At 67.8% G+C, this 56011-nt stretch carries 56 protein-coding genes and 5 tRNA genes (1 of these 61 cut by a window edge); 28 read left to right on the top strand and 33 right to left on the bottom strand.

Annotation, left to right across the window (positions count from 1 at the left end; all coding sequences use genetic code 11):
* The 7 genes from ACXJLU_RS09455 to ACXJLU_RS09425 all read right to left on the bottom strand — a co-directional run.
* Positions 1-4598: the 5' portion of a calcium-binding protein gene (locus tag ACXJLU_RS09455; RefSeq protein ID WP_457330197.1), read on the bottom strand. It extends 3898 nt beyond the left edge of the window; only the first 4598 of its 8496 coding nucleotides appear in the window; the start codon lies at positions 4596-4598; its stop codon lies beyond the left edge, outside the window.
* Between the two features lie 23 nt (positions 4599-4621).
* A complete protein-coding gene (locus tag ACXJLU_RS09450; protein ID WP_457330195.1) occupies positions 4622-4975 on the bottom strand; it encodes a hypothetical protein in 354 nt (117 codons plus the stop codon).
* Positions 4968-7136: a peptidase domain-containing ABC transporter gene (locus ACXJLU_RS09445; protein WP_457330193.1), complete on the bottom strand. Its 2169-nt coding sequence runs from the start codon at positions 7134-7136 to the stop codon at positions 4968-4970. The genes ACXJLU_RS09450 and ACXJLU_RS09445 overlap by 8 nt, the downstream gene beginning before the upstream one ends.
* A gap of 55 nt (positions 7137-7191) precedes the next feature.
* The gene (locus ACXJLU_RS09440) at positions 7192-8421 is read right to left on the bottom strand and encodes a glycosyltransferase family 4 protein (protein ID WP_457330192.1); all 1230 of its coding nucleotides are present in this window, start codon (positions 8419-8421) and stop codon (positions 7192-7194) included.
* A gap of 26 nt (positions 8422-8447) precedes the next feature.
* Entirely contained in the window at positions 8448-8654 is a 207-nt protein-coding gene (locus ACXJLU_RS09435) for a hypothetical protein (protein WP_457330190.1), read from the bottom strand.
* Positions 8621-8749 carry a calcium-binding protein gene (locus tag ACXJLU_RS09430; protein WP_457330236.1) on the bottom strand — a complete coding sequence of 43 codons (129 nt, stop codon included), beginning with the start codon at positions 8747-8749 and terminating at the stop codon, positions 8621-8623. The genes ACXJLU_RS09435 and ACXJLU_RS09430 overlap by 34 nt, the downstream gene beginning before the upstream one ends.
* A gap of 103 nt (positions 8750-8852) precedes the next feature.
* Positions 8853-9179, bottom strand: coding sequence for a hypothetical protein (locus ACXJLU_RS09425; protein WP_457330188.1), 327 nt, complete (start codon positions 9177-9179; stop codon positions 8853-8855).
* Positions 9180-9275: 96 nt separating this feature from the next.
* On the opposite strand from ACXJLU_RS09425, the gene ACXJLU_RS09420 reads away from it, so the two are divergent.
* Positions 9276-9560, top strand: coding sequence for a hypothetical protein (locus ACXJLU_RS09420; protein ID WP_457330186.1), 285 nt, complete (start codon positions 9276-9278; stop codon positions 9558-9560).
* A 292-nt stretch (positions 9561-9852) separates the two neighbouring features.
* Here ACXJLU_RS09420 and ACXJLU_RS09415 read toward each other — a convergent pair whose 3' ends face one another.
* The 5 genes from ACXJLU_RS09415 to ACXJLU_RS09395 all read right to left on the bottom strand — a co-directional run bounded on the left by ACXJLU_RS09415 (position 9853) and on the right by ACXJLU_RS09395 (position 13406).
* Positions 9853-10206 (bottom strand): hypothetical protein, encoded by a 354-nt coding sequence (locus tag ACXJLU_RS09415; RefSeq protein ID WP_457330184.1) that lies wholly within the window; start codon positions 10204-10206, stop codon positions 9853-9855.
* Between the two features lie 284 nt (positions 10207-10490).
* Positions 10491-10578 (bottom strand) — tRNA-Ser (locus ACXJLU_RS09410).
* 75 nt (positions 10579-10653) lie between these two features.
* Complete coding sequence (gene serS / locus ACXJLU_RS09405; protein ID WP_457330182.1) at positions 10654-11949, bottom strand: serine--tRNA ligase; 1296 nt, start codon at positions 11947-11949, stop codon at positions 10654-10656.
* Between the two features lie 36 nt (positions 11950-11985).
* Positions 11986-12948, bottom strand: a complete 963-nt coding sequence (gene ispH / locus ACXJLU_RS09400) for a 4-hydroxy-3-methylbut-2-enyl diphosphate reductase (protein WP_457330180.1) — start codon at positions 12946-12948, stop codon at positions 11986-11988.
* Between the two features lie 14 nt (positions 12949-12962).
* Positions 12963-13406, bottom strand: coding sequence for an FKBP-type peptidyl-prolyl cis-trans isomerase (locus ACXJLU_RS09395; protein WP_457330179.1), 444 nt, complete (start codon positions 13404-13406; stop codon positions 12963-12965).
* A 71-nt stretch (positions 13407-13477) separates the two neighbouring features.
* On the opposite strand from ACXJLU_RS09395, the gene radC reads away from it, so the two are divergent.
* The 3 genes from radC (at position 13478) to ACXJLU_RS09380 (ending at position 17120) form a co-directional block, all read left to right on the top strand.
* On the top strand, positions 13478-14152 hold the full coding sequence (gene radC, locus ACXJLU_RS09390) for a RadC family protein (RefSeq protein WP_457330177.1): 675 nt from the start codon (positions 13478-13480) through the stop codon (positions 14150-14152).
* Positions 14149-14787, top strand: coding sequence for a Smr/MutS family protein (locus tag ACXJLU_RS09385; RefSeq protein ID WP_457330175.1), 639 nt, complete (start codon positions 14149-14151; stop codon positions 14785-14787). The genes radC and ACXJLU_RS09385 overlap by 4 nt, the downstream gene beginning before the upstream one ends.
* Positions 14788-15101: 314 nt before the next feature.
* A complete protein-coding gene (locus ACXJLU_RS09380) occupies positions 15102-17120 on the top strand; it encodes a peptidase inhibitor family I36 protein (protein WP_457330173.1) in 2019 nt (672 codons plus the stop codon).
* 23 nt (positions 17121-17143) lie between these two features.
* Here the strand turns inward: ACXJLU_RS09380 and ACXJLU_RS09375 are convergent, their stop codons facing one another.
* From ACXJLU_RS09375 to ACXJLU_RS09365, 3 genes are read right to left on the bottom strand one after another with little or no spacing between them, the layout of a single operon-like run.
* The gene (locus ACXJLU_RS09375; protein ID WP_457330234.1) at positions 17144-17554 is read right to left on the bottom strand and encodes a group II truncated hemoglobin; all 411 of its coding nucleotides are present in this window, start codon (positions 17552-17554) and stop codon (positions 17144-17146) included.
* Complete coding sequence (locus ACXJLU_RS09370) at positions 17548-18363, bottom strand: MinD/ParA family protein (protein ID WP_457330171.1); 816 nt, start codon at positions 18361-18363, stop codon at positions 17548-17550. The genes ACXJLU_RS09375 and ACXJLU_RS09370 overlap by 7 nt, the downstream gene beginning before the upstream one ends.
* Before the next feature lie 14 nt (positions 18364-18377).
* Complete coding sequence (locus ACXJLU_RS09365; RefSeq protein WP_457330169.1) at positions 18378-19016, bottom strand: GGDEF domain-containing protein; 639 nt, start codon at positions 19014-19016, stop codon at positions 18378-18380.
* Positions 19017-19321: 305 nt separating this feature from the next.
* On the opposite strand from ACXJLU_RS09365, the gene ACXJLU_RS09360 reads away from it, so the two are divergent.
* Genes ACXJLU_RS09360 through ACXJLU_RS09350 form a run of 3 tightly spaced genes read left to right on the top strand, consistent with a single transcriptional unit; the run spans position 19322 to position 22017 of the window.
* On the top strand, positions 19322-20179 hold the full coding sequence (locus ACXJLU_RS09360; RefSeq protein WP_073467039.1) for a CheR family methyltransferase: 858 nt from the start codon (positions 19322-19324) through the stop codon (positions 20177-20179).
* Between the two features lie 43 nt (positions 20180-20222).
* Positions 20223-20867: a chemoreceptor glutamine deamidase CheD gene (cheD, locus tag ACXJLU_RS09355; RefSeq protein WP_457330167.1), complete on the top strand. Its 645-nt coding sequence runs from the start codon at positions 20223-20225 to the stop codon at positions 20865-20867.
* Positions 20868-20919: 52 nt separating this feature from the next.
* Complete coding sequence (locus ACXJLU_RS09350) at positions 20920-22017, top strand: protein-glutamate methylesterase/protein-glutamine glutaminase (RefSeq protein WP_457330165.1); 1098 nt, start codon at positions 20920-20922, stop codon at positions 22015-22017.
* 16 nt (positions 22018-22033) lie between these two features.
* Here ACXJLU_RS09350 and ACXJLU_RS09345 read toward each other — a convergent pair whose 3' ends face one another.
* Positions 22034-22330 carry a hypothetical protein gene (locus ACXJLU_RS09345; protein ID WP_143171625.1) on the bottom strand — a complete coding sequence of 99 codons (297 nt, stop codon included), beginning with the start codon at positions 22328-22330 and terminating at the stop codon, positions 22034-22036.
* 89 nt (positions 22331-22419) lie between these two features.
* Here ACXJLU_RS09345 and ACXJLU_RS09340 point away from each other — a divergent pair, with 89 nt between their 5' ends.
* The 3 genes from ACXJLU_RS09340 to ACXJLU_RS09330 all read left to right on the top strand — a co-directional run bounded on the left by ACXJLU_RS09340 (position 22420) and on the right by ACXJLU_RS09330 (position 25049).
* Positions 22420-23355: a LysR substrate-binding domain-containing protein gene (locus ACXJLU_RS09340; RefSeq protein WP_073467035.1), complete on the top strand. Its 936-nt coding sequence runs from the start codon at positions 22420-22422 to the stop codon at positions 23353-23355.
* 63 nt (positions 23356-23418) lie between these two features.
* Positions 23419-24315, top strand: a complete 897-nt coding sequence (locus ACXJLU_RS09335; protein WP_457330163.1) for a DUF2167 domain-containing protein — start codon at positions 23419-23421, stop codon at positions 24313-24315.
* The gene (locus ACXJLU_RS09330; RefSeq protein WP_457330161.1) at positions 24312-25049 is read left to right on the top strand and encodes a site-2 protease family protein; all 738 of its coding nucleotides are present in this window, start codon (positions 24312-24314) and stop codon (positions 25047-25049) included. The genes ACXJLU_RS09335 and ACXJLU_RS09330 overlap by 4 nt, the downstream gene beginning before the upstream one ends.
* A gap of 3 nt (positions 25050-25052) precedes the next feature.
* Here the strand turns inward: ACXJLU_RS09330 and hemW are convergent, their stop codons facing one another.
* The 5 genes from hemW to ACXJLU_RS09305 form a co-directional block, all read right to left on the bottom strand.
* Positions 25053-26231 carry a radical SAM family heme chaperone HemW gene (gene hemW, locus ACXJLU_RS09325; protein ID WP_457330159.1) on the bottom strand — a complete coding sequence of 393 codons (1179 nt, stop codon included), beginning with the start codon at positions 26229-26231 and terminating at the stop codon, positions 25053-25055.
* A 61-nt stretch (positions 26232-26292) separates the two neighbouring features.
* Positions 26293-26898 (bottom strand): RdgB/HAM1 family non-canonical purine NTP pyrophosphatase, encoded by a 606-nt coding sequence (gene rdgB / locus ACXJLU_RS09320; protein WP_457330157.1) that lies wholly within the window; start codon positions 26896-26898, stop codon positions 26293-26295.
* A gap of 5 nt (positions 26899-26903) precedes the next feature.
* Complete coding sequence (gene rph / locus ACXJLU_RS09315) at positions 26904-27620, bottom strand: ribonuclease PH (protein WP_457330232.1); 717 nt, start codon at positions 27618-27620, stop codon at positions 26904-26906.
* Positions 27621-27759: 139 nt separating this feature from the next.
* Positions 27760-28674, bottom strand: a complete 915-nt coding sequence (locus ACXJLU_RS09310) for a PP2C family protein-serine/threonine phosphatase (protein WP_073467031.1) — start codon at positions 28672-28674, stop codon at positions 27760-27762.
* A 4-nt stretch (positions 28675-28678) separates the two neighbouring features.
* Complete coding sequence (locus ACXJLU_RS09305; protein ID WP_073467030.1) at positions 28679-29647, bottom strand: serine/threonine protein kinase; 969 nt, start codon at positions 29645-29647, stop codon at positions 28679-28681.
* 28 nt (positions 29648-29675) lie between these two features.
* On the opposite strand from ACXJLU_RS09305, the gene ACXJLU_RS09300 reads away from it, so the two are divergent.
* From ACXJLU_RS09300 to ACXJLU_RS09265, 8 genes are all read left to right on the top strand, one after another.
* Entirely contained in the window at positions 29676-30620 is a 945-nt protein-coding gene (locus tag ACXJLU_RS09300) for a YicC/YloC family endoribonuclease (RefSeq protein ID WP_457330154.1), read from the top strand.
* Between the two features lie 124 nt (positions 30621-30744).
* The gene (locus tag ACXJLU_RS09295; protein ID WP_457330152.1) at positions 30745-31950 is read left to right on the top strand and encodes an AAA family ATPase; all 1206 of its coding nucleotides are present in this window, start codon (positions 30745-30747) and stop codon (positions 31948-31950) included.
* Entirely contained in the window at positions 31947-32540 is a 594-nt protein-coding gene (locus ACXJLU_RS09290; protein WP_457330150.1) for a DUF4276 family protein, read from the top strand. The genes ACXJLU_RS09295 and ACXJLU_RS09290 overlap by 4 nt, the downstream gene beginning before the upstream one ends.
* 77 nt (positions 32541-32617) lie before the next feature.
* Positions 32618-34054: a Wadjet anti-phage system protein JetA family protein gene (locus tag ACXJLU_RS09285; protein ID WP_457330148.1), complete on the top strand. Its 1437-nt coding sequence runs from the start codon at positions 32618-32620 to the stop codon at positions 34052-34054.
* Positions 34051-34740 carry a DUF4194 domain-containing protein gene (locus ACXJLU_RS09280; RefSeq protein ID WP_457330146.1) on the top strand — a complete coding sequence of 230 codons (690 nt, stop codon included), beginning with the start codon at positions 34051-34053 and terminating at the stop codon, positions 34738-34740. Before ACXJLU_RS09285 ends, ACXJLU_RS09280 begins: the two co-directional genes overlap by 4 nt.
* Entirely contained in the window at positions 34737-37097 is a 2361-nt protein-coding gene (locus ACXJLU_RS09275; protein ID WP_457330144.1) for an ATP-binding protein, read from the top strand. Before ACXJLU_RS09280 ends, ACXJLU_RS09275 begins: the two co-directional genes overlap by 4 nt.
* Positions 37094-37930: an SbcC/MukB-like Walker B domain-containing protein gene (locus ACXJLU_RS09270; protein ID WP_457330142.1), complete on the top strand. Its 837-nt coding sequence runs from the start codon at positions 37094-37096 to the stop codon at positions 37928-37930. The genes ACXJLU_RS09275 and ACXJLU_RS09270 overlap by 4 nt, the downstream gene beginning before the upstream one ends.
* 3 nt (positions 37931-37933) lie before the next feature.
* Entirely contained in the window at positions 37934-39136 is a 1203-nt protein-coding gene (locus ACXJLU_RS09265; RefSeq protein WP_457330140.1) for a Wadjet anti-phage system protein JetD domain-containing protein, read from the top strand.
* Positions 39137-39141: 5 nt separating this feature from the next.
* On the opposite strand, the gene ACXJLU_RS09260 is transcribed toward ACXJLU_RS09265, so the two are convergent.
* The 8 genes from ACXJLU_RS09260 to ACXJLU_RS09225 form a co-directional block, all read right to left on the bottom strand.
* Entirely contained in the window at positions 39142-39330 is a 189-nt protein-coding gene (locus tag ACXJLU_RS09260; protein WP_457330138.1) for a hypothetical protein, read from the bottom strand.
* Positions 39331-39354: 24 nt separating this feature from the next.
* Positions 39355-39795 (bottom strand): hypothetical protein, encoded by a 441-nt coding sequence (locus tag ACXJLU_RS09255; RefSeq protein WP_457330137.1) that lies wholly within the window; start codon positions 39793-39795, stop codon positions 39355-39357.
* 11 nt (positions 39796-39806) lie between these two features.
* Positions 39807-40382, bottom strand: coding sequence for an HNH endonuclease (locus ACXJLU_RS09250; protein ID WP_457330135.1), 576 nt, complete (start codon positions 40380-40382; stop codon positions 39807-39809).
* Positions 40383-40493: 111 nt separating this feature from the next.
* A tRNA-His gene (locus ACXJLU_RS09245) sits at positions 40494-40564 on the bottom strand.
* 33 nt (positions 40565-40597) lie between these two features.
* Positions 40598-40683: transfer RNA gene (locus tag ACXJLU_RS09240), tRNA-Cys, on the bottom strand.
* A gap of 10 nt (positions 40684-40693) precedes the next feature.
* Positions 40694-40769: transfer RNA gene (locus ACXJLU_RS09235), tRNA-Asp, on the bottom strand.
* A gap of 92 nt (positions 40770-40861) precedes the next feature.
* Positions 40862-40937 (bottom strand) — tRNA-Glu (locus ACXJLU_RS09230).
* A 269-nt stretch (positions 40938-41206) separates the two neighbouring features.
* Entirely contained in the window at positions 41207-42046 is an 840-nt protein-coding gene (locus ACXJLU_RS09225) for an MBL fold metallo-hydrolase (RefSeq protein WP_457330133.1), read from the bottom strand.
* 75 nt (positions 42047-42121) lie between these two features.
* On the opposite strand from ACXJLU_RS09225, the gene pdxR reads away from it, so the two are divergent.
* Positions 42122-43582, top strand: coding sequence for a MocR-like pyridoxine biosynthesis transcription factor PdxR (gene pdxR / locus ACXJLU_RS09220; protein WP_457330131.1), 1461 nt, complete (start codon positions 42122-42124; stop codon positions 43580-43582).
* 4 nt (positions 43583-43586) lie between these two features.
* On the opposite strand, the gene ACXJLU_RS09215 is transcribed toward pdxR, so the two are convergent.
* Genes ACXJLU_RS09215 through ACXJLU_RS09205 form a run of 3 tightly spaced genes read right to left on the bottom strand, consistent with a single transcriptional unit; the run spans position 43587 to position 46063 of the window.
* On the bottom strand, positions 43587-44798 hold the full coding sequence (locus tag ACXJLU_RS09215) for an MBL fold metallo-hydrolase (protein ID WP_457330129.1): 1212 nt from the start codon (positions 44796-44798) through the stop codon (positions 43587-43589).
* A complete protein-coding gene (locus ACXJLU_RS09210; protein WP_457330127.1) occupies positions 44788-45471 on the bottom strand; it encodes an NAD(P)H-binding protein in 684 nt (227 codons plus the stop codon). The genes ACXJLU_RS09215 and ACXJLU_RS09210 overlap by 11 nt, the downstream gene beginning before the upstream one ends.
* 16 nt (positions 45472-45487) lie before the next feature.
* Positions 45488-46063, bottom strand: a complete 576-nt coding sequence (locus ACXJLU_RS09205; protein WP_457330125.1) for a TetR/AcrR family transcriptional regulator — start codon at positions 46061-46063, stop codon at positions 45488-45490.
* Positions 46064-46177: 114 nt separating this feature from the next.
* On the opposite strand from ACXJLU_RS09205, the gene gmk reads away from it, so the two are divergent.
* The 3 genes from gmk (at position 46178) to ACXJLU_RS09190 (ending at position 49427) form a co-directional block, all read left to right on the top strand.
* The gene (gene gmk / locus ACXJLU_RS09200; protein WP_457330123.1) at positions 46178-46798 is read left to right on the top strand and encodes a guanylate kinase; all 621 of its coding nucleotides are present in this window, start codon (positions 46178-46180) and stop codon (positions 46796-46798) included.
* 17 nt (positions 46799-46815) lie between these two features.
* Entirely contained in the window at positions 46816-47019 is a 204-nt protein-coding gene (gene rpoZ, locus ACXJLU_RS09195; protein ID WP_073467015.1) for a DNA-directed RNA polymerase subunit omega, read from the top strand.
* 110 nt (positions 47020-47129) lie between these two features.
* A complete protein-coding gene (locus ACXJLU_RS09190) occupies positions 47130-49427 on the top strand; it encodes a RelA/SpoT family protein (RefSeq protein ID WP_457330121.1) in 2298 nt (765 codons plus the stop codon).
* On the opposite strand, the gene greB is transcribed toward ACXJLU_RS09190, so the two are convergent.
* A complete protein-coding gene (gene greB, locus ACXJLU_RS09185; RefSeq protein ID WP_073467013.1) occupies positions 49424-49990 on the bottom strand; it encodes a transcription elongation factor GreB in 567 nt (188 codons plus the stop codon). The two genes, ACXJLU_RS09190 and greB, sit on opposite strands and share 4 nt — an antisense overlap.
* A gap of 116 nt (positions 49991-50106) precedes the next feature.
* Between greB and ACXJLU_RS09180 the strand changes: the two genes are divergently transcribed.
* From ACXJLU_RS09180 to ACXJLU_RS09155, 6 genes are all read left to right on the top strand, one after another.
* Positions 50107-50751, top strand: a complete 645-nt coding sequence (locus ACXJLU_RS09180; RefSeq protein WP_457330119.1) for a glutathione S-transferase family protein — start codon at positions 50107-50109, stop codon at positions 50749-50751.
* A complete protein-coding gene (locus ACXJLU_RS09175; RefSeq protein WP_457330117.1) occupies positions 50751-51347 on the top strand; it encodes a CGNR zinc finger domain-containing protein in 597 nt (198 codons plus the stop codon). The genes ACXJLU_RS09180 and ACXJLU_RS09175 overlap by 1 nt, the downstream gene beginning before the upstream one ends.
* 76 nt (positions 51348-51423) lie before the next feature.
* A complete protein-coding gene (locus ACXJLU_RS09170) occupies positions 51424-52053 on the top strand; it encodes a hypothetical protein (protein ID WP_457330115.1) in 630 nt (209 codons plus the stop codon).
* A gap of 134 nt (positions 52054-52187) precedes the next feature.
* A complete protein-coding gene (locus ACXJLU_RS09165) occupies positions 52188-52796 on the top strand; it encodes a sigma-70 family RNA polymerase sigma factor (RefSeq protein ID WP_235002474.1) in 609 nt (202 codons plus the stop codon).
* Positions 52797-52889: 93 nt separating this feature from the next.
* Positions 52890-53780 (top strand): helix-turn-helix transcriptional regulator, encoded by an 891-nt coding sequence (locus ACXJLU_RS09160; protein ID WP_457330113.1) that lies wholly within the window; start codon positions 52890-52892, stop codon positions 53778-53780.
* 10 nt (positions 53781-53790) lie between these two features.
* On the top strand, positions 53791-56011 hold a 2221-nt coding region (locus ACXJLU_RS09155), incomplete at its 3' end, for a serine/threonine-protein kinase (protein WP_457330111.1).

Genomic DNA, 56011 nt, shown 5'->3' with positions numbered 1-56011 from the left:
AAGACATCGTCGCCGATGCCCCCCGTCTGCGTGTCGGCCGGGCCATGGATGCTGGCCCCGGCGCGAGCGACCACGTCGGCGTAGCTCCAGGTGCTGCCGTCGGCGAAGCGGATGCTGGCCACGCCCTGGCCGCCGGGCTGGAAGAACTGGTCGATCCACATCTGGGCGCCCGAGGGGCCATGCACCAGGATCAGCGAATCGCTGGTGGAGGACGCTCCACCACCGTCCTGATCGGTGCGCACGAGCGTGATGTCGGCGGCTGAGAACCCGGCACCGACCTGGATCACATTGGCGTTGCTGCCATCGAGATCGATGACGCGGTCGCTGCCCGTCCCTGGGTTGAACAGGTAGGTGTCGTTGCCGGCACCACCCTTCAGCACGTCGTAGTCGGCGCCGCCGTCCAGCACGTCGTTGCCGGTGCCGCCGTCGAGCACGTCGTCGCCGCCGCTGCCCAGCAGGGTGTCGTCACCGGCGCCGGACTGCACGCTGTCGTTGCCGCCCAACGCGTCGATCGCGTCGGCCGCGGCCCCGGTGTAGATCTGGTCGGCACCGGTGGTGGCCTGCTCGTTGCCGCTCGCCAGCGGCAGGGATGCCGTGGTGAACGCCGAGCCATCCGCGAATCGGTACTGGTTCATCGGGTTGGTCGAGAAGGCGCCCGTCACCGTCAGCTGGTCGCTGGTGCCGCGAATGCGGATGATCAGGTCGTCGTCGTGCTGGACCCAGATCAGGTCCGAGGGCAGGACATCCGCGGTGAACTGCACCACCTCGACATCGGTCTGGCCGCGATCGGTGTTGCCGATGCGGTCGGCGCCGTCGCCACGACCGAAGACGTAGGTGTCGTTGCCGCCGCCCCCGGTCAGCGTGTTGGCCAGCGCATTGCCACGCAGCACCTCGTCAAGGAATGTGCCGCCGACGCTGCTGCCGGTAGCCGTTGCATCGAGCCGCACGCCACGCGCGGCGAGCTCCTGGAAGCTCAGCGTGGACCCATCGGCGAAACGCACGCGGTCGAACGAAGTCGACACATAGGCCCAGTCGGCACCGTTGAACTGCAGCACGGCGCAGTCGGTTCCGCTGCCGTAGGCGAGTACGAGCCGCGGCGCGCGGTCGACGACACGCCATTCCAGCCGCACGCTGTCGGGGGCCACGTTGTCGGCGAACTCGATCACGTTCGGATCGCGCGAGACGCCGGCCTCGGACAGCAGCGCGGAGCCCTGCAGCAGGTCCATGCCGTCGCCCTGGCTCAGCGCGATGGTGACGCCGCCGCCGTTCCAGTTGTAGATGTCGTCGCCGCCGGCGCCTTCCAGGCGCGCGTTGCCGTCGAAGCTGTTCAGCGTATCGGCCGCCTTGCCGCCGGCCAGCGAGCGCGAGCTGCCGTCCGTCGTGAGGGAGACGCTGTCGACAAGCGTCGAGCGCAGCAACTGCGCGAGCGACTGGGTCGTGCCATCCGCCATCTCGAACGAGCTGACCGCATTGCCTCGCAGGCCACCCTGGATCACCACCCGCGCGCCGCCGTCCATCACGACGACCAGGTCGCCCGGGACTGCTCCCTTGCCGGTGGCCACCACGGCCTCATCGGCAAACACGACCTTGTTGACGCCTTGCGTGTCGGAGATCGTGTCGGCCACGGTGCCGTCGATGGTCAGGTCGCCGGCATGCAGGATGTAGGTGTCGTCGCCGGCGCCGCCGGACATCAGGTCCAGGCCGGCACCGCCGTCCAGCGTGTCGTTGCCGGCACCGCCGAAGAGCAGGTCATTGCCGGCTCCACCGGTCAGCAGATCGTTGCCGTTGCCGCCGACCAGCGTGTCCGCTCCGCTACCGCCGTCGAGCGTGTCGTCGCCGGTCAAGGTGGAGACGGCGTTGGTGGCGTCTTCGTTCTCGCCCGAGAGCCAGTCGTTGCCATCACCGCCGCTCAACAGGTCGTTGCCGCCGCCGCCGAGCAGCGTGTCGGCCCCCTGACCGCCCTTCAACGTGTCGGCGCCGTGCTGGCTGGCCGGCAGGATGCCCTCGACATCGTCGCCCGAGAGCTGGTCGTCGCCATCGCCGCCGTCCATGTTGTCACTGCCGGCATCGCCCCACAGCCTGTCGTTGTCGGCACCGCCGAGCAGGGTGTCATTGCCGCCGCCTCCGCGCAGCGTGTCGTTGCCTGACTCGCCGTCGAGGTAATCCGCGCCTTCGTCGCCGGCTGCGGTATATGTCCAGCTCTGTGCCGTGGCGCCATTGACACCGTCGCCGAGCAGGTAGTCGTTGCCCGTGCCGCCGAAGGCCACGTCGGCACCTCCGCGCCCGTAGACCATGTCGTCGTCTGCGCCGCCCAGCAGGATGTTGGCGCCTGCCGAGCCGACAAGCAGGTCATTGCCCGTCCCGCCATCGAGGAAGTCACCATCGTCGCCGCGTGCCGGCGCAGATGCGTTGACGTACTCGTTCCACAGCAGGTAGTTCAGGCCACCGGGCCGCTGATTGCTGGTATCGGCCACTTCGACGCCGTTGAACCGGTAGACCTTGCCGCCATCGGCGCCGGTCGTCACGGTGACCTGCCACTGCTGGCCGCGGCCGACCTCCACTTCGCCGGCGCCGAGCGATGCAAAGCGCCCGTACTTGCCGGTGTCACGATCGGCCTGGCTGAGGAGGTCGTACTCGTCGGCGGGCAACCACCACTTGCCGCTGCCCCAGACGTTGAACGAGTGGCTGGCGAACAGCAGGTCGTCGCCAGCGCCGCCGTACAGCATGTCGGCACCGCGTCCACCGAACAGGAAGTCCGCGCCGTCGCCTCCGAACAGCTGATCGTTCTTGTTGCCACCGCTCAGGATGTCGACACCGGCGCCTCCAAAGAGCGTGTCGTTGCCGATGTCCTGATTGATGGATTCCACGAACACCCCGACGGGCGCGATGACGCTCCCATCTTCCATGCCGCTGACGATGATGTCGTTGCCGCCGCCGCCATCCAGCTCGTCGCCCGGTCGATCGTGCGTGGACAGGTCCGGGGTGCCGCGATAAAACGGCAGGATCACACCGGGCGCGTTGCCCGCAATGATGAATCGGTCATGGCCGCCGAGCAGAGTGGGCCCGCCGATGTCCACGCCGTTGACGACGACCTCCTGGTCGCCCAACGCATCGCGCACCGAAGGCGCAATTTGCACCGGAGTGGGCGCCGCATCGAACTTGATGCCGAACTGGTCGGGCTTGAAGTTGGCGATGCAGAAGGCGCCTTGCGCGCTGGAGACGATCAAGTCCTTCTGCCCCGACGCGCTCTGGCTGTCGATCAGGCTGTAGAAGATCTGGCCGTCGTCGCTGACCCAGGTGTTGGCGGATCCGGCCACGGCCTTGCCGCCCTTGAGCTGCACGCTCGTGCCGTTCACCGTGAAGTTGATGATACCTGCACCGTCGGAGTCGAGCACCGTGTCGAAGCCCTCACCCGCGGTGATCGCGTAGATGTCGATGCCTTCGCCACCAAGCAGGCTGTCATCCCCGGCGCCACCGTCGAGCCGATCGTCCCCGGCGCCACCACGCAGTTCGTCGCTGCCGGCACCACCCGCCAGGACGTCGTTCCCGCCTCCGCCGATCAGGACATCGTCCCCCGCATTGCCGAACAGGATGTCGGCGGCCGCGCTGCCGATGATCAGGTTCGCTGCCGCATCGCCAGAGACGGCACCGGCCCCCACATAAGCCGAGTCGAAACGCTTGCTGCCGCTGTCACCGGCACCATCCGCCAAGCCGGCAGCAAGGCGATAGTCCGCCTCGGCGGCCGCCCTCCAGGACGTGTTGTTCAGATCGATCTTCGTGCTGGTTTCGCTCGTAGGTGCGAACAGGCTGCCGAGCACTGAAGACCTTCCAGCCGCCAAGGCCGGGAAGGCGGTTGTCATGACCGCATCGAACGCAGCGATCAGAGCGTTTCCCGACAACGCGCCGGTCAACCGCGCCAGTCCATCGACGAAAGATTGAGGAATCTCGACGTCGAATACAGCCGCAGCTACCCCCGCCAGAACTTTTGCCTTGTCTTGATTGGAAAGGTCCGTCGCTCCGACGATGGTCGACGAGATCTGGTTGTAGGCATCCTGCTCTGGATGAGTCTTCTTCAAATTGTCCCTAGCCCTCTCGATTGTCGTATCTGAATAAGGGAGCCACTTGAAAAAAAGCAATCCGTTTGCTGGGTCGTGCGTATCCAGTTCCACTTTTTTTGGGCCGACCTTTGAGAGCTCAAAGCCGAACACCTTTGCTTCTCCGGATAGCTCGCCGACATAATTTCCATCTGCATTCTTCGATATCTTGGTCTTGAGCTCTCCGGAAATAGCTGCCTTGCTCCAACCGATATCCAATTCCAAGCCTGTAGTCTGCTGAGTCGCCGCATTGAATGACAGTTTGGCAGTGAGCAGTCCGAACTTGAGGGAAACATTACCCTTGCCATCGCTGTCTATTTTGTATTTCAGGCCGGGCACTCCCGGAATATCGAACGCGAGATCGGCGATCTTCTCCGACGGCTTGAAGGTGACCCCACCAGCGCCAAGCGTGGTGACTTCCCCCGTCTTCATGTTGAACTTTACTTTCAGCTCTTTATACTGATAGGTGATCTCATCACCACTGATGGAAATTGGATTCGCCATGATTTACTCCGCCCTGATGTTGGTTATGAGAAATTGAACCCCGACACGTGCCGTAAATAAAAGAACCCTACAAGAAAAGCCATTGCATTTGCCAGCACGATGGAAACCATCTGAAAGACAAGGCACTTGCCGAGCCTCAGAAGAGATGGTGACCTGAGGAAAATCAGCAGGAAAACTGCAGCCGGAAACAATTGAATTGCCGAAAGCACCACCGAGAACACCTTGTCCGCGCCCTGCAATTCACGGTCAGCCGTATTCGTCAGCTCATACCAAGCGATGAACGCGAGATACGAAAACAAGAGGGAGCTATTCAGCAGGAGCCAGAAGAGACGAAGGCCTTGGGGCCACCGACCCCGAAACGACAGGGCGTCATCCATGAGCGCCCGTCCCCTCGCCGGCCATCCCACGATGCGCAGACTCCTGCGCCACCGCCTGCAGCATCTGCCCGCCCTCCGCATGCAGCTGCACCACCGCATCGATCTTCAACAGCTTCGGCAGGTTGTGCGTGATGAACAGCATCGTCACCCGCCCTTTCAGCGCGTTGATCGTCTTCGCGAAGCTCTCGGCCGTGTCGTGGTCGAGCGCCGATGTGGCCTCGTCGAAGATCAGCACCTTCGGGCCCTTGAGCAATGCACGCGCAATCGCCAGCCGCTGCTTCTGCCCGCCCGACAGGCCGCTGCCGCGCTCGCCGATCTCCGTTTGATAGCCCTGCGGCAGCGCCTCGATCGTCGTGTGGATGCCGGCCATCTTCGCGGCCTGCACCACCTGCTCGAAGCTCGCAGCCGGGTTGCCGGCGCGCAGGTTGTCGAAGATGCTGCCACTGAACAGCACCGTCTCCTGCGGCACCACGCCGAAGTGCGCGCGCAGCTCGTTGGCGGCCATGTGGCGGATGTCGACGTCGTCGATGCGGATCTGCCCCTGGCTCGGCTGGTAGAAGCCCATCAGCAGCTTCGCGAAGGTGCTCTTGCCGGTGCCCGACGGGCCCATGATCGCCACCGTCTGCCCCGGCTGGATGCTCAGGCTCAGGTCCTGGTACAGCAGCGGCAGGTCATCGGCATACCGGAAGCCCAAGTTGCGCACCTCAATGCGGCCGGCGCCGCCGGTCTGCCGCTGCGGCGTGATCGAGTACGGCTCGGCCGGCGCGTTCATCACGTCGCCCAGCCGCTGCACGCTCAGCGAGGCCTGCTGGAACTGGCTCCACAATCCGACGATGCGCAGCACCGGCTGGCTCAGCTTGCCGGCGAACATCTGGAAGGCCACCAGCATGCCGATCGTGAAGCTCGGCTCGGTCATCACCGTGTACGCCCCCATCATCAGGATCAGCAGCGTCTGCACCTGGTCCAGCGTGGTCGCGAAGATGTTGTAGGTGTTGGCCGTCTGCTTGGTCTTGAAGCCCGACTGCAGGTAGCTCGCCAGGTAGCCGGCGAAGCGCTGCCGCAGCTGCGGCTCCATCTGCAGGCTCTTCACCGTCTCGAAGCCGGCGATGTGCTCGGTGACGAAGGCCTGGTTGCGCGCGCCCAGCAGGAACTGCTCGTTCAGCCGCGCCTGGAACAGCGGCGCGATCACCACGCTCACCACCGCGATGACCGCCAGGATGCCGAGCGCGATGCAGGTCAGCAAGGCGCTGTACCAGAACATCAGCCCGAGGCAGATCACCAGGAACGGCAGGTCGAGCACCAGCCCGACCGCCGCGCCCGAGACGAACTCGCGGATCGTCTCGACCGCATGCAGCCGCGCCGCCACCACCCCCGTGGGCCGGTGCTGGAAGTAGCGCAGCGGCAGCCGCAGCAGGTGCTCCCAGATGGCCGCGCCCAGCACCGCGTCGACGCGGTTGCCGGTGTGCAGCACCAGGTACTGCCGCACCCAGCTGAGCAGGCTGGTGAAGACGGTGAAGATCAGCATCGCGATGCCGATCGCGATCAGCGTGCTCTGCGTGCGGTGCACCACCACCTTGTCGATGATGGCCTGCGTGAACAGCGGCGTCGCCAATGCGATCAGCTGCAGCGCGAGCGACGCGAGCAGCACGTCGCGCCACACCTCGCGGTGCTTCATCAGCTCAGGCACGAACCAGCGGAAGCCGAAGCGTGGCGCCCCGGCCGCGCCATCGGGGTCGGCCGCTGCGGCAGTGACCGGCACCGCCAGCCAGGCCTCGCCTGTGATCGCCTGCGCGAACGCCTCGGCATCGAGCTCGCTCGCCGTCGCGCTGCCGGCCTTGAACAGCACCACCTTGCCGTCGACCGCGGCGGTCACGATGCCGAACACCGGCGCCGCATCGTCCGCGGCATCGGCCTTCAGCGCCACCAGCAGCGGGAACACCATGCGTTCCAGGCGCGCCGGCTTCAGCGTGATCTGCCGGATCTTCAGGCCGAGCGCACGGCCTGCCGCAATCACCGTCGCGTGCGTGCAGGGCGGCGGAAACTCCCGCGCCACCAACTCGGCCGAGAACGGCTGACGGTGCAGCGAACAGATCGATCCCAATGCCCACAGCAGCTGCTGTGGCGGCACCGCTTGCGGCGCCCCACCCCTCGTCCTCGTCATGGAGGCTCACTCCCGATTTTGTGTGGTGCAGTCTAGCCAGCGCGGGGCCGATTCCTCAGGGAATCGGCGTCCCCACTTTGGGGGATGACGCGGTCAGCAAAGCGTCGTAGCCGGCCAGGCCCGCCTGCATCGAATAGCGCTGTGCATGCTGGCGAGCGGCGAGCCGGCGGGCGGTCCAGGCACTGCCGCCTTCGAGCGCGCCGGCCGTGGCCTCGGCGATGCGCGCCACGTCGAAGAACGGCACCAGCGCGCCCGTCTCGCCGTCGGTGACGGCCTCGCGCACCGGCTCGGTGTCGGAGCCGATGATGGCCGCGCCACAGGCCATCGCCTCCAGCAGCGACCAGCTCAGCACGAACGGGTAGGTGAGGTAGACATGCGCCGCCGACACCTGAAGCACCTTCAGGTACTGCGCGCGCGGCAGCTTGCCGGTGAAGTGCGTGCGCGCCGGATCGAGCGTCACTTCCTGCAGCATCTTCTCGCGCCAGTTCGTCGCATCGCGCACGCGCTTGCCGTAGCTCACGCCATCGCCGCCGACGATGATCGCGTGGCACTTCTTGTGCTGCTTCTGCAGCCGCTCCAGCGCGCGCATGAAGATGTGGAAGCCGCGGTACGGCTCGAGGTTGCGCGCCACGTAGGTGACGACCGGGTCGCCCGCCTTCAGCACCACGCCGCTGCGCGTGCGGATCGCCGCATTCGCATCGGGTGCGAGGCCGTCGGTGTCGATGCCTTCGTGCTGCACGCCGATCTTCGGCAGGAAGATCTCCGGGTGCCGGCTGCGCTGCCACTGCGTCGGGGTGACCGCGGCATCGCAGTTCGTCAGGTTCAGCGTGTGCAGCGCGTTCCAGGTGCGGATGCGCGCGCGGTCGTCGAAGCTGATCGGAAACTCCGCATCGAAGCCCAGGTCCTGGCCGTCGGCGTTGTAGTACCACTCGCACAGGTGCACGAGGCGCGCGCCGGGGAACACGTCCTTCGCATACAGCGTCTCGCCCCAGCCCGGGTGCGCGAGGATCACGTCCGGCTTGAAGCCGTGGTCGCGCAGCTTCAGCATCGCGCGCGCCGCCGCCTGGCCATGCAGCGTGGCCGATTCCATCTGCCGCAGGTAGCCGTGCTGCTGCGCATGCGGTGCGCGCGCGAGCTTGTAGTTCAGCAGGCCGTCGAAGCCGGGCAGCCCGGGCGCCGTCTCGCGGCCGAGTGCGCGCACGTCCCAGCCCGTGCGCTTGGCCCAGGCCGTGACGAGCTGGCCGAACTGGCCGGGGAAGTTCTGATGGATCACCAAGACGCGCATCGTGCGATTCTCCGCTGCGAGTGTCGTCAAGCTGCCATCTGCCGCAGAGACAAGGGACCGTGCCACCGGGTCGATGGCGACGAGAAGGCGAGCTCATGCGCTGACGGTGTCGTCGGCGATTCGCCGGCGTGCAGCGGCGTCGGCAGGCCTTCGCGAACCGGTGTGCTCGACAGCGAGGCAGCCATCGCGTCCCAGCCCGTCACCACGCCCGGCATGGCCTTCTCGGTGGGCACGCTGCTCGACAGTACCGTGACCGGAACCGTCGCGTGCCATCGGCCAGCTTGATCGTCTCGATCTTGTTGGCCGTGCCCACGTACCAGTTGATGATCGTCAGCTCGGCAACCGCTACTCAACCACCAAAGCAAAAGAACTCGCCACCGCATAGACACCCCCATCCCTGTAGGCAAACAAGGCCTCGCGCAAATCCGACATCACCTCGTCTCGCTCGCGTCGAGATACGGCGGCAGGCGCAGTTGACGCAACTGGTAGCGGACCGCGCCGCTCTTTCCGTCGCTGCTGATGATGTACACAAGCGACAGATCGACCACGATGAGTTCCCCGTGCCAGAACAGGGTCCAGGTCGACTGATGCGCGACCTCCTCTCGCCCCCTCGCAACCACGCGAAAGTAGATGTCGCGTTCTCGATCGATCGTCCATTGGCGGGAATTTGTTCCTCCGGTCACGAAGTTCTGATCGATCGCCTCGATGCCATACGCCTGCCTGTCCTCATCGCCAATGTACTCATTCACGAACGCCACGATGTTTCCTTTCAAGGCACGCCGTACATCACGTCCGACCTGAGCACGTACTTGACCCCCTCCGTCACCGCGGCCCCTTCATGCCACGTGTGATGAATGAACAGCAAGCCGCTGCCCACCTTCGGCACGATCTCGAAGGTCCGGAAATCCGTGGCGCCTCCGGCGAAGCGGCATCGCAGCCATCCGCCGCCACAGCAGATCGATCCATTCCGGCGCCTCGAACTGCGCGCGTTCGTTGTTGCGCACATTGGTCATGAACTGCGGCCCGCGTCCGTTCGCACCGTCGCCTCGCCAAAGCCTCGCTGCTCGGCCAGTTCTATCAGCGCAGCGCACTCGCTGGCGAGCAACAAGCCCGGGACCGAAAGCACGCGAGGCGAATGAACCACCCACGGCTGCGGTGGTGCGTGCGCCAGCGCATCTGCCTCGCTGATGTACTCGTTGACGAAAGCCATTGTCTTTTTTCTCCCGATGACCCGGCGCAGTCTAGCCACGGCTTGCACCCGCGCAAGGCCCCTCTGAAGAGGGACATCTGAAAGCCAGATGGCGACATGCCGATTCGCTATGGCGTCGCGCCCGAGGCATCGATTTCATCAGCAAAATCGGGCGAGCCTCACGGCGCGTTTCACCACGCCGCGAGGCCTGACCTGCCTGTCCCGCCGGGAGGCTCGGCGGCCTAGATCAGCTCGTCTTCACCATGCCGCGGCATGCCGAAGCGCGAGTTGCACAGCCCGCATTGGCAGCTCACGTCCACCACCGCCACGATCGACTGGCCGGGCACCGCTTCCGCCCGCTCAACCACTTGCAGGCCGCTGCGGCATGCGGGGCACCGTGGGTCGATGTCCAGCCTGACGTGCCGGAGGTAGGCGCGGGCCAGGCTCACGGCGAGGCCCTGGGCCTGCAGGTAGATCCGCTCGGCCCTTCGTTCGATGTGCAGCACGAACGCATCCATCACGACGGTCATTGCCCTGACGACCACGAGCGAAACACACAACGACAACATCGTCAGAAACTGCGTCCAGTTCTTCATGTCTTCTCCTTTCGACACCGGGTTGCACTGCGCGGTGGCGTCGATCGGGCGAGTCTAGAAATCAACTGTGCAGAACATTTGCACGTCTTGCGGCCACGTCAAATTGGGTGTTCGCGCACCGCGGCGATCGGCGTCGGCAGCCCTTCGCGCGTCGGCTCGGCCAGGCGCATCGCCACGTCCAGCGTGGCCCAGGAAGTTCTCCGCCGCGCGAATGAAAAAAGCCCCGAAACACAAGGGTTGTCGGGGCTTTCTCGGACTTCGGCGAACTTTGCCGGATCTATCACTGGCGGAGAGGGTGGGATTCGAACCCACGGTACCTTGCGGTACGCCTGATTTCGAGTCAGGTACATTCGACCACTCTGCCACCTCTCCTGAAACTGGGGCTTCGGCGGGTCAACTGCCGAGCCGCGGATTCTAGCCCAGGAAAAGGGCCGTTCCGCCCTCCCCTCAGCCTTTCAGCACCACCTGCCCGCCCAGATACGGCCGCAAAGCCTCCGGAACCGTGACGGATCCGTCGGCGTTCTGGTGGTTCTCCAGCACCGCCACCAGCGTGCGGCCCACCGCCAGGCCCGAGCCGTTCAGCGTGTGCACCAGCTCGTTCCTACCCTGCGCGTTCTTGAACCGCGCCGGCATGCGCCGCGCCTGGAAGGCCTCGCAGTTCGAGCACGAGCTGATCTCGCGATACGTGTTCTGCGCCGGCAGCCACACCTCCAGGTCGTAGGTCTTGGTCGAGCCGAAGCCGAGGTCGCCCCCGCACAGCGCCACCACGCGGTACGGCAACTCCAGCAGCTTCAGCACCGCCTCGGCATGGCCCACCATCTCTTCGAGCGCCTCGTAGCTCTTCTCAGGGTGCGTGATCTGCACCATCTCGACCTTGTCGAACTGGTGCTGGCGGATCATCCCGCGCGTGTCGCGCCCGGCGCTGCCCGCCTCGGAGCGGAAGCACGGGCTGTGCGCCGTCAGCTTGATCGGCAGCACGCTCTCGGCCAGCACCTGCTCGCGCACGCTGTTGGTCAGCGAGATCTCCGACGTGGAAATCAGGTACTGCTCGGCCTGCGTCTCGTCGCCGCCGCGGCTCACCCAGAACATGTCTTCCTTGAACTTCGGCAGCTGCCCGGTGCCTTCCAGCACCTCGCGGTTGACGATGTACGGCGTGTAGCACTCGGTGTAGCCGTGCTTCTCGGTCTGCACGTCGAGCATGAACTGCGCCAACGCCCGGTGCAGCCGCGCGATCGGCCCGCGCAAGAAGGTGAAGCGCGAGCCCGAGAGCTTCGCGCCGGTGTCGAAATCCAGCCCCAGCGGCGCGCCCACGTCGACGTGGTCCTTCACCGTGAAGTCGAAGCTGCGCGGCTCGCCCCAGCGCCGCACCTCGAGGTTGCCCGATTCATCGGCCCCCTCGGGCACGCTCGCATGCGGCAGGTTGGGCACGCTCATCAGCATCACCGAGAGCTCGGCCTGGATCGCCTCCAGCCGATCGCCCGAGGCCTTCAGCTCATCGGCGAGGCCCGCCACCTCGGCCATCACGGCCGATGTGTCTTCGCCCTTGCCTTTCAGCATGCCGATCTGCTTCGACAGGCTGTTGCGCTTGGCCTGCAGCTCTTCGGTGCGGGTCTGCAGTGTCTTGCGCTCGCCTTCCAGCGATTGGAACTGCGCGACGTCGAGGTACGGTTGCGGCGACTTGCGCTTCTCGAGCAAGGTGACGACGCTGGCCAGGTCTTTGCGCAGCAGGGTGATGTCGAGCATGAGTCTCTCTAGGTAGATGGATCGAAATTCAGGAAATCAGACGTCGGCCATGGACTTGTCGCCCAGGCCCTTGGGCAGCGGAAAGTGCGTGGTCTCGATCACGCCCGGCATCTTGCGCACCGACACCGCGCCCAGCGTGCGCAGCCGCTCGATCACCTGCTGCACCAGGATGTCGGGCGCTGAGGCACCGGCCGTCAGGCCGACGCGCCGCTTGCCGTCGAACCACTGCGGCTGCAGGTCTTCGGGCTGGTCGACCATGTAGGCGTCGGCACCGAGCCGCTCGCCCAGTTCGCGCAGGCGGTTGCTGTTCGAGCTGGTCGGGCTGCCGACGACGATCAGCACGTCGACCTGCGGCGCCATCACCTTGACCGCATCCTGCCGGTTCTGCGTGGCGTAGCAGATGTCCTGCTGCTTGGGCTCGCGCACCAGCGGAAACCGCTTCTTCACCGCAGCCAGGATCTCGGCCGCATCGTCCACCGACAGCGTGGTCTGCGTCACCACCGCCAGCTTCTCGCTCTGCGCCACCTGCACGCGCCCGACGTCGGCCACGTCCTCGACCAGGTAGATGCCTTCGTTCAGCTGGCCCATCGTGCCCTCGACCTCGGGGTGCCCCTTGTGGCCGATCATGATGAAGTCGTAGCCTTCCTTGTGCAGCTTGGCCACCTCGACGTGCACCTTGGTGACCAGCGGGCAGGTCGCGTCGAACACGCTGAAGCCGCGCTGCGCCGCCTCGGCACGCACCGCCTGCGACACGCCGTGCGCGCTGAACACCAGCGTGGCGCCGGGCGGCACGTCGGCCAGGTCCTCGATGAAGATCGCGCCCTTGGCCTTCAGGTCGTTGACAACGTAGGTGTTGTGCACGATCTCGTGGCGCACGTAGATCGGCGAGCCGAATTTCTTGATCGCGCGCTCGACGATCTCGATCGCGCGGTCGACCCCGGCGCAAAAGCCGCGCGGCTCGGCCAGCAGCACTTCGTCCAGCGTGTGGCTTGTCGTCATGTGGTTCTCGCCCATCACAGCACCCCGATCAGTTGAACTTCGAAGGTCACCGGCCGGCCCGCCAGCGGGTGGTTGAAGTCGAACAGCAGCCAGTCGCCGCCCACCTCGCGCACCACGCCGGCGTACGAGGCCTGGCCGTCGGGCGTCGGGAACTGCACCACGTCGCCGAGGTGGTACTGCTCGTCGGGGTCGCCCAGCTCGTGCAGCAGCGCCAGCTTCACACGCTGCAGCATGTCGGGGTTGCGCTCGCCGAAGGCCTCGCCGGCGGCCAGCTCGAACGATGCCCGCGTGCCTTCGGCCAAGCCCATCAAGCGCGCTTCCATCGCCGGCGAGAGCTCTCCGCTGCCCAGCGAGAGCGTGGCCGGCTTGTCGGCGAACGTGTTGATCAGGTCGACCCCATCGGGGCCGGCCAGCCGGTAGTGCAGGGTCAGGAACGATCCCTGTTGAACGTGGGTCAAGGCAAATCCTGGTTCGGTAGACTGGACTCAATTTTAGGTGCGGCGCCCCGCCGTTCCGCCGGATCATGCCCATGCTGCTCAAAGACCTGCCCGCCGACGCCCGCCCGCGTGAAAAACTGCTGGCCCGCGGCCCGCAGGCTTTGGCCGATGCCGAGCTGGTCGCGCTGCTGCTGCGCACCGGGGTCAAGGGCGATTCGGTGCTGAACCTCGCGCAGCGCCTGCTCGACGATTTCGGGGGGCTCACCGGGCTGCTGCAGGCCGATCCTCAGGCGCTGCAGCGCATCAAGGGCCTCGGGCCCGCCAAGCGGGCGCTGGTCAGCGCGGTGCTCGAGCTGGCACGCCGCTCGCTCGGCCAGCAGATGACCAAGCGGCCGGTGCTCGACAACATCGTCAACGTCAAGAACTACCTGCGGCTGCAGTTCGGCGGGCGCGGCCACGAGGTGTTCTCGGTGCTGTTCCTCGATGCGCAGAACCGGCTGATCCAGATGGAAGAGATGTTCCGCGGCTCGCTGACGCAGGCCAGCGTCTACCCGCGCGAGGTGCTGAAGCGCGCGCTGCAGCTGCACGCCGCCGCGGTGATCCTCGCGCACAACCACCCTTCCGGCTCGGCGCAGCCCTCGCGCTCCGACGAGGCGCTGACGCAGACGCTCAAATCGGCGCTCGCGATGATCGACGTGCGCGTGCTCGATCACCTGGTGGTCGGCGACACCGAGGTGGTCTCGTTCGTGGAGCGAGGCCTGCTGTGACCCTGCGCAGCCTGCAGGACCTGGCCGACATCCGCGAGGCGCTGAAGCAGGCGCAGCGCGAAGCGGCCGAGCGCGAGGCCCGTGCCCGCGAGGAAGAAGCCCGCCGGCTGCGCGAGGCCAACCTGTTCTCGGCCAGCGTCGGGCGCGTGCAGCCGATGGCGCCCAGCGGCCGTCGCCACGCGCTGCCAACGCCCCCTTCGCCCGAGCCGCGCCAGCGCGAGCTGGATGAAGAGCGCGCGCTGCGCGAATCCCTCTCCGACGAGTTCGACCCGGTCACGCTGCTCGAGACCGACGACCAGCTGTCCTACCGCCGCCCCGAGATCGGCATCGACGTGCTGCGCAAGCTGCGCCGCGGCGGCTGGGCCATCCAGGGCGAGGTCGACCTGCACGGCCTGCGCCGCGACGCCGCGCGCGAGCGGCTCACCGCCTTCGTCCACGATGCCGTGCACGGCGGCATGCGCTGCGTGCGCGTCGTGCATGGCAAGGGCAACGGCTCGCCCGGCCGCGAACCGGTGCTCAAGGGCAAGGTGCGCAGCTGGCTGATCCAGAAGGCCGACGTGCTCGCCTTCGTGCAGGCGCGCGGCGACGAAGGCGGTCACGGCGCGGTGATCGTGCTGCTTCGCGCGCTGCGCTGACGTCATACCGCGTCACGATCTGGCGTGCTTCGTCGCATGCGCGTCGGGTCGTAAGCAAGGCAACAAATGCCACGCGGCCCTTCATCCCCCTAACCCGTGGGAGGCGCGTTACACCGCATGGGACTAGGGCGTCGGCGCCCTCCTCGACAGCGCACGGGCAAGGCGTTCGAAAACATCTGAAAGCGCTGTCAAAAATCGGCCTGTCAACCCTGTTTCACCGATGGTTGCAAGTCGATCGGTATGAACTTTGCACGGTTTTGACCACAACGCGCATTCGCGATCGCGATAGGCGCACCCTACAAGGAGGTCAGACCGTGTCCCGACAATCCCGAGCATTCGATTCGTCCACCCATCGCCTGCTGCTGCCGCTGGCATCGGTGGCCGTGCTGCTGGCCGCTTGCGGCGGCGGCAACCAGCAGAGCGCCGACGCACAGAGCGCTGCTGACCAGCAGGTCGAGGCCGTGACGGCCGCCGCGGTCGACACCTCCGCGATCTGCTTCTACGAACACATCAACTACCAGGGCGCGAGCTTCTGCGCCGGCGCCGACTCGACCTGGATCGGCTCGGCCTGGAACGACCGCGTCTCGTCGGTGAAGGTGAAGGCGGGCTACAAGGTCCAGCTGTTCCAGCACATCAACTACGGCGGCAGCTCGATCACGCTGACGGCAGACACCGCAAACCTGGTGTCGCTCGGCTTCAACGACGCCGCGTCGTCGCTGAAGGTCACCGCGCCGACCACCACCACCCCGCCGACGGGCACGTCGCCGGTCTCGGGCATCCAGGTCGCGCAATCGCTGCTGTTCAACAGCGATGACAGCGCGCTGGTGCTGGTCTCGGGCAAGGCCGCGCTGGTCAAGGTCAACGTCACGAGCGGCGCCACCGGCGGCACCAAGCCGAGCGGCACGCTGCGTGTGACGAGCGCCAACGGCAGCACCCGGGACATCCTGCTGACCGCGCCCACCGGCGCGCTGCCGGCCAACGTGCCGGCCGTGCCGAGCTTTGCCGATTCGTACACCGCCACCGTGCCGGCCGATCTCGTGAAGACGGGCGTCAAGCTGACCGCACTGATCGGCAGCAGCGCCGGCACGACGATCACGCCGCGCGTCGGCGGCGGCACGCCGATGAAGTTCGTACCGATCGCAATCCAGATCGCCGGCACTGTCGGCAAGCTGCCGGTGAGCCAGGGCGCCCACCTGCAGGCGCTGTTCCCGGTCTCATCGGTCACCGTGCAGTCGCACCCGACCTACGTGTCGAGCCGCGTGACCACGCTGCCGACCACCGACGACGGCTGGAGCGATGCGTTCGGCAAGATCCTCGGCGAACTGGCCGACCTTCACTCGCTGGAAGGCGCGGCCAAGCATGACCACTATTTCGGCTTCATCCCGAAGCGCACCTGGGGCCTCGCCGGCCTGGCCTACCTGAGCAGCCACTCCGGCGTCGGCTTCGACATGCCCGACCAGCCGACCACCGTGCGCGACGTCGTGGCGCACGAGATGGGCCACAACTTCTCGCTGCCCCACGCGGCCTGCGGCGGCGCCGGCAGCCCGGACCCGGCCTACCCGTACCCGGACGCCAACCTCGGCAAGTCGGGCCGCTATGTGTGGCCGTACCTGGCGGACAGCAACACCTTCTACGACCCGCGCCCGACCGATCGCCACGACATCATGAGCTACTGCGGTGGCCAGGTCTTCTCCGACTACAACTACCGGAAGATGCAGACCTACCTGACGCCGGCTGACAAGTCGATGGTCAACGAGGCGGCTGCCGCGGCGATGACGGCCACGCAAGACCTGCTGCTGATCAGCGGCGAGATCGGTGCGACCGGCACGGCCGAGCTGAACCCGGTGAAGTCGCTGGTGGGCCGCGCGGAAGCACCCGAGCCCGGCCAGTACACGCTGCGCATCGTGTCGGCCAGTGGCACCGCGGACATCCCGTTCGCGCCGCGCACGCTGGACCACAACAGCACGCTGCAGCACTTCGGCTTCACGGTCCCGAACCCGGGCGCGATCCAGAGCATCACGGTGCTGCAAGGCGCCAAGACGCTGCTGAACTCGCAGGCCAAGGCAGCCAGCACGACCGAGCGTGCGCAGGCCGCAGCGGCACCGCAGGTGCAAGTGCAGGAGAGCGGCGGTGCGTTGAAGCTGACGTGGGATGCAGCGCGTCACCCGTACCTGACCGTGACCTGGGTCGGCACCGAGCAGCGCCGCAACCTGGCGCAGGACCTGCGCGGTGGCAGCGTCACGCTGTCGAGCGCCGATCTGCCGAGCGGTGGCAGCTTCGAGCTGGCGCTGTCGGACGGCCTGAACGCGGTGCGCGTCTCGCACGCCCGCTGATCGGAAAGACGCAACGAGGGCGCTCAGACGCCCTTGTTGCGCATCCAGTCAGCCGTCTGGAAAAAGGATTCGCGCAAGCGCGTGATCAATGCCGGGTCCAGCTCGGTTTCCTGCATCGCCTGGTGCATGCACGCGAGCCACTGGTCGCGCTCCAGGATGCCGATCGAGAACGGCAGGTGGCGCGCCCGCAGCATCGGGTGGCCGAAACGCTCGGTGTAGTGCTGCGGCCCGCCGAGCCAGCCGCACAGGAACCAGAACAGCTTGTCGCGCGCCGACTCCAGGCTGGCGCCGTGCGCGGCGCGCAGCGCGGCATAGCCGGGCTCCAGGTCCATCAGGTCGTAGAAGCGGTCGACCAGCGAGCGCACGACGCCCTCGCCGCCGACCCATTCGAACGGCGTGGCCGGCTTGGAAGCGGGTGCGGCCTCGCTCACGATGCGGCAAGCTTGGCGGCGATCGCGACGATCGCCTTGGCCGCTTCGCAGCCCGGCAGCGATTCGAGCAGCAACTGCCGCTTCTGCACCGCCTCGCGCACCGACGGATCGATCGGCACCTCGCCCAGCAGTTCGAGCTTCAGCGACGGATCCGGCCCCGCCAGCTGCGGCGCGACGAACTTGTCGACCACCTGCTGCAATTGCCCGCGGATCACGCGGCCTTCGCCGGCGCGATTGACCTGGTTCACCACCAGCGAGATCTTCGTGCGCTGCTGCTGCGTCGCGAGCACCTTGATGGTCGCGTAGGCATCGGTCAGCGACGTGGGTTCGGGGGTGGCGACGACGAGCACGTCGTCGGCCAGCGAGACGGCGTACAGCACCACGTCGGAGATGCCGGCGCCGGTGTCGAGCAGGATGCGGTCGAAGCGCGGCGCCACGGTCTCGATGATCTTCAGCAGCTGCTCGCGGATCTCGGCGGTCAGCCGCGAGTACTCGACCAGGCCCGAGCCGGCCAGCAACACCGAGAAGCCCCCCGGCGCCGGCAGGATCGCGTCTTCGAGCTTGGCCTTGCCGGTGAACACGTCGTGCAGCGTGATCTTCGGGAACAGGTTCAGCACCACGTCGAGGTTCGCGAGGCCGAGGTCGGCATCGAGCACCAGCACCCGCTCGCCGCGCCGCGCCAAGGCGGCCGCCAGGTTGGCCGACACGAAGGTCTTGCCGACGCCACCCTTGCCGCTGGTCACGGCCATGGTGCGCGCACGGTGCCCGGACGGCGCGCGCGCTGCGGGAGCTGCGGTTTCTGTCGTGCTCATCGCTTGTTCAACACTCATTCAATGTCCTGGAACTGCGACGTACCGAACAGCATGCCCTTTTCCTCGGCGCTCACCAGCGACACCGGCGGCTGCTCGAGGCAGGCGCGGTTGCGGCCTTCGCGCTTGGCGCGGTAGAGCTGCTGGTCGGCGCGTTCGATCCACAGTGTGGCCGACGAGCGCACCCACTGCGGCGCAAAGGCCCCGCCCAGGCTGATCGTGACCGACAGCGACTGCCGCCGCGCCACCGTGACCGGCGTCGCTTCGACCTTGCTGCGGATGCGCTCCGCCACCACATGGCCGAAGGTCGGCGGGCAGTTGGGCAGGATGATCGCGAATTCTTCGCCGCCGAAGCGGGCCACGGTGTCCATCGGCCGCACGCAGCTCATCAGCGACGCGGCCACGGCCTTCAGCACCAGGTCGCCGGCCGCATGGCCGTGGGTGTCGTTGACCATCTTGAAACGGTCGATGTCGACCATCAGCACCAGCGCCGGCTCGCCGGCCCGCGCGACGCGGTCGATCTCGCGGGCCAGCGCCAGCTCGAACTGGCGGCGGTTCGACAGGCCGGTCAACGCGTCGCGGCTGGAGATGTCGCACAGCGCGTCGATCACCGACTGCAGCCACGCGGTCTGGCCGACCTGGGCCAGATCGGGCAAGGAGTGACCGGACTGGCCGAGCAGTTGCAGCGCACCCGCGAGCCGCAGCTGTCGTGCGGCATTCGGGTCTGGCGTTGCGGGTACTGCTGGAGATGTGGACACGTCGGACCAGGGGCTGTGTGGTTTCAGTCTAGCAGCGGGCATATTCACGCCCCCTGGGAATAGCGCGGTGATTGGTACCCATCTCCCGCGTTGGCGGCGCCTCAAGGTCCGCAGACTGGCAGCCGATAAGGCGTGGAGGTGGTCCGCATCGGAGTCCGCTGGTCCCGTCTCGAACAACATCCGAACGATTGCCTGGAGACATCATGAGTGCAGCGTCCCCTGCCGAACTCGCCGCGTTGCGCAACGCGTCCGATCAGGAGTTCAGCTTCGGCAACGCCGATTTCGAGCGCGTGCGCCAGCTGATCTACCAGCGTGCCGGCATCAGCCTGCACGCCGGCAAGCAGGCGATGGTGTACAGCCGCCTGTCGCGCCGCCTGCGCGAGACCGGCCAGCGCAGCTTCGCGAGCTACCTGCAGTGGCTCGAGGCCTCCAGCGGCCCGTCGGCCGACCGCGAATGGCAGGAGTTCGTGAACTGCCTGACGACCAACCTGACCTCGTTCTTCCGCGAGGAACACCATTTCCATGCGCTCGCCTCCGACCTGAAGGCGCGCGCCGGCCACTCGCTGCGCGTGTGGTGCAACGCCGCCTCCACCGGCGAGGAGCCGTACTCGATCGCGATGACCTGCGCCGAGGCGCTCGGCCACAGCGCGGTGCGCATCGTCGCGAGCGACATCGACACCAACGTGCTCGCCACCGCCGGCCGCGGCGTCTACCCGGCCGATGCGCGCGGGCTGACCGCCACCCACCACCGCGCGCACTTCCTGCGCGGCAAGGGCGACAACAGCGGCTTCATCCGCGTGAAGCCCGAGCTGGCGCGCATGATCGAGTTCCGCGTGCACAACCTGATGGACGCGCGCTGGTCGCTCGGCGACCCGTTCGACATCGTGTTCTGCCGCAACGTGATGATCTATTTCGATGCGCCCACCCAGCGCAAGGTGCTGGAACGCATCCACGGCGTGATGAAGCCCGGCAGCCTGCTGTTCGTCGGGCATTCGGAGAATTTCACGGATTCCAAGGACATCTTCCGCCTGCGCGGCAAGACGGTCTACGAACGGGTTTGAGCCTGCTCAAGCACACCCTCCCGCCCGCCGATATGGATAGACCATGGCCTTGATCAGCTCCAACACCCCCGCGGCCGGCTCCCGGCTCGAACGCCTGAAGGGCGCGCCGCGCAAGCCGGGGGAGGCCTCGTTCTTCTTCTACGACGCGCACTTCAAGAACGACGCGGTCAAGATCCTGCCCGGCGAGTACTTCGTGCACGACGAGGACATGCTGATCATGACCACGCTCGGCTCGTGCATCGCCGCCTGCCTGTGGGACCGCAACGCCAAGGTCGGCGGCATGAACCACTTCATGTTGCCCGACGGCGCCGGCGATTCGGGCCGCTACGGCTCGTACGCGATGGAACTGCTGATCAACGAGATGATGAAGCGTGGTGCCAACCGCATGACGATGGAAGCCAAGGTGTTCGGCGGCGGCCAGGTCATCAGCGGCATGAACACGATGAACGTCGGCGAGCGCAACACCAGCTTCGTGATCGAGTACCTGAAGACCGAGCGCATCCCGATCGTGTCGAAGGACGTGCTCGACATCTATCCGCGCAAGGTCTGCTTCCTGCCCGGCAGCGGCAAGGCGATGGTCAAGCGCCTCGCGCCGGCCCACCCCGAAGCGCTGGTGCAGCAGGACCGCATCGCCGCGCAGAAGGCCTTGCCCGCCGCGACCGGCGGCGGCTCGGTGGACCTGTTCTGACCAGGTCCGCATCCAACGACAACGACGACGAGACAACCTGCAAGGCACGAACATGGCAAAGACACGCGTGGTGGTGGTGGACGATTCGGCGCTGGTGCGCAGCCTGCTCACCGAGATCATCAACCGGCAGCCCGACATGGAATGCATCGGCGCGGCCAGCGACCCGCTGGTGGCGCGCGAGATGATCCGCAACCTGAACCCGGACGTGATCACGCTCGACGTCGAGATGCCGCGCATGGACGGCATCGACTTCCTCAGCAAGCTGATGCGGCTGCGGCCGATGCCGGTGGTGATGGTGTCGACGCTGACCGAGCGCGGCGCCGATGTCACGCTGCGCGCGCTCGAGCTGGGCGCGATCGATTTCGTCGCGAAGCCGAAGATCGGCGTCGCCGACGGCCTGAAGCTGCTGGCCGAGGACATCACCGACAAGGTGCGCATCGCGGCGAAGGCCCACATCCGCAAGCTGCACTTGCCGGCGAGCGCGCCGGCCGCCGACGGCACGGCCGCGCCGGCTCGCCCGGCCGCACCGATGGCCTCGCTCGGCCGGCTGTCGACCGAGAAGATCATCTTCATCGGCGCCTCCACCGGCGGCACCGAAGCGACCAAGGAAGTGCTGATCAACCTGCCGCCGGACTGCCCGGCGGTGATGATCACGCAGCACATGCCGCCCGGTTTCACGCGCAGCTATGCGGCGCGGCTGGACGGCCTGTGCCGCATCCGCGTGAAGGAAGCGCAGGACGGTGAACGCGTGCTGCCGGGCCATGCCTACATCGCGCCGGGCGGGCTGCACCTGAGCGTGGAGCGCAGCGGCGCCAACTACATCGCCCGCGTGCAGGACGGTGAGCCGGTGAACCGGCACAAGCCGTCGGTCGAGGTGCTGTTCAAGTCGGCGGCGCGTGTCGTCGGCCCGAACGCGCTGGGCATCATGCTGACCGGCATGGGCGCCGACGGTGCGAAGGCGATGCGCGAACTGCGCGACGCCGGCAGCTACAACCTGGTGCAGGACGAGGCCAGCTGCGTGGTGTTCGGCATGCCGCGCGAGGCGATCAACGCGGGCGCGGCGCATGAGGTGCTGCCGCTGACGCAGATCGCGCCGCACCTGATCGATCGGCTGCGCAGCACGTCGGGCCTGTCGCTGAACCGCGTCTGATCGCGGTTCACCCAGGTCACCAACGCGAGGGCAACTCGCGCACGCCGAGGCGGAAATCGTCGACGCGATGCGCTTCGACCTCGCGCCGGCTCTGCGCGTGCGACACCACCCAGTCGGGCGCGCCGATGTCCTTCAAGGTGCGCGGGCTCAAATCGAGCACCGCGTCGTAACGGCGCTCGCGCCGCCGTTGCTCGCGCCACCCATGCCATGCCGCGACAGGCGCCAGCAGCGCCTCGCGCCACCGATCGGCCCAGCGCACGGCAATCGGACGGCACAGGGGCAGGCTGGGCTGGAATGTTTGCGGCGTCGTCATGGCGGGCTCCTTCTGGCTTCGGTTGCTGGTAAGCATAGAAGGCAGTCCTCTGGGACGGAATTGATTTGTTCAGCGCGAGTTGGTCAGCTATGCTTACCAGCATGCCGAACCATCGCCTGCCCCTGAACACGCTTCCAGCGTTCCGCGCCGTCGCCCGGCTCGAGAACCTGCGGGCCGCGGCCGAGGAACTGAGCCTGACCCACAGCGCTGTCAGCCAGCAGATCAAGCTGCTCGAGGAGCAACTCGGCTTCGTGCTGTTCGACCGCCGCGGGCGCCGCATCGCGCTGAACGCGGCCGGTGCCGCGCTGCTGCGCGCGGTGGAGCCGGCGCTGGCCCAGCTCGACGACGGCATGCGCGCGGCGGCGGCGGCTGCCTCGGGGGCCGAGCACCGCATCCGCGTCACGCTGCTGCCGTCGTTCGCGCAGCGCTGGCTGTTGCCGCGCATGGCGCGCTGGCGCGAGCGCAATCCGCACATCGGCATCGAGCTGTTCGCGTCGCAGCAGGTGATCGACCTGAAGCGCGACGGCTTCCATGCCGCGCTGCGCCAGGGCGACGGCGAATGGAAGGGGCTGGTCAGCGAGCGGCTGATCGATTCGCCGTTGATCGCGATCGGCTCGCCGAATGCCGCGCACCGTTTGCAGGGACGCGACGCGAAGGCACTGGCCGACGAGCCGCTGCTCGGCAGTGCGAGTCTGTGGGCGCGCTGGTTCGAACTGGCCGGATTGCGCGTGCGCGTGAACCCGGTGGCCGCCTTCAACGATGCCGGACTGATGCTGCAGGCGGCCGAGCAGGGACTGGGCCTGGCGCTGGCCCGCGAGCTGCTCGCGGCCGATGCGATCTGCGACGGCAAGCTGGTGCGGCTGTCGCCGCTCTCGCTGCCCGACGACGAGGCCTACGCCTACTGGCTGGTCTACCCGCCCGACCTGCGCGACTGGCCGCCGCTGGTCGCGCTGCGCGACTGGCTGCGCGAAGAACTCACGCAATCCCAAGACTTGGTGAAGACACCGCCGATGCCGCTGCGATAGCATCGATCGGCGCGTGAGGGCGCGCCGACAACTGCCACGCAGACAACACATCCCGGAGGACCCATGAAGTTCATCAAGATCGCCGCCGCCGCGGCCCTGGCCGCCGCATTCGCGCTGGCATTCACACCCGTGCAGGCCGGCACGGCCGAAGACCGCCAGAAGGAAGGCGAGGCGGCCGTTGCCGCGGCGCGTGCCGCCACCGTCAAGGGGCCGAGCGACATCACGCTGCGCGACCAGGCCGTGCTGAAGCTGCCTGCCGGCATGGAATACGTCCCGCAGCCGCAGGCCGGCCGGCTGATGCAGGCGATGGGCAACAGCAGCGACGACCGGCTGATCGGCCTGGTGCAATCCAGCGGCGACCCGCAATGGCTGGTGGTCGCGCGCTACGAGGCCGCAGGCTACATCAAGGACGACGACGCCAAGGACTGGAACGTCGACGACCTGTACAAGAGCCTGAAGGAAGGCACCGAAGAGGGCAACAAGCGCCGCCGCGAGCAGGGCTTCCCCGAGCTCGAGATCGTCGGCTGGGTGCAGAAGCCGAGCTACGACGCGGCAGCGCACCGCCTCGTGTGGTCGATGGCGGCGCGCACGCCCGGCGAGAACGAGGCACAGCAGAGCATCAACTACAACACCTACGCGCTCGGCCGCGAGGGCTACATCACGCTGAACCTGATCACCTCGCGCGCGACGATCGAGGCCGACAAGCCGGTGGCCGGCCAGTTGCTGTCGGCGCTGAATTTCAACGGCGGCAAGGGGTATGCCGATTTCAACAGCAGCACCGACAAGGTGGCCGAGTACGGGCTGGCCGCGCTGGTGGCCGGCGTCGCGGTCAAGAAGCTCGGGCTGTTCGCGGTGATCGCGGCGTTCTTCCTGAAGTTCGCGAAGGTCGCGCTGCTGGCCGGTGCCGGGCTGCTGGCGGTGATCGGCAAGTTCTTCTCGCGCAAGAAGTCCGACACGTGATCAAGCTGCTCCTGCTGCTGTTCAGCGGCCTGAAATTCGGCAAGCTGTTGACGACCGGCGGCACGATGCTGCTGTCGGTCGTCGTGTATGCCTTCATCTGGGGCTGGCGCTATGCGGTCGGCTTCGTCGCGCTGCTGTTCGTGCACGAGATGGGGCATTTCATCGCGGCGCGGCAACGCGGGCTGGCGGTCGGCGCGCCGACCTTCATCCCGTTCGTCGGCGCGTGGATCCAGCTGAAGGACCAGCCGCACGATGCCGAGACCGAGGCCTATGTCGGCATGGCCGGGCCGCTGATCGGCTCGCTCGGTGCGCTGGCCTGCTATTTCGTCGCACGCGACCAGCACATCGACTGGTTGCTCGCGGTCGCGTACTCGGGCTTCTTCCTGAACCTGTTCAACCTGATCCCGCTGAGCCCGCTCGACGGCGGGCGCATCACGCAGGTGATCTCGCCGTGGCTGTGGCTGGCGGGGGTGCCGGTGCTGCTGGCGATGGTGATGTGGCGGCCGAGCCCGATGCTGGTGCTCGTTGCGGTGCTGGCCGGCTCGCAGCTGTGGAACGCGTGGAAGCAGCGCGGGGATCCGGCGGCGCAGGCGTACCGCGTGGCATCGTTCGAGACGCGGGCGGGCTATGCGGTCTGCTACATCGCGCTGGTCGGCTTCCTCGCGGTGATGACCTACGACCTGCACGAGATGCTGGAGGTGATGCGCCACGGCGGCGGCACCGGCAGCGTCTGAGGCTCAATCGGCCAGGAACAACGACTGCAGGTCGCTGAGAAAATCCATCCCCCGACCGCTCGGCCGCACCCAGCCGCCGTCCTGCTCGACCAGCCCCTGCGCCAGCGCCTTGTCGAGCGGCGCGCGGATCGCGCTCAGCGGCATGCCGGTGCGCTCGGTGAACCGCACCAGCTCGAACCCATCGACCAAGCGCAGCGCGTTCAGCATGAACTCGAACGGCAGCTGCTTGCGCGCCACCTCTTCGTCCTGCGCGATCGCGGTGCCCGCCAGCGCCTGCGCCATGTACTTGGCCGGATCGCGGAACCGGATCTGCCGCACGACGCGGTGCGGAAAGCTCAGCTTGCTGTGCGCCCCGGCACCGATGCCGAGGTAGTCGCCGAACTGCCAGTAGTTCTGGTTGTGCAGGCAGCGGTGGCCCGGCTGCGCGAAGGCCGAGACCTCGTAGCGCGCCAGCCCGCTCGCGGCCGTGCGTTCGACGATGCGGTCGAGCATGTCGAACGCGAGGTCGTCGTCGGGGATCGCCGGCGGGTGCTTCGCGAAGAAGGTGTTCGGCTCGATCGTCAGGTGGTAGATCGACAGGTGCGACGGCTTGAAATCGAGCGCCTGCTTCAGGTCGGCATCGAACTGCTCCAGCGTCTGCCCCGGCAGCGCGTACATCAGGTCGAGGTTGAAGGTGTCGAAGCACTCGCGCGCCTCGGCCACCGCGGCGCGCGCCTGCGCGGCGTCGTGCACGCGGCCCAGCGCGCGCAGCTTCTCGTCGTCGAAGCTCTGCACGCCGATCGACAGGCGCGTGACGCCGGCCGCGCGGTAGCCGCGGAAGCGGTCGCGTTCGAAGGTGCCCGGGTTGGCCTCGAGCGTGATCTCGCAGCCGGCCTCCAGCGGCAGGCGGGCGCGGATGTCGGTGATCAGCTGGTCGATCGCCGCCGGCGCGAAGAGACTCGGCGTGCCGCCGCCGATGAAGATGCTGTGCACGCGCCGGCCCCAGACGAAGGGCAGCGCGGCTTCGAGGTCGGCCCGCAGCGCGTCGAGGTAGCGCGCCTCGGGCAGCTCGCCGGACTTCTCGTGCGAGTTGAAATCGCAGTACGGGCACTTGCGCAGGCACCACGGCAGGTGCACGTACAGCGACAGCGGTGGCAGCGCCGCGAGTTGCAGCGTGCCGGGGCGCATGTAGCGCGCGACCATGTCGTTCGCAGATTCGCCGGGCGCGGCCGGTGCGTCCGGCGCTGGGCCGATTGGAATGACGTCAGCCAAGGTGCCAGACCTCGCGCATCAGCGCCAGCATCTGCTGCGATGCGATCGCACGGTGGCTGACGCGGTTCTTCTCGTCGGCGCTCAACTGCGCCACCGAGCGGCCGAGCGACGGGATGAACATCAACGGGTCGTAGCCGAAGCCGCCTTCGCCCGCGCACTCGCGCAGCAGCTCGCCGTTCCAGCGGCCGAAGGCGATCAGCGGCTCGGGGTCGTCGGCCTCGCGCACCGCGACCAGCGCGCTGACGAAGCGGGCACGCCGGTCGTCGCGCCCGTGCATCTGCTCGAGCAGCACGCGGTTGTTGTCGCCATCGCTCTTCGGCTGGCCGAACAGCGTCGCATAGCGCGCCGACAGCACGCCGGGCGCGCCCTTCAGCGCATCCACGCACAGCCCGGAGTCGTCGGCGATCGCCGCGGCACCGGCCGCGCGCGCGGCATGCCGCGCCTTCGTCAGCGCGTTCTCGACGAAGGTGAGGTACGGCTCCTCGGCCTCCGGAATGCCCAGCGAGCCCTGCGTGACCAGCTCGATGGCCAGCGGCGCGAACAGCGCCTGCAACTCGCCGAGCTTCTTCGCGTTGTTCGACGCGAGCACGAGCCGCATCGTCTTCAACCCGCCAGCGCGGCCCGCTGCGCGGCCACCAGGTCGCGGATGCCCTTGTCGGCCAGGCCCAGCAGCGCGCTCATCTCGTCGCGCGAGAAGGCCGCGCCCTCGGCCGTGCCCTGCACCTCGACGAAGCCGCCGGCGGCGGTCATCACGACATTCATGTCGGTGTCGCAGGCCGAGTCTTCGATGTACTCCAGGTCGAGCAGCGGCGTGCCGTCGACGATGCCGACCGAGATCGCGGCCACCGCATCGCGGATCGGCGATTCGACGATCAGGCCCTTGCGCTGCAGCCAGCTGACGGCGTCGTGCGCCGCCACGTAGGCGCCGGTGATCGCCGCGGTGCGCGTGCCGCCGTCGGCCTGGATCACGTCGCAGTCGAGGTGAATGCTGCGCTCGCCGAGCTTCTTCAGGTCGAACACGCAGCGCAGCGAACGGCCGATCAGGCGCTGGATCTCCTGCGTGCGCCCGCTCTGCTTGCCGCGCGCCGCCTCGCGGTCGCTGCGGGTGTGCGTGGCGCGCGGCAGCATGCCGTATTCGGCCGTCACCCAGCCCTCGCCGCTGCCGCGCTTGTGCGGCGGCACCTTCTCTTCGACCGACGCGGTGCACAGCACCTGGGTGTCGCCGAATGACACCAGCACCGAGCCTTCGGCATGCTTCGTGAAATGGCGGCGGATGCTGACGGGGCGAAGCGCGTCGGCGGCGCGGCCTTGGGTACGGATGAAGCTCATGGGTGTGCGGCGGTGAAGGTGGTGCGACGAAGGTGGTGTCGTGAAAGACAAAGTCCGCATCGCGGCAGGCGCGAGCGGACTCGGGGGCGAATGATGCCGAAGCTTACGCCGGGACGCGCCCGGCGTGCCGTCAGGGCTTTTTCTGCGACGAGCGGCGGATCGCCTCGTTGATTTCCTTGATCGAGCGCTCGATCTCGGCATCGTCGAGTTCGTCGGGCGCTTCCTGGCCCAGCACGCTCGCCTGGATGGTCGACGCGAAGACCTCTTCGCCCAGCGTGTCGGTGGAGATGCCACCGTTGCTGTCGTTGTCTTCGGCCGATTCCCATTCGACGGCCAGCACCGTCACGTTGTCGCTCTTCGCGCCGCCGTTGCGCAGCGCCTGCTCGACCAGCTCGGGCACCGCGTCGGCCAGCGTGTTCCGCGCCAGCTGCTCGGTGATCGTCGCATCGGTGACCGTGCCCCACAGGCCGTCGGAGCACAGCAGCAGGCGGTCGCCGCTTTGCAGCACCAGCGGGCCGACGGTGTCGACCACCGGCTTGCCCGGGCTGCCCAGGCAGGTGAACAGCACGTTGCGGTTGAAGCGCTCGCCCATCGGCACGACGTGGCTGAGCGTTTCCTGCAGTTCGGAGTACGAGTGGTCGCGGGTGCGAGCGACCAGCTTGTCGCCGCGCACGAGGTACAGGCGCGAATCGCCGCAATGCGCCCAGTACGCGTTGTTGCCCTGCAGCACGCAGGCGACGACGGTGGTGCGCGGCGTGTCGATCAGCGCCTTCTGGGTGGCGTAGCGCAGCAGCTGATGGTGGCCGGCGATGATGGCCTCGTGCAGGAAGCGCATCGGCTCCTTCAGCGTCGGCTTGGCATCGCGCTGGTACATCGCGGCGAGGGTCTGCAGCGCGAGCTGCGAGGCGACCTCGCCTTCCGGGTGGCCGCCCATGCCGTCGGCCAGGGCAAACAACCCCGAATCCCGCGTGTAGCAATAGCCCATGCGGTCTTCGTTCTTCTCGCGGCCACCCTTGCGGCTGACCTGGTACACGGTGAATCGCATGACCTCAGCCCTTCGCGCCGGTCGTGAGGTTTTCGAGCTGCAGCTTCAATCGTTCACTGAAGCTGAGCTTGGTGTAGCGCCGTTCGGTCTCGCGCGCCAGTTCCTTCTGAAGGGCAAAAACGCTTTGCGGGCGCGACAAGGGATCCAGCGACATGCACCACTCGGTTACTTCAATGAGGTTGTCGGAATAGACGTTGCGCAGCCGCGAGAGCGACAGCGCGAGGCGGTCTTTCTCGATGCGTTGCGGGGAATCGTTCGGCGGATAGCCCTGCATGCAGGCGTAGATGCAGGCGCCGATCGCGTAGATGTCGGTCCAGGGGCCGAGCGTGCCGTCGCGGCGATACATCTCGGGCGCGGCGAAGCCGGGCGTGTACATCGGGCGGATGAAGTTGCCTTCCTTGCTCAGCACTTCGCGCGCCGCGCCGAAGTCGAGCAGCACCGCCTTGTTCTCGTTCGTGATGAAGATGTTGGCCGGCTTGATGTCCAGGTGCAGCATCTTGTGCTGGTGCACGATGCGCAAGCCGCGCAGGATCTCGTCGAACAGGCTGCGGATGGTGGACTCGCGGAACACCTTGTCGCGCTTCAGGTCGCGCGCGGTGACGATGAAATCCTGCAGCGTGTCGCCCTGCAGGTAGTTCATCACCATGTAGACGGTTTCGTTCTCGCGGAAGAAGTTCAGCACGCTGACCACGCTCGGGTGGCTGATCTGCGCGAGTGAACGGCCTTCTTCGAAGAAGCTCTTGAGCCCCAGGCGATACAGCGGCTGCTTCTCGGGCTTGACGCGCGGCGTCAGTTCACCCGGCGCGCGCTCGGCCAGCGAGGAGGGCAGGTATTCCTTGATGGCGACCAGGTGCCGGTCGGAGTCTTCGGCGAGGTAGACGACGCCAAAGCCACCCGCTGCCAGCTTCTTGATGACCTGGTAGCCACCGACGACCGTGCCCGATGGCAACGGAGCAGGTTTTGGCTTTGACATAATCGGATTTTGCAATGCGATAAATTGAATGGCAGTCTACAGCATGACCGGGTACGCAAGCGCCACCTCCGGGGCGCAAACCGCCACAGATAGCACGGTGGCGGCAGATGCTTCCGCCGCCCGGTCGCCTGCGACCTCACTGACCAGCGTGATGGTGGAACTGCGTTCCGTCAACAACCGCTTCCTCGACCTGAGCCTGCGGCTGCCGGATGAATTCCGCTCGCTGGAGCCGGTGCTGCGCGACCTGATCACGAAGCGCTTCCGGCGCGGGAAGGTCGAGTTGCGGCTGAACACCCATCGGGAAACCGAATCGGCCTGGCCGACGCCGCAGCCGGACCAGCTGAGCCGGCTGGGCCGCATCGAGAGCACGGTGCAGAGCTGGCTGCCGAAGGCGCAGCCGCTGTCGGTGCACGAGGTCTTGCAGTGGTGCAAGACGGGCTCGGCGGCCGAGCACCTGGACGAGGCGGCGCTCGACGCCGCGCGGCGCTGCATCGACGGCCTGGCGGAAGCGCGCGAGCGCGAAGGCGAGAAGCTGGTGGCGGTGCTGATGGACCGCGTGAAGCGCCTGCGCGAACTGGCGAGTCAGGCCGAGCCGCTGGTGCCGGCCGCGGTGCAGCGCCAGCAGCAGCGCTTCGTCGAGCGCTGGCAGGAGGCGCTCGACGTGACCGGCGCGACCCAGAGCATCGCCCGCGAGGCGCTGCAGGACCGCGCGTTGAACGAGGCCGCGGCCTATGCGATCCGCATCGACGTGGCCGAGGAACTGGCCCGCCTGCGCGCCCACCTGGAGGAGATCGCCCGGCTGCTGAAGGCGGGCGGCGAAGTCGGCAAGCGGCTCGATTTCCTGATCCAGGAACTGCTGCGCGAGGCGAACACGCTGGGCTCGAAGGCCTCGACGCTGGAGCTGACCAACATCTCGGTGGAGATGAAGGTCGCGATCGAGCAGTTGCGGGAGCAGGTGCAGAACCTGGAGTAAGGTCCGCTGCAGTTCATGCCGGCCCTGTGCCGCGTCCCTGGGCACGCGCGTGGCAAACATGCTCGGCGAGAGGCGGCCCTTGCAAGCACATCCGCCACGACTCCTTCAAGACAGAGAGGTTTACATGGCCCAGACAGTTTGCATTCGGCGTGTGGTGCTGCGCAACTACAAGAGCATCGGCCATTGTGATGTTCGCTTGCTCCCTCTGACCTACCTGGTCGGTCACAACGGCGCCGGAAAAAGCAATTTTCTGGACGCTCTGCACTTTGTCCGAGACGCGTTGGCCGGATCCCTGGACAGCGCCATCAACGCGCGTGGCGGCTTGAACGAAGTGCGCCGCCGCTCCAGTGGTCATCCGACGCATTTCGGCATTCGACTTGAATTTCGCCTGCGAGATGGCCGTGAGGGGCGATATGCCTTCGACATCGGTGCGATGGCCAGTGGCGGCTATGAAGTGCAGCACGAAGAATGCGTCATCACCGGAATCGGCAAAGGCCCCTTCTTCCGCATTTCCAAGGGCCAGCTGCGCGACAGCAGCGAACCCACCTTCCCGTCGGTGACGGCAGACCGACTTGCCTTGGTAGCGGCATCCGGCTTCACGGCATTCAGGCCGGTATTCGACACATTGACTGCGATGGGTTTCTACAACCTGAATCCCGAGCTGATGCGGGAACTTCAAAAGCCGCAGGACGGTCGCTTGCTCAAGCCCGCTGGCGAGAACATCGCCAGCGTGATCGGGCATCTGGAGCGTGTTGCGCCCGATCGCGTGAAGACCATCGAAGAGTATCTTCAATCGGTGGTGCCCATGGTGCACGGCATGGAGCGCAAGTCCATCGGCCCCATGGAAACGCTGGAGTTTCGACAGGAAATGGCGGGTGCCAATCATCCCTGGAAATTTCTGGCGCAGAACATGTCCGATGGCACGCTGCGAGCGCTCGGCGTGATGACGGCACTGCTGCAAAGCAACGTCGACTACTCGCCGACGTTGATCGGCATCGAAGAGCCTGAAACTGCGCTGCATCCTGCGGCCAGCGCCGCCTTGCGCGAGGTGCTTGTGCATGCCGCCAATCACACGCAAGTCCTGGTGACCAGTCACAGCCCTGACCTGCTGGATGACCGCGGCATCGATGCCGATTCCATCATCTCCGTCGTCTCGGAAGGCGGGGAGACGAAAATTGCGCCATTGGACGAAGCCTCTCGCCAAGTACTGCGCAATCACCTGTTTTCCGCCGGAGAGCTTCTGCGCATGAATCAGCTGGCCCCCGATCGCGACATCATCGCGCAGCAGAGCGCAAGCCAGACAGAGCTCTTCGGCGAGGCCCGGTCGTGATCTCGATCGCATCGATCGTGGAGGGCGACGGAGAGGTTTCCGCGTTGCCGATCTTGTTGCGAAGACTGGCTTCGGAACGGGAACCGGCTGCGCTGGTCAACCTGCTGCAACCCATCCGGGTTCGGCGCGACAAGTTTCTGAACAAGGACGATGAATTTCGCAGACAGCTGCTTCTGGCAGCGGCCAAGAGTGGCCACGATGGGTGGGTTCTGATCGTGCTGGATGCCGATGATGACTGCCCTGCCAGCCTGGGTCGAGAAATTCACCAACGGGCACAACAGCACATACCGCATCAGCGCTTGTCGGTGGTGCTGGCGAACCGGGAGTTCGAAGCCTGGTTCATCGCCGCCGCGCCTTCCTTGCATGGGGCACGTGGGTTTTCGGTGGCCCCTGAGGAGAAAATCCAGGCCGAATCGCCCCGCAATGCCAAGGGCTGGATGAGGGAGCACATGCAAAGCGGTACGTACAGCGAAATTCTGGATCAACCTGCATTTTCCGCCCGCATCGATCTGCAACAAGCCTTCGACAACAGCCGGTCGTTTCGCAAGCTGTGCAAAGAGTGGCAAACCCATGTCGCTGGTCGAGGCTGAACATCAAGCGTATGAAGCAGCTTGCTTCGTCGCGCCGTTCGCCGGTGCGGTTGCCGTGAACAACTGATCAAACCGCCGTGCAGTTCTTCACACCGCCTCGCGAGCAATTCTTCCGTCCGCTCACGCACGACAACCGCGCGCTGTGTGCGGCCGCGTTGCGTGCCTTGCACGAGCGCGTGCACGGGGCCAACGCCGACTATGCGGAAACGCTCACCCGAGACGTCGTGCTCGACATCATCCTGCGAGCACTCGCCGACCCCCAGCTGCGCGCGCAGGCCTTCGAAGCGGCGCAACCGGTGCGTCCCGAGGAGGAGCGGGCCTACGCCGGCGAGCTTCTGCGCAAGCTCAAGGACCATGGCTGGCTGGAGGACTATCGCGACCCCATCGATCTGAAGCCGACGCTCAAGCTCAGCCGCGCCGGCAAGGCCTTCAGCGAGACCTTCTCCAACCTCGACGACTCGCGTGCCAAGACCCGCCAGCGCAACATGCGCTCGGCGCGCAAGGCGCTGACGGCCTTCATTGCCACACGCGATGCGGACGAGCTGCTGGACGCGCAGGAATTCGCAAGCCGCGTCGTGCAAGACCTGCAGGATGACATCGAGTACTTCCGCCAGCTCATCCAGAGCCTGACCCGAGAAGCCCTCGCGCAGAAGGTGGCCTGGAGCGAGTTCAACGACTTCATCGAGAAGCGCTTCACGCACGAGTACGCGGTGCGCCTGGTGGCCGACTCCGCCGAACGTCACCGGGGCCAGATCGTCGAGGCGCTGGACGAGGTACGCGCGCTGGAGGGCGAACTGCGTGCCCAGGCCGACGGACATCTCCTTCAGCGCGCGCCCTGGCTGGAGCAGGAAGTGCAAGGCCGCAGCCCGCTGCTGTGGCTGGCCGACCGCATCGAGAACATGGTCGAGGCCGCGTGCAGCCTCAAGCTGCCGATGCTGCGTTCGGAGATGAACAACTACGTGCGCCGTTTCACCAGCCTGCTGCGGCAGGCGCTGTCGTTGGACTACGGCGCCGAATCCGCACTGGGCCGCACGATGGCCTGGTTGAAGGAGCGGCCGAATTCGCAGCGCGACACCTTGCTGGACGCGCTGGCCGATCGCCTTGCGACCTGCGAAGCGCGTCTGCCCGGTGGCGTGCTGCGCTGGACACTGCGTGACCGCGAAGCGGCCCATGCCGCGCAGTCCCCGCTGGTGGTGGACGATGAGAGCCGGCTGTCCGCGATGCTGCGCCGCGCCGAGGCCGAGGCATTTGCCTTCAGCGACCGCGACGTGCTGCAGGGCTTGCTGCCGCTGTTGGAGCACGGCCCTGTCGCCCTGGATGTCCTGCCCGTCGCCACCGCGGCCGAGGCCGTGCGCGTCCTGCACGCCGTCGGAGCGGCGCGGTCGGCGGAAGGTCGCCAGTTGCGCGTGCGGGCCCGCAAGACCGACCCACAGGTTCGCAACGAGTTCTTCGCAGCCGACAACTACGTGCTGGATGTCGAGCCCACGTCCAGGTCGGAGCCCTCGTCGAGATGACGCAATCGCTCGCCCACTTCGTCGAACAGCGGCTCACCACGGAAGGCGCCGGCAACGTGAAGACCGCCCGCTTCGCCGAGCTGGCAGGGCGTCTGCTGGCCACCGGCGTGCTCTGGCGCGACTACTCCCAGCCCGAAGCCAGGCATTACGACGATGCACTGCAGTGCGAACAGTTGCTGCGCGAGTGGTTCGGCTGCATAGGCTTCGTGCTCGCGCACGACCCGGAGGCCCGGCTGCTGCGCCTGTACCCGCCCGGGGAAGGCGGCGGCGAGGACGATGAAGACGGCGTGAAGCGGCTGCGTGCCCGTTTGTCGCGCGATTTCGTGGCCACGGTCATTGCGCTGCGCTTTCTCTACACCGAAGCGCTCACGGGCCGGCGGCCGCTGGTCGACGAGCGACTGGCCATCAGCCTCGAGGAGCTGTCCCAGGCCGTCGTGTCGCTGCTGGCGCATCGGTTGCCGAACTCGGCCACCGAGCGCATGGCGCTGCTGCGCGACCTGCGCAAGCACCGTGTCGTGCACTTCGTGGAGCGCGACGATGCCGGGGACATGCAGATGGGTCTGGCGGTGCTGCGGCCCGTCATGAGCTTCGTGAGCGACGAGGCGATGGAAGACGCCCTGCGGCTGGCCGGAAGAAACCTGCCACCTGCTGCGGCGCCGTCGCCTCTCGAGGGCACTGTGCCGTGAAGATCGGCAAGCTGCTGACCTGGCACTGGGGTTCACTCGATGACCGTGAATGGGTCTTCGCAGATACCGTGCTGCTCACGGGAGAATCGGGGTCGGGCAAATCCACGCTGCTCGACGCGATCCAGACCGTGCTGACGGCCGCGCACCAGCACCTGGTGCAGTTCAACATCGGCCAGGACGAATCCACGCAGAGCCGTCGCGGCGGCAAGGAGCCGCGGACGCTGGCAGCCTATGCCCTGGGCCAGCAGGCCGACGGTGTGTTCCTGCGCACGCGCTCGACCAGCTATGTGGGCATCGTGTTCGAGCCTTCGGAAAGCGCGGGCGAGCAGGCGCCATCGTTCACGGCGCTGGTCGGCCTGGAAGCTTTCGAAGAAGGACGGCGCGCCACGCTGCAGGGCCCGCCGCAATTCTTCATCGTGCGCCGGGCCTTGTCGCTGACGGATCTGGCGCGGCGCAGCGGCGAAGCCCTGGGTGACGCGCCGCTGCCGCTGAAGGAGCTTTACCTGCAGCTGCAACACCGCCTGAAAGCCGACAAGGAAACGGTGGTCCAGCGATTTCCCGACAAGGGCGGCTATCTGCAACACCTCTATGGCGCGCTGATGGGAAAGACCGCCGTGGGCGAGCACGAGGCCGTTCGCGCCGGCAAGTCCATCGTCAAGGCCATGGCCTACAAGGAGCTGGGCAACGTCAACGACCTGGTGCGCGACGAGATCCTGGAGCCGCACGACTTCAGCCGCGACCTCGACAAGATGCGCGAGCTGATGCGCTCCATCGCAGGCCTGAAGGCGGAGGCCGATCGCCTGCAGACCAACCTCGATCGGCTCGATGCCGCCGGCGAACGCGCCGGTGCCGTGCTCGACGAATCTCGCCGCTTCGTCGTCACCACCATTGCGCACGCGTTGCGGGTGCTCAGCGAGACCGGCGACGAACTGGCCTCCGTGAAGCGTCAGATCGCGACGCAGGACAGGAAGCAAGGCCAGTCGGCCGAGAAGCTGGCCTCGCTCGACGCTCAGGATGTCCAGTTGCGGGAACAACTGGGAACGGTGAAGCAGCGCCTGGCGGGCAGCGAGGTGGCCCGCGAGAAAGACGCGCTGGAGAATCAGGTCCGGCTGCAGTCGGACCAGTTCCGCCTGCACTGGGCCCGTGTCCAGGAGGCTGCGCACGGCATCGGTGCGATGGTCGATCAGTTGACGCATCTGCTGCCGCTCGACCTGACCGCCATGCCCGCGCTGGCCGACGCGGTGCAGGCGCTTCGGCCGGCCGCCTCGAGCGTGTTGAAGCCGTGGCCGGACATGGCGCAGGCATACGCGCGGCCAGCCCGCCTCGACGTGGAACTGCCCGCCTTCGAACTGGAGGTCTTCGATGCCAACCTGGCCCTCCTGCAGCGCGGCATCCACGAGGGCGACAACTCGGTCCAGGCGGCCGTCGTGCAGGCACTCGCCGACGCAGGCGCACGCACGAGGGCGTTGAAGGACGAGGCCGAGCAGCGCGATGCCGAACTGCGGCAACTGCAGGCCGGTCGCAGCGTGGCCCCACGTGACACCCATGAGGCCGTGGCGCTGATCGAGCGCGAGCTGCCGCAGGCCCGCCCGCATCTGCTGGCCCAGCTGGTGGAACCGCGCACCGGCAGCACATGGCAGAACGCCATCGAGGGTTACATGGGCGGCGACCGGTTCGCGATCATCGTCGAGGCGGGCCACGAGGCGCTCTGCGCACGGCTGGTGAAGCGACGCTTCCCGGTGCGCTCGCCCAAGGTCGTGCAGGGTCGCAAGGCCATGGAGGACACCGAAGGTCGCCGGCCCGAAGGCCGCGCCATCCTGCACGAACTGGTGTGCCGGCATCCCGTCGCCAACGCCTTCCTGATGGCGCAGTACGGTCGCGTGCGCAAGATCGACGACTGCCGGAGCTGGAGATCGCCCGCACCAACGCCACGGTCTGGGCTGCTCGCTTCGCCGGCGCGGTGCCGCAACTGGCCACCGAACCGCAGTTGGTCGCCGACGCGCAAGCTCTGGCAGCCGAAGCGCAGACCAGCCTGGACGCCTTGCGCCACCGCGCGCAGACCCTGCGCGAGAACCTGCCGCGCACGCTGCGCGAGCTTCAGCAGGCGGTCGGCACGTACCTGGGTGGGGCGCGCGACGACAGCGAGCGTTTCGCCTGGAGCGATCCACCCCGCAGCATCGACCGCCTCGAGGAATTGCTGCCGGTCGTCCTTCAGACCCGCAACGCCGTCGCTGAGCACGCCCAACGCCAGCGCGCCATCGGGCTGGCCGACAACGCCCGCTCGCTGCAAGAGGCAGAAGGCAGCTTCAACCACGTTTTCACCAGCAGCTTCTGCTTCAAGGTTCGCGACGACGTGAAGCAGGGTGCCGTCGTGCTGCAGCGGCTCAATCGCCACCTGAAGGACATCCGCTTCGGCAACGACAGCTTTCAGCTGGAATGGGACTGGATTCCCCGCATGAAGAAGGTGTGCGAGTTCTTCGATGCGGTCGAGGGTGCCGTGGAAGGACTGGAACACGATCGCGGCTCGATCTTCGCGTCGCCCCGTCTCAGCGATGAACAACGCGCCACCGCGGAGGACATTCGCCGGCTGCTGCTCGCCAACGACCAAGGTGCCAACGAGCGGGCGCTGAAGGAACTCGCCGACTACCGCAACTACCGCCGCTACGACATCGTGCGCATCAGCCCGGTCGGCACCACCCGGCTGTCCACCTGGGGCACCGGCTCGGGCGGCGAGCTGGAGACGCCGTTCTACGTCGTGCGCTCGGCGGTGCTCGCCCATGCGCTCGGTCACTTCGGCCGAGAGCGGCGCGAAGCCCCGGCGCTGCGGCTGATGCTCAGCGACGAGGCGTTCTCGAAGATGGATGAATCGCGTTCGCGCAGCGTGCTGCAATTTTTGTCGCGCACGCTGGGCCTGCAACTCGTGGTCGCGATGCCGACCTCGAAGTCCGGCGCGGTGAAGCCGGAGTTCGACAAGGAGTTCACCTTCTCCAAGGTGCTGGCACGGCGCGACGGCCAGGAACTGTTCATCAGCGATGTGCAGGAGAAGACACTGCACCGCGACGCCCTCGCGCGCCTGTGGGCCGAGCCTGCGGCGCAGGCCCGCGACGCTGCACGCAAGGAATGGGACGCGGCCGCGGCGCCGGTGGACGCTTCCTCACCCGATTCGAGCGGCGCCGGCACCACGGTCTGAACCATGCTGCCCTCGTTGCCCCCTGTCGAGCCGCCTGCAGCCCACCCATTCCTCCAGCGCCTGGCCCGCGCTCTTCTCGCCAAAGCCGAGCGCAGCATCGGTCAGGGCCCCGTGCGCCTGCCGCTGGACCGCAAGAACGCGCCCGAGTTGCACGTTGCGGCCGACGCCGAACAGCTGCAGCTGCTGGTCATGTTGCTGGACGAGCTGTGCGAAACAGGCTGGGTCGGACTGCAGATCGATGCGCCACGCGCTTTTGCCGGCTTCACCGACCGCAAGCCGAGACTCGAGCTTCGCGACTTCGATGCACTGGCGTCCTGGGCCGGCTACACACCGCAGGCCTTGCGATGGCAGCAGCAGTGGTTGCAGCACTTGCGGGCCCAATGGGCCGCCACGCCGCCGGCGCCAGGAGCGATCCTGCCCGGCGACCCCCAGGGGTTGCTCGACTACCTGGCCCGCAGCCCGATGACACTGCTGGAGGGTCTTTCGCTGGACGAGGCGACCCACAGCCTGTCTGCCTTGATCGACTTGTGCCGCTCCGGCCGATCGATGGCGCTGCGCGAGGCTTCGGCTCGTGTGTTTCAGGGCCGCTCCAAGCTGTTGGACAACCGGGAAGAACTGCTTCGCATGACAGGCGCCGTGCCAGGCCAGTTTCACGAGCCACCGATCCAGCTGTTGCTGGCGCCGCCCGGGGATTGCCGTTTCGCGGATGTGCTGTTCGTCGAGAACCTCGTGACCTTCGAGCACATGGCCGACGCACGCGCTCCCGCCTGGAGCCGCAGCCTGCTCGTCTATGCCGCCGGCTTCCGAGGCAGTGCGCGGCGGCTGCGGTCGCGCTCAGGGTGTCGACCGTACCTGCGCGCCCCATCGGCCAACGCCGAGTTGCCTGCCATCGAGGCTTGGCTCTTCGATGCGGCGGAAGTTCCCGTCGGCTTTTTCGGCGACCTCGACTTCGCAGGCATGCAGATCCTCGCCAGCCTGCGCGAGGTCTTTCCACACGCGAGTGCATGGCAACCCGGGTATCCCGCGCTGGCACGCTTGTTGGCCCAAGGGAGCGGCCATCTGCCGGATCACGCCTCGAAGGCTCAGCAATCCGACCCCGGTGAGACAGGCTGCCCGTACGCCGACCACGAATTGCTGCCGGCGATGCGACTTCACGGCCGTTTCGTCGACCAGGAGGCCTTCGATTCCTTTCCGGCAAGGGAATAGGCCGCTCAACCGAAGCGCCAACATCGCTGGTGGACGGCTTTCTCGACCGTGCGTTGAATGCTGGGTCGCAGCGCCCGACGCGGCTCGAACCCGGGATCGATGAAGGCCAGGCCGTCGAAGAGCGAGGGCTGGACCTTCGCCTTGATTCCGCACAGGCGCAGACGCTTGCGCAAGGTCTTGACGGAGACGCGCAAGTCCGCAGCGAGTGCATGGACATCCTAGTCGAACCTGATCAGCAACTGCACATAGGCCGACGCTTCGGAGTAGCTGTGCCGGACCAGCTTCGCGTAGTCGATCTCGTCCTCGGCTTGTTGCAATCGGACCAGCGGGTCCGAATCCAGCGGCGAGGTCAGCAGGCGCGCCAAGGCGCTGGCGGCGACCTCGGCATCCTCCTGGTCCCAGTTCCTGTCGATGCGAATGGCATGGCGCATCTGCTTCTCGGCAAACTTCACGAGCTTGCAGTAGAGCCACTTGAGGACGGACTGCTGATCGTCAGGATCTTCGAAATCGACCGGGTAGCCTCTTTTCTGTCCCATGTCGGCAGCGACGAGCCAAGCCTCTTGCCTGACGTCGTCGACACTCATCTCGCCGCGCGTCGCGCCGGAGATTCGTCGCAGTGCAGTTGCCTGGGCCCGCAGGAACTCGCCGATGGTTCGCATGCGGCAGGCCGTCAGCCCAGGCGCGATCCCCTCGGCAACCGCGCCGACAACCAGTCGTGCACGTCGGCCCGGATATGCCGGCCCTCGAGCAGGAAGTCCTCGAAGCGGCTCGGCACGTACGGCAGGTACACCAGCGGCATGCGGGCTTCCTCGGGCGTGCGGGCGGCCTTGCGGCCGTTGCATGAACCACAGGCGGTGACGAGGTTCATCCAGGTCCAGCCGCCGCCGCGCGACTCCGGCACGATGTGTTCGCACTGCAGGTCGCGCTCCGCAAAGCGCTGGGCGCAGTACGCGCAGGTCAGCCGGTCACGGCGAAACAGCTTGTTCTTGCTGAAGGCAGGCGCCACGTCGAACAGGTTGACGCGCGACGCGCCGCGCATTGCAATGATCGGGTGCACCTCGATGACCGATTGCCGGCCGCGCGCAACGTTGAAACCGCCGCGCAACGTGGCCAGCGGGCCGTCGCCCTCGACCCAGGCGACCGCATCCGCAGCCACGTGAGAGGCCGCATGCTCGAGCGAGATCCACGCCTGAGGCGTTCCCTGGATGTCGAGCTGCAGCACGTGATTGTGAGAATGGGAATGCATCGCTGGCCTCCTTTCGCGGGCCGTCGGCGTAAAACGAATGAGTGGCACGACCGCTGGAATCGTTCCACCGGCCTTGCCTCGTGAGCGTGCGTCTCTGCACATGCGCTTGGGGGTGACCGGCCGGAGTCGAACCGGCACCAGCGGGATCACAACCCACGGCTCTGCCATTGAGCTACGGCCACTCCCAAGCGCACGCTTGCCTTGCTTTCACTGACTGGACTCGACGATCCGATTCGAACGGATGCGGGCTTGCGCCGTCTGGTTTGCAGCCAGATGCCTTCGACCACTTGGCGACGTCGAGATGTTGCTGTTGGCGCCCCGTGCGGGAGTCGAACCCGCGGCTTCCGGCTAGACAGGCCGGCACTCTGGCCACTGAGTTAACGGAGCATTCAATCCATCCGGTCACGGGTTCCGGCGCCGCCCAATCGTTGCGGCCGATTTCCGCCCTCGAAGCCGAAGCTCCACAAGGGTTCTTGTTCTGGTGTCGCGTGCGGGATTCGAACCCGCGTACCCGGAATGAAAGCCCGGAGTCCTGAGCCTCTAGACGAACGCGACGTTTGGTTGAGGCGAAACAAAAAGGCCCGGATCCTCATCAGATCCGGGCCTCTGCGAACAGAGCTTGGAAGGGCTTGCCTCAAGCGCACCCTTCTCCCGGTTGAACCCGATCCTCGTGTCGATCAAGCCAGCGCTGACACAGCAGCGCGGCCTGCCCCTGCAGGGGTCGGTCAGCGATGGTGTGGAGCGGCTTGGTCACGATGCGGGGTCCTGAAAAACTTCGTTCAATCAATCGAGGAGGCGGACTGTAAATAGTCTTTACTCAATCGTCAACAATTTTCTTGCAACGAAGATTCATCGACCTCGACACCCATCGCTCGCAGGTAGCGATCGAAGGATTCGTCGACCGCTGCGCGTCCCCCGCCGCGGATGTTGCGACCCCAGGTGTAGCCGAACACATCATCGAAGGATCGTCCTTCGAGCACCTGCCTCATGCGCACGACATCCGCCGCCTTCATCGGCACCAGGTTGGGGTAGCTGTACATGAACGACACGTGCCTGCGATCCGCCACCACCTGCAACGCATCGCCTGGGAAGAGCGCACCGCCCGGCCGCGGTCCGCGCTGCCAGTGCAAGGCCGTGCTGCCCGCGAAGTGGCCGCCGCAGCGCAGCAACGCCACGCTCCCGGACAGCCGCAGCTCGTCGCCTTGCCAGAAGCGGATCTGGCTGGACGGCCGCATCACCCACTCGCGGTCCGCCTCGTGCAGCAAGATCGGCACGCCGCCCAGCGCGTCGCTCCACTCGACCATCGACGCATAGAAATGCGGGTGCGAGACGGCGATCAGATCGACGCCCCCGCGCGCCTTCAACGCGGCGACCGCTTCGTCGGTCACCAGGCTGGCGCACTCCCACAGGATGTTGCCCGCATCGCTGGGCAGCCACATCGCGCGCTGGTCGATCGCAAAGCCCGGCGCCAGGCCGATGCCCAGCACGCCGCCATCGTCTTCCAGCCGCAAGCTGTGGCTTGACGCCAGTTCGGCCATCGTGGTCCAGCGCTGGCCCTGCCAGCCGACGTACTGCCGCTCGTCCTCGCAGATCGGACAGCGCGTGGGCGCCGCAGCAGCTTTGGCGAACTGCGTTCCGCAGGTGGCACAGATCGGGTGGTGCATGGCTTGCTCCGTGGATTGGCTTGTCGATGGCCGCAGGATGCCGTCCAATGTGGTTCGTTCAAAGAGCCACTTTGCATGACTTCGAGCAATCCACTTTTCGGCATCGACCTCGACCTGCCTGCACCGGGTTCAGGCGGGGTTTCGCAGGCGCTGCATCGCCAGCTCCGATCCGCGATCGTCGAGGGCCGCCTGGTGCCCGGCCTGCGCTTGCCGGCGTCGCGCAAGCTGGCCGCGATGGTCGGCGTCTCACGCAGCACGGCGACGGGTGTCTATGACCTTCTGCAGTCCGAAGGCTATGTCGAGGGTCATCACGGATCAGGCACCTTCGTCGCCTCGCGCACGGCGACGCCCAGGTCAACAACGCCGCCGACGCCGGGCGTGGCGCCTGCCCACAAGCTCGCCGCGGCCTGGCGACACGCGAACCCGGTGCCCGCCACACCCTCGGCAGCACCGCGTTTCGACTTCCGCGCCGGCTACCCGGACCAGCAACGCTTTCCGTTCGATGTGTGGCGGCGCCTCGCATCGCGCGCGCTGCGCGCCGCCGCGCGGACCAGCGGCGCCGGCAGCGATCCACAAGGCGACCCGCGACTGCGCGAGGCCATCGCGCACCATGTGTCGGATGCCCGTGCCGTGGCCTGCGATGCCGACGCCGTGGTCGTCACGGCCGGAGCGCAGCAGGCCTTCGACCTGCTCGTGCGCATCCTCGTCATGCCAGGTCGCACCGCCGTCGCACTCGAGAACCCCGGCTACCCGCCGCTGCATGCCGCGTTCGAGCGGGCCGGCGCGAGGCTGCACGACATCGGCATCGACCAGCACGGCCTGTGCGTCGAGCAACTGCCGCAGCGTGTCGACGTGATCGCCGTGTCGCCTTCCCACCAATCGCCGCTGGGCGTCACGATGTCGGCGGCGCGGCGCTTGGCCCTGCTGGAACACGCCCGCGCCCACGACGCGCTGGTGATCGAGGACGACTACGACGGCGAGTTCCGCCTCGGTGGCCGCCCGCTGGATGCGTTGCAGACGCTCGACCGCGAGCAGCGTGTCTTCTACGTCGGCACCTTCGCGAAGAGCATGTTCATGGCGCTGCGCATCGGCTTCGTCATCGCGCCGCCATGGGCCGTGCCCGCGCTGGTGGCGGCGCGGCTGCGGCACAACTGGCATGTGCCGGCGGTGAACCAGGCCACGCTCGCCAGCTTCATCGCCGAAGGCCACCTGGCCCGGCACGTGCGCAAGATGCGCCCCCTGTACGCAGAGCGGCATGACACGCTTCTGCGGGCGATCGAACAGCATCTGCCGCACCGGCTCACGCCTGTCCCGTCGCTGGCCGGCCTGCACCTCAGCGCGGCGCTGCACGCACCCGACGCTGCGGCGCGGTGGCAGGCCGCGGCTGCAGGAGCCGGCGTCCGCATCGCCACGCTGGCCCCCAGCGTGCGCCGGCCGCTGGTGCTGAACGGCCTGGTCTTCGGCTACGGGCTGATGGCGACCGCCGACATCGAGCCGGGCATTCGCGCGCTTGCGCAGGCCGTGCGCCCGTCCTGACGACTCACGATGCCGACGTGACGCACGCCGGCAGTTGCACCCGATCGCCGGCGTTGCCGTTCTTCGTCGCCACCACCGGCTTCTCGGCCGCGGTGCGCCACGCCTGCTGCGGCCACCATCGTCCCGGCATCGGATCGCGACCCGGCTCGACGCTCTGCCCCGGCCGAGGCGTCAACACGCTGACGCCCTGGCAGTCCGCCGCCGCGAGCACGCGTTCGACCGGCTCGGTCCAGCCGTGGTGGGCGAGCGCGAACAGGCCCCAGTGGACCGGCATCATCAGCTTGCCCTGCACGCGCTGGTGCGCCAGCACGGCCTGCTCCGGCCCGAGGTGCCAGTCGGGCCAGTCGGCGTCGTACTGCCCCGACTCGATCAGCGTCAGGTCGAAGGGCCCGAGCCGCTTGCCGATGTCGTTCATCTCCTCGAACAGGCCGGTGTCGCCGGAGTAATACACGCGGTGCGTCGCGCCGACCATCGCGAAGCCGGTCCACAGCGTGCGATCGCTCTGCGGGTTGAGGCGACCCGAGGCATGGCGCGCCGGTGTCGACGTGACCTGCAGCGTGCCGACCTGCGTCGACTGCCACCAGTCGAGCTCGACGATGCGATCGGCCGGCACACCCCAGCCGCGCAGGTGCCCGCCGATGCCCAGCGGCACGACGAAGCGTGCCCCGCGGGCCTGCAGCGCCCGCACCGTGCCGGCATCGAGGTGGTCGTAGTGGTCGTGCGAGACCAGAACCACGTCCACCGGCGGCAGCTTGTCGAGCGGGATCGGCGGCGCGAACCAGCGCTTCGGCCCGGCCCAGCTCACCGGCGACGCGCGCTCGCTCCAGATCGGGTCGAGCAGCACCCGCGTGCCGTCGATCTCGAGCAGCGTCGACGAGTGGCCGAACCAGGTCACCCGCAGCCCGCTGGCCGGCAGCGTCGCGAGCGCCTCGCCCTGGCTCGCCAGCACCGGCACCGCGGCCTGCGGCGCGCCATCGGGCGTGCTGTCGAACGCGCGCAGCAAGGCGTCCTTCATGTTGCTCCACATCGGCTGCGGGTTGTTGAACTGGCCGTCGTGCCATTGCGGCGAGGTTTCGAGCGGCTGCTGCTCGGCCTGGCCGCGGTGCAGTTCGCCGAAGCCGGTGCAGGCGCTGGCCAGCATCAGCGCGATGCCGGTCCCGGCGGCCAGCAGGCCCCACTTCAGCCGGCGCCAGCCGGATTTCTTCTCAACGCCCATCGGGAATCCCCTGGCTCAATGCAAAGATGTCGGCCGGCTCGGCCACTCGGCGCGCCGCCGGGCCGCGGGCGGCCGCCAGCATCGCCCGGCCGATCACCTCGGTGCTCAGCAGGCTGCGCGGAAACAGCGCCCGCAAGCCGCTCAGCACCGGCCCGAGCACCACGTAGAAGGCATGGATCCAGCCCACCTTCGAGCGGGAGCCGTTCAGCGGCTGGATCACGCCCGGCCGGAACATGAAGGCGGAGCGGAACGGCAGCCGCATCAGCTCGTTCTCGGTGCGGCCTTTCACGCGGGCCCACATCGAGCCGCCCTTCTCGCTGCTGTCGGTGCCCGTGCCGGAGACGTAGACGAAGCACGCCTGCGGGCTGACGCGGGCCAGCGTCTGCGCGATCGACAAGGTCAGGTCCAGCGTCTGGCGGCGGTAGTCGGCTTCGCTCATGCCGACCGACGAGACGCCGAGGCAGAAGAAGCAGGCATCGACATCGCGCAACTGCGCTTCGATGGCCGTCAGGTCGAACAGATCGGCATGCACCACGCTCACGAGCTTCGGGTGCTGCTGCGCGAGCGCGCTGCGGCCGACGCTCACCACCTGCGTCACGTCGTCGGCGAGCAGGCATTCGCGCAGCACGCCGTGGCCCACCATGCCGGTGGCGCCGAAGATCAAGACTTTCATGAGAGTTCCTTTTTCATCACGGGCGGGCAACGCCGCGCCAGAACACATCGAAGCCGGCGGCGGCATAGTCGGTGCCGCTGCCGTCGGGCTCGGCCAGCGCGGCCATCGTGGCCTCGGCCAGGCCGTTGAACATCGCGCCGATGAAGTGCACCGGCTGGTCGACGAAGACCTTGCGCCGCACGCACTCCTCGCCCTCGCGCAGCAGCTCGGCAAACGGCGCGCTGCCGGCCTCGCGGGTCTCGGGCGTGATGCGGTCGGACACCCGCAGCTGGCCCATCACCTTGCACTTCAGCGGGTGGGCCATCGCCCACCGCAGGTACTGCATCCACACGTGCTCGAACTTCTCGCGCGACGACGCCTTCGCCGGATACGTGCTCATCACCGCGTCGGCCAGCTCGACCTTCAGCGCGCGGTACAGCTCGTTGACGAGCACGTCCTTGCTCGCGAAGTAGGTGAACAGCGTGCCCTCGGCGACGCCGGCCGTGCGCGAGATCGCCGCGGTCGGCGTCGACCACACGCCGCGCGCGGCAAATTCTTCGACGGCGGCGTCGAGGATGGCGTTGCGCTTGTCCTCGCTGCGAGGTCGGGCCATGGTGTTCTGCGTTTCTTTAATTGAGCAAGTACTCAATCATAGAAAGCATGAACTCGGGCGTCAAGCGACTTTCCACCTGGGAAGCCCTGCAGCGCTGGTGCAAAATCCCGCGCGATGGATTACCCCGGCAATCTCTTCGTGGTGGCCGCCCCCAGCGGCGCCGGCAAATCGAGCCTCGTGAAGGCCTTGCTGGAACTCGATTCGCACCTGGTCGTCTCGGTCTCGCACACCACCCGCGCGCCGCGCGGCCAGGAGCAGGACGGGCGCGAGTACTGCTTCATCAACGAGCCCGAATTCCGCGCCAAGATCGCGGCCGGCGACTTCTTCGAGTGGGCCGAGGTGCACGGCAACCTCTACGGCACCTCGCGCCGGGCGATCGAGGAGCGCATCGCCGGCGGCCATGACGTGGTGCTCGAGATCGACTGGCAGGGCGCGCTGCAGATCAAGCGGCTGTTCCCGAACGCGATCCTGATCTTCATCCTGCCGCCCAGCTGGGAAGAACTCGCGCAGCGCCTGAACCGCCGCGGCGAAGACCACCCCGACGTGATCGAGCAGCGCCTGACGAACGCCCGCGTCGAGGTCGCGCAAGCCCGACATTTCGACTTTGTTATCATCAACGCCTTGTTCGAAACGGCGCTCTTCGACCTGAAGGCGATCGTTCACTCGCAGCGTCTCAAGTACGCTGCACTGCGAAGAAGCAGACCTGCTGTCTTTGCCAACCTGAATCTCAACTGAGAACGGAGTTCTTGACCATGGCCCGCATCACCGTCGAAGACTGCCTGACCAAGATCCCCAACCGCTTCCAGCTCGTGCTGGCCGCCACCTACCGCGCGCGCATGCTGAGCCAGGGCCACGCCCCGAAGATCGAGACCAAGAACAAGCCGGTCGTGACCGCGCTGCGCGAGATCGCCGCCGGCGAGATCGGCATCGAGATGCTGCGCAAGGTGCCGATCTGAGTCTTCACCGCCAGAATCTTCGTCAAGACGGCCCCTCGCGGGCCGTTCGCGTTTTCCCTTGCCGCAGCCCCACGGCGGCGCCTGCGTCGAATCCGCGATAAATTCGGGCCATGAACGCCCGTTCTCCGGCCACTGCCTTGCGTGAAGCGCCGCCCGCCCCGTCGGGCCGCGGTGGCAGCACGCCGGTGCCGGCGGCCACGAAGGATGCGGCCGCCGCGTCGTTCGCGGCGCTGACCCACAAGCTCGACTACCTCGACGCCGCCGACATCAAGCGCGTGCGCGAGGCCTACCGTTTCGCCGACGAGGCCCACCTGGGCCAGTTCCGCGCGAGCGGCGAACCCTACATCACGCACCCGATCGCGGTCGCCGGCCTGTGCGCCGACTGGAAGCTCGACGCCCAGGCCATCATGGCCGCGCTGATGCACGACGCGATGGAAGACTGCGGCGTCACCAAGCCCGAGCTGATCGAGCGCTTCGGCTCGTCCACCGCCGACCTGGTCGACGGCCTGACCAAGCTCGACAAGCTGCAGTTCTCGACGCGCGAGGAATCGCAGGCCGAATCCTTCCGCAAGATGCTGCTCGCGATGGCGCGCGACGTGCGCGTGATCCTGATCAAGCTCGCCGACCGCCTGCACAACATGCGCACGATGGACGCGATGGCGCCGGCCAAGCGCATGCGGATCGCGCGCGAGACGCTCGACATCTACGCCCCGATCGCGCACCGGCTCGGCCTGAACCAGACCTACCGCGAGCTGCAGGAGCTGTCGTTCCAGCACACCCGGCCGTGGCGCCATGCGGCGCTGTCGAAGGCAGTGCTGCGCGCGCGCGGCTACCGGCGCGACATCGTCGAGCGCATCCAGCGCGAGGTCGAGAAGGCCTTCGCCGACGCGCAGCCGCAGGCCCAGCAGAAGGTGCAGGTGTTCGGCCGCGAGAAGACGCTCTATTCGATCTACAGCAAGATGCGCGAGAAGCACTTCAGCTTCGCGCAGGTCAACGACATCTTCGGCTTCCGCATCGTCGTCGGCACGCTGCCGGAGTGCTACCTGGCGCTCGGCGTGCTGCACCAGCTGTACAAGCCGCTGCCGGGGCGCTTCAAGGACTACATCGCGATCCCGAAGGCGAACGGCTACCAGTCGCTGCACACCACGCTGGTGAGCCCGCTGGGCACCGCGGTCGAGTTCCAGATCCGCACCGAGCCGATGCACGCGGTGGCCGAGAAGGGCATCGCCGCGCACTGGATGTACAAGGCCGGCGGCAACACCCAGCTGCACGACGCGCAGCGCCTGGGCACGCTGTGGCTGCAGTCGTTGATCGACATTCAAGACGAGACGCGCGACGCCAACGAGTTCCTCGAGCACGTCAAGATCGACCTGTTCCCCGATGCGGTCTACGTGTTCACGCCGAAGTCGCGGATCATGGCGCTGCCGCGCGGCGCGACGCCGGTCGATTTCGCGTACGCGATCCACTCCGACGTCGGCGACCACTGCGTCGCGGCCAAGGTCAACGGCGACCCGGTCGCGCTGCGCACCGAACTGCGCAGCGGCGACGTGGTCGAGGTCGTCACCGCGCCCGGCGCACGGCCGAACCCGGCCTGGCTGAACTTCGTGCGCACCGGCCGGGCGCGCTCGAAGATCCGCCACTACCTGAAGAACATGGAGCAGGAAGAGTCGCAGCAGCTGGGCGAGAAGCTGCTCGCGCAGGCGCTGCGCGCCGAGGGCCTGAACATGCCGGCCAGCGACCCGGCCGAAGCCGCGGCCGGCGCGCTGTGGCAGCAGCTCGCGCGCTGGAGCGGCACGCGCTCGCGCGCCGAGCTGCTGATCGACATCGGGCTGGGCCGCAAGATCGCGACCATCGTCGCGAAGCGGCTGGCGCAGATGATGGGCGAGCGCGGCGAGCGCCCCGATGCGCTGACGCTGACGATGGRCCGCTACGGCGCCGACGACAACGCACCGTCGCAAGGCCTGGTGGTGATCGACGGCAGCGAAGGCGCGTCGGTGCAGATGGCGCCGTGCTGCCGGCCGATCCCGGGCGACGCGATCGTCGGCTACCTGGGGCGTGGCGAAGGGCTGCTGGTGCACACCGTCGACTGCTCCACCGCGAAGCGATTGTTCGAGCGCGACAGCGAGCGCTGGATGACGGTCGAGTGGGCCGAGGAGCCGGTGCGGGCGTTCGAGACCGGCGTCACGCTGCTGCTGAAGAACGGCAAGGGCGTGCTGGCGCAGGTGGCGGCGGCCGTCAGCGAGGCCGAGGCCGACATCACCCACATCGACATGGACGACGAACCGGCGGCGCAGACCATCGAGCTGCGCCTGCTGCTGAGCGTGCGCGACCGGTTGCACCTGGCGGACGTGATGCGCACCTTGCGTCGCGCGGCGCCGGTGCTGCGCGTGACCCGCGTGAAGCCTTAACCGGCGCTGCCCTTCGGGTACTGCACGTCGATCACTTCGATCCGCTCGAGGCCGCCTGGCGTCATCAACTGCACCTCGTCGCCGACGCGCGCCTTCAGCAGCGCCCGCGCGATCGGTGCGATCCAGCTGATCTCGCCCTGGCTGCTGTCGGATTCGTCGACGCCCTTGATCGTGACCGTGCGCTCCTCGCCGCGCTCGTTCGCATAGGTCACGGTCGCGCCGAAGAACACCTGGTCGTTGCCGTGGTGCAGTGACGGATCGGCGACCTCGGCAATGTCGAGCCGCTTGGTCAGGAAGCGGATGCGCCGGTCGATCTCGCGCAGCCGCTTCTTGCCGTACAGGTAGTCGCCGTTCTCGGAGCGGTCGCCGTTCTTCGCGGCCCACGACACCACCTCGACGACCTTCGGCCGCTCGTCGTCCAGCAGCGTCAGCAGCTCGTGGCGCAGCGCCTGGTAGCCCGCCGGCGTCATGTAGTTGCGCGTGCCCTGCGGCAACGCCGGCAGGCCGACGTCGTCATCGTCGTCGCCGTCGGAATCGGTCTCTTTGGTGAACGCCTTGCTCATGCCGGCGATTTGAACCCAAGTGCCGGTGCCCGGCGCAGTCCACTCGCGACCAGGGTGATTGACTTGCCTAACCGGTTAGGCAGAATGGCGCCGATCCGCAACCCGAGGACCTCGCCATGTACACCCTCTTCGCGACCCCCGGCTCGGTCGGCTGCGCCGCCGTCGATGCCGCGCTGCGCCTGTGCGGCGTGCCCTTCGAGACCGTCGAAGCCGCGCCCTGGACCGAGTCGCCGGGCCGCGACCGGCTGAAGGCCGTCAACCCGCTGGTGCAGATCCCCACGCTGCAGGGCGCCGGCGGCGAGCTGCTGACCGAGACCGCCGCGATCCTGATCCACCTCGGCCTCACGCACCCCGAGGCGCAACTGCTGCCCCCCGACACGGCCGCCCGTGCCAGCCACCTGCGCGGGCTCGTCTATCTGGCCGCCAACGTCTACCCCGCCATCACGGTGATCGACTTCCCCGAGCGCTTCTGCGAGGCCTGCAGCGACGACGAGGCCAAGCGCATCCGCGCGCAGACCCGCCGCCACCTGCACGGCCTGTGGGAGGTGTTCGCCGACAGCTACGCGGCGCCCCCCGCGGGCTTCCTGGCCGGCGACGCGCCGGGCGCGCTCGACCTGATGGCGGCCGCGCTGTCCAAGTGCTTCGGCACGCGCCCGCACCTGGCGGCGGCGCGGCCGGCCTTCGCCGCGCTGCTGTCGCGCGTCGACGCCCACCCGCGCTTCGCCGACACCGAGCGGCGCTACTGGCCGGCGGCAACCTGATGCCCGGCATCTCGGCCGGTGTCGGCGGCGCGCTTGCGCTGGAGTTCGCGAACACCGCCGGCGATCACCTGGCCGATGCGCCGTCCGAGCGCCTGAGCAGCTGGGCCCGCTTCGCGCAGTGGTGCCTCGAGCAGGACCTGGTCGATGCGCGCGGCGCCGCGGCGTTGAAGGGCTCGGCCGACGACCTCGCGCCGGTGGTCGCCACGCGCGATGCGGTGTTCCGCGTCGGCCTCGCGATCACGCGGGGCACGAAGCCGCCGGCGGCCGCGCTCGCGCTGCTGAACGACCTGGCCGCCGGCGACGGCCCCCGCGTCAGCCACACGCAGGCCGGCCTGCGCTGGCGCGGCACGGCCGACGACAGCGCGGCCTCGTTGCGCACGCTGCTGGCGCGCGAAGGGCTGTCGCTGTTCTGCTCGCCGCGCGCTGCCCGCATGCGGCTGTGCGCCGGGCCGCTGTGCGGCTGGCTGTTCCTCGACGACAGCCGCGGCGCACCGCGCCGCTGGTGCTCGATGGGCGACTGCGGCAACCGCGCCAAGGTGCAGCGCCACCATGCGCGCCGATCGGCCGCCGCCGACCCCGCCGAACCCGGCGCCTGAACGTGCAACAGCGGTTCCCCTCGCGCGGCGCAGCGTGTACCCTTGCCGCTGCTTCCAGCTCCCACGTTGTCTCCCCATGCGCCTGATCCGGTCCCTGCCCTTTCTGATCCTGCTGTCCACGGCCCGCGTGGCATTGGCCGCGCCGGCCCCCGCGCCGACGGCCGATGCGAAACCCGCCGAACGCTGCGAGACCGCGGTCGCCGACACCATCCGCGAGATGCGCGGCAAGGAAGCGCGCGACATCGAGTTCGTCGCCGCCCAGCGCTCGCTGCTGCCTGCCACCGGCGACGAGACCACCGTCAAGGGCGCCGGCCGCTACAAGACCACCGCGACCGGCGTGCACAGCTTCACCTACCGCTGCGCCTACAACGCCGAATCGAACGACACCTCGGGCGTCGTGTTCCGCGAAACCGGCAGCACCCGCCCGGCCGCCGAAAAGGCCTGGGAGCCCGACCTGAGCAAGGTCTCGCCCGACGCCTGCGAGACCGCGATCGCCGCGACGCTGAAAGACAAGTACCCGCGCGTCGGCCGCATCGCCTTCGATGCCGAGACGCGCCGGCTGCAACCCGCCCCGAACGACGACACCTGGCTCGACGGCCAGGGCGCCGTCGAACGCGCGCCCGGCATGAACTCGATCCCGTTCACCTACCGCTGCGCATTCCAGGCGCGCACCGGCCGGCTGATCGGCGCGCAAGCGACGCCCTGACCCCGGCGGGGCGAAGCGGTGTCGCGCCACGCGAAGCAACGCGCGGCCCGCACACAAACTGATGCGTTCGCATCGCAGCCCGTGTCGTAAGCTCGGCCCTCTTCGGTTTCGGCAACGGATGTCGGAGGATGCGCGTGGTCGATCGACCCTCGAACGATGCGGTGTTGGGCGGCGAGGTGACGCAGTTGCTGCGGCGCTGGACCGACGGGGATGCGCACGCGCTGCACCGGGTGCTGCCGCTGGTGTACGACGAACTGCGCCGCCTCGCCGGCCGTCACCTGCGCCATGAGCGCGCGCACCACACGCTGCAGAACACCGGCCTGGTGCACGAGGCCTATCTCCGTCTGACAGACGACCGCCCGGTGCAATGGGCCTCGCGCTCGCAGTTCTTCGCGCTCGCATCGAAAGTGATGCGTCACATCCTGGTCGACCATGCGCGTGCGCGCGGCGCCGACAAGCGCGGCGGCGGCCAGCTCCACGTGCCGCTGGACGAGCTGTCGGAAGCCGCCATCGCGCAACTCGCGCCGCGCGACACGCCGGTGCTCGACGTGCTGGCGCTCGACCAGGCGCTCACGCGGCTGCAGCAGCTCGATGCCCAGCAGAGCCGCGTCGTCGAGCTGCGCTTCTTCGGCGGGCTGAGCGTCGACGAGACCGCGGCCACGCTCGAGATCTCGCCCGCCACCGTGAAGCGCGAATGGGCCAGCGCGCGCGCCTGGCTGCTGCGCGAGCTGGCCGTGCGCTGAACCCATGCGCGGATACGCTTCGACACACATTGCATGAGCCGCCACGGCCCGAGCTTGCGCCCTAGCGGGAACGAGAACTTCGGGAGAGTTGCGATGAACGCCGCATTCCATGCCGACATCGACAGCAATTTCGGCCACCTGCAGGCTGCCGAGCACGGGTCGCCGCTGCTGCGCCCGCCGCCGCCGGTGCTGTTGCACACCGAGCCGCCGCGCATCGAGCCGCACCCGCGCGGCAGCGTGCGCCGGCCCGCGCTGCTGACCGCGCTGCTGGCCGCCGAGAGCCCGTGCGAGCGCCACCGCACGGTGCGCGCGCTGCTGCAGGCGCTCGGCTTCGAGTGGCTGGCCTGCGGCACGCTGGTGCGCGAAGAAGCCGGCTGGCGACCGAGCGCGTTCTGCACCAGCCTGATCGATGCCGAGTGGCTGCAGCACTACTTCGCGCAGCAGCACCACGAGGTCGACCCGCGCTGGCGCGAGGCGCTGCAGTCGTCGCTGCCCTGCATCTGGTCGCTGGACCAGTGGGACGAAGGCAGTGCGGCGCCCGGCGCAGGCACCCACTTCGCCCGCTTCGTCGCCGACCTGCGCGCCACCGGCATGCAGAGCGGTGCACTGCTCGCGTTGCCGGGCCGCCGTGCCGACGAGCGCTGGCTGCTGAGCCTGCTGTCGCGCACGCCGGGCAGCGCGTGGATCGGCGACGCGGTGCTCGGCCAACTGCTGACGCTGAGCCTGTGCCTGCAGGAGTTCTACCTGCAGCACACGCGCTGGCCGTCGTCCGGCCCCACCGAACCGGGCGACGAGGTGCTGAACCCGGTGCAGCGCGACATCCTGCTGCAGCTCGCGCACGGTGCGAGCGACAAGCAGATCGCACGCGAACTGCAGCTGTCCTCGCACGCGGTCGACTACCACATGCGCCAGCTGCGCCGCCGCTTCGCGGCGCGCAACCGGGTGCAGCTGACCCAAGCCGCGCAGCGCCTCGCGCGGCGCTGAAGGGATCGCCATGAGCGTGTCGATGGACGCCCAGCGCTGGCAACGCCTGAAGACGCTGGTGGCCGATGCGCTGGCGCTGCCCCTCGCGCAACGGGCCGGGTTCGTGCAGCACAACTGCGCCGGCGAGCCGGACCTGCAGGCCGAGCTCGAATCGCTGCTCGCCGCCGCCGAGCCGGAAGACACGGCGCTCGACCAGCAGCCGGCCGCGCAGCTGCTGCAGGCGATCGACGCGCACGCGGCGCGCCAGTGGATCGGCCGCCGCCTCGGCCCCTACCGGCTGGTCTCGCTGATCGCCCGCGGCGGCATGGGCGAGGTCTACCGCGGCGAGCGCGACGACGGCCAGTTCGAGCAGCGCGTCGCGGTCAAATTGATGCGCGAAGACGGCGACCCGCAGATGCTGCTGACGCGCTTCAATGCCGAGCGCCGCATCCTCGCGTCGCTCGACCACCCGAACCTCGCGAAGCTGCTCGACGCCGGCCTCACGCCCGACGGCGAGCCCTATTTCGTGATGGAGCTGGTCGACGGCATCGCGCTGGATTTCTACTGCGAGCAGAACGCGCTCGCGCTGCCGCAGCGGCTGCAGCTGTTCCGCAACGTCTGCCGGGTGGTCGACTATGCGCACCGGCAGGGCGTGATCCACCGCGACCTGAAGCCGGCCAACATCCTCGTCACGCCGCAGGGCGTCGTGAAGCTGGTCGACTTCGGCATCGCGAAGCGGCTGGCGGTGGACGGCAGCGAGGCGACCCTCACGCTGCAGCGCGTGCTGACGCCCGACTACGCCAGCCCCGAACAGGTGCGCGGCGAGACGCTGACACCGGCCAGCGACATCTACGCACTCGGCGTCGTGCTGTACCGGCTGCTGGCGCGCGCCAGCCCCTATGGCGAGGCCACCGACAGCTACGCGCTGACGCGCGCGATCTGCGAGACCGAGCCGCCGCGCCCGAGCCATGCGGTGCCGCACGGCGGCCGGCTGCGCCGCCAGCTGCGCGGCGACCTCGACGCGATGGTGCTGATGGCGCTGCGCAAGGAGCCGACGCACCGCTATGCATCGGCCGAGGCGCTGGCCGACGACGTGTTCCGCCACCTCGAAGGCCTGCCGGTGCATGCGCGCCGCGGCGCCTGGAGCTACCGTGCCGGCCGCTTCGTGCTGCGCCACCGCGCGATGGTCGGCGCGGCGCTGGTTGCCAACCTCGCGCTGACGGCCGGCATCGGCATCGCCGCGTACGAAGCCTGGCAGGCCAACGTGCAGCGCGAGCGCGCCGAGCGCCACTTCGCGAGCGTTCGCAAGCTCACCAACACGCTGATCCTCGACGTCAACAACGCGATCCGCAACCTGCCGGGCTCGACCCAGGCGCGCCAGCTGGTCGTGCAAACGGCGCTGAACTACCTGCAGCAGCTCAGCGCCGAGTTGCAGGGCGATGCCGCGCTGCAGCTGGAGCTGGCCGGCGGCTACCGGCAGATCGCCGACCTGCAGGGCCGCAATGCCGAGGCCAGCCTGGGCGACCCGGTGGCCGCACTGGCCAGCTACGAGCGCGGCATCGCGCTGGCCGAGCCGCTGGGCCAGGCGGCGCGGCGGCGCGACCCGAACTTCCCCGCCGCGCAGCGCGAGCTCGCGCTGCTGTACGGCAGCCGCGGGGCGCTGCTGACCTCGGTCGGCCGCAACGACGACGGGGCGGCATCGCTGCGCCAGGGCATCTCGATCACCGACGAGCTGCTCGCCGCCGAGCCCGACAACCTGCGGGTGGCCCGGCTGCGTGCCATGCTGTACACCGAGCTCGGCCGCACGCAGCAGCGCACCGGCCAGCACGAGGCCTTTCTCGCATCGACCGGCACCGCCACGCAGCAGCTCGAGGCGCTGCTCGCGCGCGAGCCCGCGGACGCGGTCGCCGCCAACACGCTGGCCACCACCTACGGGCTGCGCGGCATGACGCTGCTCGGCCACGACCTGCTGCCGCAGAGCGCGCAGCTCGCGCTGCAGGAGTACGGCAAGGGCGCGACCCTGCTGCAGCGCATGGCCGATGCCAACCCGAACGACACCAAGCTGACGCGCACGCTCGCGATCCAGTACCACGGCATGGGCCGCGCGCTGGTGCGGCTGAAGCAGCCGGTCAAGGCGCTGGAGCTGCACCGCCGCGCGATCGCGATGCTGGAGCGCCTGGCGCAGCAGGAGCCGAACAGCCCGCAGTTCAACGCCGACCGCGCCGGCGCGGCGGTGCGGCTCAGCGAGGCGC

It is taken from the genome of Rhizobacter sp. P5_C2, assembly GCF_054049715.1.
Note: the sequence above shows the minus strand (reverse complement) of the source record. Positions and strands in the feature narration are given on the sequence as shown.

Bases quoted from the DNA above. Each gene is read 5' to 3' on its own strand.
- ACXJLU_RS09450 (WP_457330195.1), bottom strand. From the start codon at position 4,975: ATGGATGACGCCCTGTCGTTTCGGGGTCGGTGGCCCCAAGGCCTTCGT.
- ACXJLU_RS09445 (WP_457330193.1), bottom strand. From the start codon at position 7,136: ATGACGAGGACGAGGGGTGGGGCGCCGCAAGCGGTGCCGCCACAGCAG.
- ACXJLU_RS09440 (WP_457330192.1), bottom strand. From the start codon at position 8,421: ATGCGCGTCTTGGTGATCCATCAGAACTTCCCCGGCCAGTTCGGCCAG.
- ACXJLU_RS09420 (WP_457330186.1), top strand. From the start codon at position 9,276: ATGAACAGCAAGCCGCTGCCCACCTTCGGCACGATCTCGAAGGTCCGG.
- ACXJLU_RS09415 (WP_457330184.1), bottom strand. From the start codon at position 10,206: ATGAAGAACTGGACGCAGTTTCTGACGATGTTGTCGTTGTGTGTTTCG.
- serS (WP_457330182.1), bottom strand. From the start codon at position 11,949: ATGCTCGACATCACCCTGCTGCGCAAAGACCTGGCCAGCGTCGTCACC.
- ispH (WP_457330180.1), bottom strand. From the start codon at position 12,948: ATGACGACAAGCCACACGCTGGACGAAGTGCTGCTGGCCGAGCCGCGC.
- radC (WP_457330177.1), top strand. From the start codon at position 13,478: ATGCTGCTCAAAGACCTGCCCGCCGACGCCCGCCCGCGTGAAAAACTG.
- ACXJLU_RS09370 (WP_457330171.1), bottom strand. From the start codon at position 18,363: ATGAGCACGACAGAAACCGCAGCTCCCGCAGCGCGCGCGCCGTCCGGG.
- ACXJLU_RS09360 (WP_073467039.1), top strand. From the start codon at position 19,322: ATGAGTGCAGCGTCCCCTGCCGAACTCGCCGCGTTGCGCAACGCGTCC.
- cheD (WP_457330167.1), top strand. From the start codon at position 20,223: ATGGCCTTGATCAGCTCCAACACCCCCGCGGCCGGCTCCCGGCTCGAA.
- ACXJLU_RS09350 (WP_457330165.1), top strand. From the start codon at position 20,920: ATGGCAAAGACACGCGTGGTGGTGGTGGACGATTCGGCGCTGGTGCGC.
- ACXJLU_RS09345 (WP_143171625.1), bottom strand. From the start codon at position 22,330: ATGACGACGCCGCAAACATTCCAGCCCAGCCTGCCCCTGTGCCGTCCG.
- ACXJLU_RS09340 (WP_073467035.1), top strand. From the start codon at position 22,420: ATGCTTACCAGCATGCCGAACCATCGCCTGCCCCTGAACACGCTTCCA.
- ACXJLU_RS09335 (WP_457330163.1), top strand. From the start codon at position 23,419: ATGAAGTTCATCAAGATCGCCGCCGCCGCGGCCCTGGCCGCCGCATTC.
- hemW (WP_457330159.1), bottom strand. From the start codon at position 26,231: ATGGTCGCGCGCTACATGCGCCCCGGCACGCTGCAACTCGCGGCGCTG.
- rdgB (WP_457330157.1), bottom strand. From the start codon at position 26,898: ATGCGGCTCGTGCTCGCGTCGAACAACGCGAAGAAGCTCGGCGAGTTG.
- ACXJLU_RS09310 (WP_073467031.1), bottom strand. From the start codon at position 28,674: ATGCGATTCACCGTGTACCAGGTCAGCCGCAAGGGTGGCCGCGAGAAG.
- ACXJLU_RS09305 (WP_073467030.1), bottom strand. From the start codon at position 29,647: ATGTCAAAGCCAAAACCTGCTCCGTTGCCATCGGGCACGGTCGTCGGT.
- ACXJLU_RS09300 (WP_457330154.1), top strand. From the start codon at position 29,676: ATGGCAGTCTACAGCATGACCGGGTACGCAAGCGCCACCTCCGGGGCG.
- ACXJLU_RS09295 (WP_457330152.1), top strand. From the start codon at position 30,745: ATGGCCCAGACAGTTTGCATTCGGCGTGTGGTGCTGCGCAACTACAAG.
- ACXJLU_RS09280 (WP_457330146.1), top strand. From the start codon at position 34,051: ATGACGCAATCGCTCGCCCACTTCGTCGAACAGCGGCTCACCACGGAA.
- ACXJLU_RS09265 (WP_457330140.1), top strand. From the start codon at position 37,934: ATGCTGCCCTCGTTGCCCCCTGTCGAGCCGCCTGCAGCCCACCCATTC.
- ACXJLU_RS09255 (WP_457330137.1), bottom strand. From the start codon at position 39,795: ATGCGAACCATCGGCGAGTTCCTGCGGGCCCAGGCAACTGCACTGCGA.
- ACXJLU_RS09250 (WP_457330135.1), bottom strand. From the start codon at position 40,382: ATGCATTCCCATTCTCACAATCACGTGCTGCAGCTCGACATCCAGGGA.
- ACXJLU_RS09225 (WP_457330133.1), bottom strand. From the start codon at position 42,046: ATGCACCACCCGATCTGTGCCACCTGCGGAACGCAGTTCGCCAAAGCT.
- pdxR (WP_457330131.1), top strand. From the start codon at position 42,122: ATGACTTCGAGCAATCCACTTTTCGGCATCGACCTCGACCTGCCTGCA.
- ACXJLU_RS09215 (WP_457330129.1), bottom strand. From the start codon at position 44,798: ATGGGCGTTGAGAAGAAATCCGGCTGGCGCCGGCTGAAGTGGGGCCTG.
- ACXJLU_RS09210 (WP_457330127.1), bottom strand. From the start codon at position 45,471: ATGAAAGTCTTGATCTTCGGCGCCACCGGCATGGTGGGCCACGGCGTG.
- ACXJLU_RS09205 (WP_457330125.1), bottom strand. From the start codon at position 46,063: ATGGCCCGACCTCGCAGCGAGGACAAGCGCAACGCCATCCTCGACGCC.
- gmk (WP_457330123.1), top strand. From the start codon at position 46,178: ATGGATTACCCCGGCAATCTCTTCGTGGTGGCCGCCCCCAGCGGCGCC.
- rpoZ (WP_073467015.1), top strand. From the start codon at position 46,816: ATGGCCCGCATCACCGTCGAAGACTGCCTGACCAAGATCCCCAACCGC.
- greB (WP_073467013.1), bottom strand. From the start codon at position 49,990: ATGAGCAAGGCGTTCACCAAAGAGACCGATTCCGACGGCGACGACGAT.
- ACXJLU_RS09180 (WP_457330119.1), top strand. From the start codon at position 50,107: ATGTACACCCTCTTCGCGACCCCCGGCTCGGTCGGCTGCGCCGCCGTC.
- ACXJLU_RS09175 (WP_457330117.1), top strand. From the start codon at position 50,751: ATGCCCGGCATCTCGGCCGGTGTCGGCGGCGCGCTTGCGCTGGAGTTC.
- ACXJLU_RS09170 (WP_457330115.1), top strand. From the start codon at position 51,424: ATGCGCCTGATCCGGTCCCTGCCCTTTCTGATCCTGCTGTCCACGGCC.
- ACXJLU_RS09160 (WP_457330113.1), top strand. From the start codon at position 52,890: ATGAACGCCGCATTCCATGCCGACATCGACAGCAATTTCGGCCACCTG.